Source organism: Kribbella sp. DT2, assembly GCF_049844575.1.
Taxonomy (GTDB): Bacteria; Actinomycetota; Actinomycetes; order Propionibacteriales; family Kribbellaceae; genus Kribbella.
In genome coordinates this window covers 2,434-58,783 of record NZ_JBNCLH010000018.1, presented here as the reverse complement: position 1 = coordinate 58,783, position 56,350 = coordinate 2,434, and the positions used below count along the sequence as shown (strand labels likewise).

The window sequence follows — 56,350 nt, the reverse complement described above, 5'->3', positions numbered from 1 at the left end:
CGGTGCGCACGATCGGCAGGCCGAACTTCTCGGCGAACTCCCAGTCGCGGCTGTCCTGGCCGGGCACCGCCATGATCGCGCCGGTGCCGTAGTCGGCCAGCACGTAGTCGGCGGCCCAGATCTGGATCCGCTCGCCGGTGACCGGGTTGATCGCGTACGAACCCAGGAAGACACCGGTCTTGTCGCGCTCGGTGCTCAGCCGCTCGATCTCGGTGGAGGCTTTGACGGCCTTCAGGTAGTCGTCGAACGCCTCGCGCTGCTCCGGCGTCACCAGCTCCTCGGCCAGCTTCGCGTCCGGCGCGACCACCATGAAGGTGGCGCCGAACAGCGTGTCCGGGCGAGTCGTGAAGACCTTGATCGGCTCGTCGCGGCCCTCGACCTGGAACGAGGCGAACGCGCCCTCCGACCGGCCGATCCAGTTCCGCTGCATCAGCAGGATCTCTTCGGGCCACTGCAGCTGGTCCATGTCGTCCAGCAGACGCTGCGCGTACTCGGTGGTCTTGAAGTACCACTGGGTCAGCTCACGCTTGGTGACCTCCCAGCCGCACCGCTCGCACTTGCCCTGGACGACCTGCTCGTTGGCCAGCACGGTCTGGTCGTTCGGGCACCAGTTGACGTACGACGCCTTGCGGTAGGCCAGCCCACGCTCGAAGAACTGCAGGAACAGCCACTGCGTCCACTTGTAGTACTCCGGGTCGGACGTGTGCAGCCGGCGCGACCAGTCGAAGCTCAGCGCGTAGCGGCGGATCGACTCGGCCTGGGTCTCGATGTTGGCGTAGGTGTACGTCGCCGGGTGCTCGTCGCGCTTGATCGCCGCGTTCTCGGCGGGCAGCCCGAAGCTGTCCCAGCCGATCGGGTTCATCACGTCGTAGCCCTGCTGGAACCAGTACCGCGACAGGACGTCGTGCAGCGCGAAGACCTCGCCGTGACCCATGTGCAGGTCGCCCGACGGGTAGGAGAACATCGTCAGCGCGTAGCGCCGCTCGGCCGAGCCGTCGTCCTTGGCCTTGAACGGGTCGAGCTTCTCCCAGACCGGCCGCCACTTGTCCTGCATGGCATTGAGGTCGTAGCCGCCCCGGTCGATCGGAGTGTCTTCCACCTGCTCGCTCACGGTCCTACTCCCGCATTCTTCTGTGATGGTTGAGCCCAAATGTGCCAGAAAGGCGTCCCAGACATGAAAAAGCCCCTCACGCAGGAGGGGATGCCGTACTGACCTGGATCTGCCAGTACGGCTAACTAAGGAGCAGGCTCACTCGCATAAGCCCAGTCTAGCGCCCCGCGCCGAGCCCGGACAGCAGGGCGTCGAGGGCGAACGTGAAACGCCTGTCCGCATCGCGGGCCGGTACGGCGGCCGCAGCCTTCGCCAGCAGCGGGAACTCCCCCGCGTCGATCGCCACCAGGTGGTCGATCGGGTCGCCCTCCGACGCCGTCACGACGTGGCCGACGACGAAGCCGCTCACGGCGTACAGGACGTCCAGTGCGTCGGCGGGCTGCAGTCCAGCAGCAGTGAGCCCTTCCAGGGCCGTCTCCAGGACGCGGAGGTTCTGAGCTGTGACGGCCGGCCTGGAGGCGATCAGTGGGACCAAGTTGGGGTGTGCGAGCAGTGCAGTGCGCAGATCGACCGCATAGGAGCGCATGCCTTCCTGCCACGACTCCCGGAAGGTCGGCGGGGTCAAGGGAGTGATCAGCTGCTCAACCAGGCCGTCCAGCAGGGCGTCCTTGCTCGGCAGGTGGTGGTACAGGGTCATTGCCTCGACGCCGAGCTCAGCACCCAGCCGTCGCATCGACAGCGCCTTCAAGCCCTCCCGGTCAGCCAGTACGACGGCCGCGCGCAGCACCGCCTCACGCGTCAGCCCTACTCGCTGTCCTGGCGCCCGGCGACCCGGCACGGCAACCTCCTCGACTTGAAAGTTCTTACACCGTAAGTTTACCCTCAAACTTACATCGTAAGAATGAGGAGGATCGAACATGTCCCCGAAGAAAGCCCTGGTCGCCGGGCTGCTGCTGACCGTGCTGGCGACCGCTGCCCCGCTGGTCGACCTGGCCACCGTCGACAGCATCGGCGACCACGTCCGCAGCGCCTACCCGGACTGGTCGGCCGCAGACGTCAGCAAGGACCGGACCGCGATCACGGTCTACCTGGTCGCCGTCGGAGTGCTCGGACTGGTCGGCTGGCTCACGACACTGGCCGGAGTGAACCGCGGCAAGCGCTGGACCCGCTGGGTCGGTACGACGCTCTTCGCCGTCGGCGCGACCGTCGCACTGATCGACGTGAGCGTCGGAGGAGAGGCCTACAAGACCATCGTTCCCCTGTTCCACGGGACGCTCGGACTGCTCCCGGCACTGGTCGGCCTGGTCGCCGTGGTCGCCCTGTGGCGTCGACCGGTCAGCTGACGAAGGTGGTGCCACCAGTACGGCGGTATGCGGTCGGCGTAGCGCCGTACTGGCGACGGAACGCCGTGGAGAACGGCCGGACGTCGGAGTAGCCGGCCGCGTGGGCTACCTGGGTCACCGTGTACGCCGGGTCGAGCAGGAGCTGGGCTGCGAGTTCCAGGCGGAGGCGGCGGAGGGTGGACATCAGCGAGGAGCCGGTGACCGAGCGGAACAGGCGCTCGGCGTGCCGCTCGGACAGGTGTACGGCGGCCGCCACCTCCCGCACGCTGATCGGCCGGGCCAGGTTGTCGAGCAGGAGGCGTTGCATGGCGTCCACCACCACTCTGTCCCTGGCACCGGACCGAACCGGCTCAACAGCCAGGTCCTCCTCCAGCGCGAAGGCCCGAGCGGTGTCGATGACCAGAGCCGAGCCGAGAGCAGCCAAAGAGGCCTGGAAGCCGGACTGAGGCACTGCAGCCTCCGCGGCCAATCGCTCGATGGTCCCAGCCAGGCCCCCCATCCGGGTGGACACCACAGGACCATCCAGCCGGGTCAACCCCGACCACCATCCAGCTGCTCCCCCGCCCCGCCCGGCGGCTGCGCCGCCGGGCGGGGCGGGGGAGGAAGAAGGTACGGGGGCCCGACCCGGGGTGGAGGATGTCCCGGCGCCGGAGCCCCGACCGCCGAAGCCGGTGGTGCCCAGTGGGCGGAAGGTGAAACCCCAGAAGGCGATGCCCAGGGGCTCCGCGCGGCTGGACTCGATCTCGTGGGTGTCGCCGGGCCGGGCGAGGAAGAGCGTGCCGGGCGTCACGGCGTACTCCGAGTCCCTGACGTTGAAGCGCCCCTCGCCGGCGTACGCCAGGCAGACCTCGTGGAACGAGTGGCTGTGCCAGTAGTTGCGCCAGTACTCCGGCCGGTAGTGCCCCCAGCTGACGAAGTCCGCGCGAAACCCGTCGACCTCGCAGGACTCCAGCAGCCCCGCGAGGTCGACGAAACGATCAGCCGCCGCAACGGACGACAAGCTCAAACGTTGCTCCTGCCAGTCGGGTCGACCCCACGCAGCATCATGCCCTGACCGAGCGAGTGGTCGTGGGTCTTCACCGACGGCGGGTCGCCCGCGTCGCGGTACTGCACCAGCCACGTCGTCCGCGCCTCGTCGCTGACGTTCACGCCCGAGCCGTGCACGGTCAGGTAGGTGAAGAACAGCACGTCACCGGCCTCGGCCGGCTGCGGCACCGCGGACTCGAACGGTACGTCGGGCAGGTGGTACGACCCCTCCGGGTCGTGCTCGCGCGGCCCGTCCAGGTGGCTGCCCGGGATCACCCGCACGCAACCCTTCGATTCCGGCGCGTCGTCGAAGTGGAAGATCGCCGCGCCGACCCGGTGGTAGGTGTGCGGGAAGAACGGGTGGTCCTGGTGCAGCGGGAACGGCGACCCGTTCTCCGGCGGCTTCACGAACAGCTTGGTGTGGTGCAGTTGGACGTTGTCCACGCCCATCACCGCGGCGGCCACGTCGGTGAACCGCGGGTCGACCAGCAGCCGCGAGTACGCCGCGTCGTAGAACTGCGCGTCGTGCAGGTGCTGCAAACGGGTGGCGCCGTCGGACAGGCCCATCGCCGACTGCCAGGTCGGGTCGTCGTTGCGGTTCAGCTGCGCCAGCAGGGCGTGGCTGCGTTCCCGGTACGACGCCGCCTCCTCCTTGCTGAGCAGGCCTTTCACCAGCACGAAGCCCTGCGCCGCGTACTGCTGGGCCAGCGCCGAAAGATCAGTCGTCAGAGTCATCTCGAAGTCCTCCTGGTCGGGGTACTTCGAGCCTAGGAACACCGGCGCCCGGACGGCAGGACCACGCCGGACGCCGATGTTCGTGAAACGGACACTGACCTACAGTCCGAGCTGCCCCAGCCGCACGCTGATCCGCGGATCGGTCGACACCACCGGCGCCGACGTCCGCACCCACGGGTCGCCGTCGAAGTAGGTCTGGAAGATCTTCTCCGCCGTGCGCGTCGCCACCGCCTGGCTGGTCAGCGTCGGGTTCGGCCCGCCGAGCCCGTTGGCCAGCGCCGAGTTGTCGGCGACGAACAGCCGCTTCACGGCCCGGGCCTCGCCGCGCGCGTCGAGCACCGAGTTCTTCTCCGACTCCCCCATCCGCATCGACGACTGCACGTGCAGGATGAGCGGGGCCCAGTCGACCCGGTAGACCTTCTTCGCGCCCGCGCCACGCAGCAGCTCGGCGGCCTTGCGTGCCATGAACTCCCGGTTGCGCAGCGTCCGCTTGGTCCGCTTGCGCTGCTTGAAGGTGACCTTCGGGATCGGCCCGTTCTCGTCGGCCGGCAGCGCCGACAGCGTGACCCGGTTCTGCGCCTCGACGTCGTCGTCGGTGATCACCAGCACGGTCAGCAGGTGGTCGATGCCACCGGCCATCAGCTCCTTCATCTCCGGGCCCATCACCCGCCCGGCCGGTCCGTCCCACGGCCCGGTCGCGCCGCGCCCGTTCTTGTACTGGCCGCGGATCCCGCTGTCCGACAGCGCACCGGAGAACGCGTTCAGCGCGGGCGGCAACCCGACGTTCTCCAGGCCGCCGTACCCCGGGTAGTCCAGGCGGGCGCTCGACCCGACGCCCTTGGGGTTGCCGGTGTAGTCGTCGAACGAGCCGATCATCCAGTCGAAGAAGTGGTCGGTGTAGCCGCGGCCGACCCAGCCGTTCGGGTTCGGCAGGCCGCTGTTCATCCACAGCCGCGGGTTCTCGGTGCAGCCGCCGGCCATCACCACGACGCGGGCGTCCTCGCGGTGCTCGTCGCCGGACACGTTGTCCCGCCACGTCACCCCGGTCGCGGTCAGCTGGCCGTTGCGCTTCTCGCTGTGCACCTGGGTCACGTACGCGTCGGCGATCAGCTCGGCCGGCTTGCCGCCGCGCGCCCACACGTTCGCGGTCAACGCCATCGGCACGTAGCTGTTGTCGGTCGAGCGCTTCGCGAACTGGTTGCGCGGGGCACCGTTCGGCCGCATGCAGCCCTGGAAGCAGTAGCCGCAGAAGGTGCACCCGGTCGCCTGCGGGTAGTTCAGCAGGTTCTTGTCCGCCGTCTTGCCGGCCGTCCCACCCGGCTGCAGGATCGCGTTCTCCTGCGGCCGGTACGACGGCCGCAAGGTGGTCTTCGTGGTCTGCACCGGCAGCCCGAGCGTCTCGGCGCCCTGGAAGAACACCTGTTCCTTGGTGCCCATCGCCGCCGTCATCACGGGCATCGTCGCCTCGACCCACTCGAAGTACGGCACCAGCTCGGAGTACGTGAACGGGAACCGGTGGTTCACGTCGTACTCGTTGCGGTCGGCACCGTCGTACCCCTGGAAGACGCCCGGGTACGCGCGTGGGTAGTTGCCGTAGAAGTGCTGGGTGGTGCCACCGACGCCGGACAGCTGCCAGACGAACGAGTTCTGCGGCCACTCCCGGTACCAGGCCGGCTTGCTGCGGTCGGTCGGGCCGAGCCGGAAGTACCCGGACAGCGGGTTGTTCGCGTCCTCCTCGTACGTGCTCCACTCCTCCCGCGGCTTCGCGTGCCGCGGACCGGCCTCCAGCACCAGGACGTCGAGCCCCTTCGCGGCCAGCTCCTTGGCGACCACCGGGCCGCCACCGCCGGCCCCGATCACGATCACGTCGCGCATCAGTCGTGCACCTCTTTGCGTCCCTGGTAGTAGCCGATGAAGTCGTCCCAGCCCTCGACCGGCCCGTTCGGCTGGTAGCCCGCGAGGGTCCAGCCGACCGGACGCCGGCGCAGGGTCTTGGTGGTCTTGTCGAGCACGCCGTACTCGCTGTACGCGCCGAAGGTGGCGAACTCGATCAGCGCACCGCCGACGAACTTGAGCAGCCCCGACACCGACTCCTTCAGCGGCTCGGGGAAGTGCACGTCGAGCAGCGCGACCAGGTCGGAGTCGGTCTTCTCGATCAGGGCGAACGCGGCCGCCTTCTCGGCGTACGTGAGCCGCGCGAACGGCGACAGGTGCACGCCGCTGACCGCGAGCGGGTTGACCTGGGTGGCCATCAGGTTCAGCAGGCCGGCGATCGGGAACGACAGCGGGATCGCCTCGTCGCTCTGCAGGTACGACGCGAGCGCGCGGTCCAGCTGCCGCAGCTCCGGCGGGAGCAGCGCGAGCCCGGGCAGCGCGATCCCGCTGTCGGCCAGCCCGGTGACCAGCGCGGCCGAGATCGGCTGCGCGATCGCGTCCGGGAACGGGACGAAGTTGTCCAGGGCCTCGATCATGAAGTCGGTGGCGCCGGACTCCAGCGCGCCCGGCGTGCTGCTCGGGGTGCCCTGGGTGCGGGAGTAGGCGTCCGGGCCGGGCATCGCGAACACGGTCAGGCCGTTCAGGGTGTCGCGGGCGAGCTCGGCCAGCACCGGCCGGATCAGGTCGACGGCCGGTGGCAGGAGCGGGTTACCGGTGGCGGCGTCGGCCGGGGCGAGGAGGCCGCGGGCCAGCAGGCCGCCTCCGCCCAGGGCCGCACCGAGCACACCGATCCGGGCCAGGAAGGCCCGGCGGGACAACGGAGCTGCAGCAGGCATACGTGGTCCTTCGCGGTGGAACGGGGGCGATGCCGGCGTCCCACCGCAAAGGACCACCGGCGCTAGTGGTCTTACAACGACCGCAAGCGCCGGAGGTCACTGCCTACTCAGCGGCCGACTCCTCCGCGGGCTCGGCCGGTACGACGATCGGCCGCAGCCGCGACCAGGTCACGAAGATCGCGGCGAACACGAGCATCGCGATCCCGCCCCACAGGTTGATGTTCAGCCCGTCGGCCTTGTCCACCTCGGCCGGGTCGGCGATGATCCCGAGGATCGTCAGCACCACGCCGTACACGCCGATCAGCAGCGCGATCACCACCCGGATGTCGAACGCTCCGGCTTTCTGCTTGTCTGCCATCTCCTCGTTCCTTTCCGGGTCAGCCGAAGACGATGTTCAGGACGACGGTCATCGCGAGCGCGATCCCGGCCAGCAGGGTCGGCTTGCGGTACCAGCCGTGGTCGCCCTCCTGGGCCGCCTCGGTCCGGTCCGCCTTCGGGGTCAGCGAGTAGACCAGCCCCTTCAGCTCCTCGTCCGGCTTCGGCCTGGTGACCAGGCTGATCACGACGCTGAGCACGATGTCGACGACGAACGCGGCACCGGCGCCGACGAAGCTGGCGCCCTGGCCCGGCAGGTTGATCACGCCGGTCTCGGACAGGACGAAGACCACCACGGCGGTCGTCGTACCGCTGACCAGACCGACCCACCCGGCCGTGGCCGTCATCCGCTTCCAGAACATGCCGAGGATGAACGTGGCGAACAGCGGCGCGTTGAAGAACGAGAACAGCTGCTGCAGGTAGTCCATCAGGTTGCTGTAGCCGGACGCGATCGCCGCCGTACCGACGGCGATCAGCGTGCCGACCACGGTCACCCAGCGGCCGGTGCGCAGGTAGAAGCCGTCGCTGCGGTCCTTGATCACGTACCGCTCGAGCAGGTCGTACGTCATCACCGTGTTGAACGAGCTCAGGTTGGCCGCCATACCGGCCATGAACGACGCCAGCAGACCGGTGATCGCCAGGCCGAGCATGCCGTTCGGCAGCAGGTCGCGCATCAGCAGCAGCAACGCGTCGTTGTAGGTGACCTCCGAGCCGGTGCCGGCCTTGACCGCCTGCAGCTCCGGTACGGCGACCGCGGCGATCATGCCGGGGATGATCACGATGAACGGGATGAACATCTTCGGGAACGCGCCGATGATCGGGGTCCGCCGGGCCGCCGACATGTTCTTGCTGGCCATCGCGCGCTGGACCTCGACGAAGTTCGTCGTCCAGTAGCCGAACGAGAGCACGAAACCGAGGCCGAAGACCAGGCCGATCACCGAGAGGAAGCTGTTGTCGAAACCGCTCAGCTGGTTGCCCGGCCAGGCGCTCAGCTGCTCCGCGCCGCCGTTCGGGGCGGCGGTGACCTTGTCGACCAGGCCCTGCCAGCCGCCGACCCGGTGCAGGCCGACGATGGTCAGCGGCAGCAGCGCGGCGACGATCACGAAGAACTGCAGCACCTCGTTGTAGATCGCCGCGGACAGGCCGCCGAGCGTGATGTAGCTGAGAACGATGACCGCGGCAACGATCGTGGAGACCCAGATCGGCCAGCCCAGCAGCACGTTGACGATGGTGGCGAGCAGGAACAGGTTCACGCCCGCGATCAGCACCTGGGCCACCGCGAAGCTGATCGCGTTCACCAGGTGGGCCGGTTTACCGAACCGGCGCAGCATGAACTCCGGCACGCTGCGCACCTTGGAGCCGTAGTAGAACGGCATCATCACGACACCCAGGAACAGCATCGCGGGGATCGCGCCGATCCAGAAGTAGTGCACGGTCGGCATGCCGTACTGCGCGCCGTTGGCCGACATGCCCATGATCTCGATCGCGCCCAGGTTGGCCGAGATGAAGGCCAGGCCGGTCACCCAGGCCGGCAGCGAGCGGCCGGACAGGAAGAAGTCGAGGCTGTTCGAGACCGCGCGTTTGGCCAGGTACCCGATGCCGAGCACGAAGACGAAGTACAACGCGATGATGATGTAGTCGATCGCCTGGGCGTCGAGCCTCAGGACCGATTCTTGCGCGAACATCCGGCCTCCGCATCGTCATGTGACGCAAGGTGCTGTTACCGGTGAGGAACGTTACTCCTGCTTTCAACCACAGTCCCGCTGGGCCGCGCCCGGGCGTTTCTCCACCCCAGGATCCACCGTCGGCTGGTCGTCGGCCCGCGCTCGGCGGGGATAACTTCGCGGTGATGAGGACCGGGTCGCGTGCGACGATCGGCCTGCGCCGTGGGAGGAGGAGAACCGTTGATCAGGAAGCAATCCGGCTTGCTCGGGTGGAACGGTGTGCTCGCCCGGTTGCTGATCACCGCGGTGATGATCGGCGTCCTGGCCACCGCGCGCCCGTCCGAGCCGTGGGCCTGGCCGGTGCTCGTCGCCGCGCTGCTCAGCTTCCTCGCCGGGACGTTCCTGATGCACCACCACGAGCTGTGGTCGCTCGGGCTTCTCTCGTACGCCGCCCTGAGCGCCGCCGTCATCACCGGGATGCCTGGTTCCAACGCGCTCATCCTGGTGCTGGTCCCGGTCACCGACGTCGCGGTGATGACGTTCGTCCGTACGCCGCGACTGCGCCGCAACCAGCCGATCATTGCCCTCGGCATCGGTTGCGCGCTCGCGTACGGCGTCTCGACCGCGCTCTACGACCGCACGAGCAGCTGGTTGTTGAGTCAGCTGTTGTGGACCGCGGTCCTGATCCTCTTCGGCCTCAACCGCCGCCACGACGAGCTCCGCGTCCAGCAGACCGCGAAGCTCCTCGACCAGACCGTGCTCGCCCAACGCGAACACTCCCGCGCCGCCGCGTTGGACGAACGCACCCGCATCGCCCGCGAGCTCCACGACGTACTGGCACACTCGCTCGGCGCCCTGAGCGTCCAGCTGGAACTGGCCGAAGCCCTCCTCTCCGAGAAAGACGACCGCGAAGCAGCCCTGGACCGAATCCGCCGCTCCCGCCGGCTCGCAGTCCAAGGCCTGACCGAGGCCCGCAACGCGGTCGCCACGCTGCGGCAGGACCAAGTGCCCGCCTTGCCCGAGGCACTCGAGTCGCTGACCGCGCACCACGGGCAGGATCACGGGGGCATCCCCAGCTTCACCGTCACCGGCGAAGTCCGCGCTGTCGACCCCGGTGTCGTCGTCGCACTCCTCGGCGCAGCCCGAGAGTCCCTGACCAACGCGGCACGCCATGCACCCGGTCGCCCTGCCGAGGTCGACCTGATCTACTCCCCAACGGCAGTCCGACTGGAGATCCGCAACCGGCTGGGGCCGCCTGCCATGCGGCCGGAAGGGCCGCGCGGGCCAAGACCGCTCCGGCCGGAGAAAGAGCGGAGTGAGCCAACAGCCGGATCGTCGGCCGCAAAGCCAGCCGGGGCGGGGGGCCAGGCCTCCCCTCCGCTTTCCCCCGCCGAAGATCGCGGCACAGCCGCGGGTGCGGGGTATGGCCTGGTGGGGATGCGGGAGCGGTTGGCTAGTGAGCCAACAGCCGGATCGTCGGCCGCAAAGCCAGCCGGGGCGGGGGGCCAGGCCTCCCCTCCGCTTTCCCCCGCCGAAGATCGCGACACAGCCGCGGGTGCGGGATTTGGCCTGGCGGGGATGCGGGAGCGGTTGGCCTTGGTGGGTGGGGAATTGTCGGCTGGGGTTGTTGACGGGGAGTGGGTCGTGGTGGCGGAAGTGGAGGATGAGTGACGTGATTCGGGTGGTGGTTGCTGATGATCAGCAGGTGGTGCGGGAAGGGCTGGTGGCGTTGCTCGGGTTGCTGGAAGGAGTGGAGGTTGTGGGGGCCGCGGCCAACGGGGGTGAGGCTGTGGAGTTGGCGAGCGCCGGCGGGGTTGATGTGGTGTTGATGGATCTGAAGATGCCGGTGGTGGACGGGGTGCAGGCGACCGCGAGACTCACGGCTGAGCACCCGGAAGTCGCCGTACTGGTGCTGACGACGTACGCGGACGACACGTCGATTGCTCAGGCGTTGAAAGCAGGGGCGCGGGGGTACTTGACGAAGGACGCCGGGCGGGTGGAGATCGGGGCGGCGCTCAGGGCGACCGCGGCGGGGCAGTCGACGTTCGATGCGGAGGTGTCGCGGCGATTGGTGGCCGGGCTTTCGACGGCGCCGAAGAGCAACGACGGATTGACCGCTCGGGAGACCGAGGTACTACGGCTGATCGCGCAGGGCTTGAGCAACCCGGAGATTGCGGCGTTGTTGTTCATCGGGGAAGCGACGGTGAAGACTCACATCAACAACACGTTCGCCAAGATCGGTGCGCGGCATCGTGCGGAGGCCGTGAGGTACGCCTACCGGCACGGGATCGCTGAGGCCTAGACCGCAAGCTCCGCGACCACAGGCCGGTGGTCGCTGCCGGTTTGCTCCATCACCCACGCCTTGGTCGGCGTCACGCCGCGGACCATGATGTGGTCGATCCGCGCCATCGGGAACTTCGCCGGCCAGGTGAACCCGAACCCCTGCCCGGCCGCCCCCTGGGCCGACCGCAGACCGGCGGTGATCGGCGCGAGGCTGCGGTCGTTCGCCGTACCGTTGAAGTCGCCCATCACGACCACCCCGGCGCGCTTCTCGGCCGCGATCTGCTGGGCGAGCTGCTTGATCGTCTCGTTGCGCTGGTTGGACGTGAAGCCGCTGGTGCCGACCCGCACCGATGCCAGGTGCGCGACGTAGAAGGCGACCTTGCCCTCCGGCGTACTGACCTCGGCGCGCAGCGCGCGGGTCCAGGAGAAGCCGACGTCGACGGCCTTGCCCTCCTCGACCGGGAACTTCGACCACAGCGCCACGGTCCCCCGCGACACCACGTGCGGGTACGTCTTGGCGAGCTCGCGCTTGTAGATCTTCAGGTCCGCCGAGGTGATCTCCTCCAGCGCGATCACGTCCGCGTCGGCCGTCAGCAGCTCGGCCGCCGTGTGCTCCGGGTCCGGGTTGTCCGCGCCCACGTTGTGCGAGAGCACGCGCAGGTCGTGCGGCCCGCCGGACCCGTTCGGGATCAGCAGGTGACCGAACATCAACCCCCACACGACCGCCGGCACCAGTAACGCGACCCCGGCCGTGGCGGACCGGCGTACGAGCGCTGCGACGGCCAGCACCGGTACGGCGATCCCGACCCACGGCAGGAACGTGTCGAGCAGGCTCCCCAGGTTTCCGACCGTGTTCGGCACGTAGCGGTGGAACATCAGCGGCAGCGCCGACAGGATCGCCAGCACCGCGATCACGATGCCGCGACGCCATTTACCACCAGTACGGCGCTGCCCACCGGTACGGCGCTGCCCACCCGTGCGGCGCTTTCGGGCGGCGCTGCGCGGCGGGCGGCTGGCGAGTGCTGTCTGGCGGTCGGGCATGACGTTGATTCTTACGGACACCCGGCCCGTACCAAAGTCCGTGACACGTAAGGCCCCGGTAATTCATCCGTTGGGGGGACGGACGGCGAACCGGCAGCGCCGATCGGAGGAGGACGGATCCCCCAAAAGAACCTGGCTGAGTCTATTATGCAGACCATGGGTGAGCAGACGTTCCAATGGACCGATCCCGAGCAGGTACTGGCCGAGACAGCGGCCCTCAGCGGACTGGAGTACATCCAGGGCATGACCGACGGCAGCATCCCGCCACCACCGATCGCCGTGCTGATGCAGTTCGGCCCGGTGAGCGCGGAGAAGGGCAAGGTGGCGTTCAGCTGCCGGCCGTCGCACGCGGCGTACAACCCGATCGGGATGGTGCACGGCGGCCTGGTCTGCACGTTGCTGGACACGGTGACGGGCTGCGCGGCGCACACCACGCTGCCGGCCGGCGTCGGCTACACGTCGGTCGAGATCAAGGTGAACTACCTGCGCCCGGTCCTGGCCGACACCGGTGAGCTGGTCGGGACCGGCTGGGTGGTGAAGGGCGGCCGCTCGGTGATATTTGCCGAAGGCAACGTCAAGACCGCGGCCGGCGACCTGGTCGCCACCGCGACCAGCACCCTCCTGGTCAGGGCGCGACCCGGGGCGGCCTGAGCGACGCGCGGGGGCTGGTGCCCGGCCCCCGCAGCGCACACAATGCGGTTATGACGAAGACCGAGCCCCCACCTTCCTTCGTGGTGCGCAAGAGCCGGTGGGAGAGCACGGCCGGTCTCCTGTACGTCGGCCTGGTGGTCTTCGGTCTGATGATCCTGCTGACCATCGGCTGCGTCGTGGTCGCGCTGGCCAGGAACGAACCGGTCCGCGAACCGCTGGAGACCGTCTGGCTGTCGCTCGGCGGAATGCCGCTGATCTTCGCGGTCGGCCTGCCGGTGCTGCTCGGCGTCGGCTGGGTCACGACCGCGGAGTCCCGGCACGAGGCCGACAGCGAGGAGATCCTGCTCGCGATCGACAGCGAGGGCGTCTACCTCGGTGGCGACCAGCCGCAGAAGCTGCCGTGGGAACAGGTGCACGGTATCTGCCGGGTCGAGCGGCGCGAGGTGCACGGCGACGAGGACGAGAGCTGGTCGTCGTACCTGATCGTTCAGAAGGTCCCGGACGCCGAACTGCCGAAGCTGTCGAAGAACTGGGGGCCGTCCTGCGACTGGCCGGGCAGCCTGCTCACGAAGACGCTGTCGTTCGAGGAGCTTGAAGGCGCCGTACGCCGGTACGCGCCGCACGTCGCGGTGAACGACCGCGGGCGCGTACCGGACTGAGCGTCAGCTCTTGGCGGACAGGTACTTCTCCAGGTCCGTCAGCGTCGCCTGGGCGCCGATCGGCCCGAGGCCGAGGAACCAGACCTCGTCGTTGACCCGCTGCACATGGCCGGACTTCACGCCGGACAGCGACTTCCACAGCGTCCCGTTGACGACGGTGTTCTCCGCGGTCGTCTCCGGCTTGCCGTAGCTGGAGTAGAAGATCCGGTCGCCGTCGGCCTGGCCGATGTTCTCCTGGGAGATCTCCAGCGCGAGCTCCTGGATGTCCTGCACCTTCGGCCGCGGCAGACCGATGTCCTTCAGGATCACGCCGATGAACGACAGGTTGCCGTACAGCCGGATGTCGGCCGGGCGGAACCGGACCAGCGAGATCGTCGGTGAGCCCTCGACCTTGCTCTTCACCTCGTCGGCGCGCTTCTGGTAGTCGTTCAGCGTCTGCGTCGCCTTGGCCTCCTCGCCGAGGGAGTCCGCGACGAGCAGGAAGTCTTCCTTCCACGGGAACCCGGGCCGGATGCTCATCACGGTCGGCGCGATCGCGCTGAGCTTGGCGTACAGGTCGTTGGCGCGCAGCTTGCTGCCGAGGATCAGGTCGGGCTTCAGGTTCGCGATCGCCTCGAGGTTGAGCTCGCTGACGCCGCCGACGCTCGGGATGCCCTGCGCCTTGTCGGCCAGGTAGCTCGGGACCGCGTTCTGGCCGGCGTTGGTGCCCATGCCGACCGGCGTGATGCCGAGCGCGAGCACGCCGTCCAGCTCACCGCTGTCCAGGACGACGACCCGCTCGGGCTTCTTCTCGAGCTTGGTGTCGCCGAGCGCGTGCTTGACCGTCCGCGGGAAGACGCCGTCGGCGGCGTCCGAGCCGAGCTTCGCGGTCTCCGCGTCGGCGGTCGAGAACAGCCGCCCGCCGGTCGCCACGTCGGTGTCGCCGACACCGGTGTCGCCGACACCGGTGTCGGCCGACTTGTCGTCGCCGCCGCAGCCGGCCAGTGCCAGGCCGAGCACGGCCAGTCCCGCGACGGCCGCGGTCCATCGGCTCCTCATGTTGTGTCCTCTTCTCAGACGGTAGATCCGTAGCGGACATTACATGAGTTTGGTTAGGCAACCCTCATTTTGTTGCGCATCCCACCCACCCGAACCGCCGGTCACCGACCCGCTACAGCCGGACCGTCTCACCGGCCGGAAGCTCGACCTCGATCGGCTCGGCCGTTGCCCCCAGGGCGATCCGGAAGCGACCCGCCCGGTCGGCGCGCACCAGCGTCTCGGTGATCTGCCCGTCCTGCCAGGTGACGTCGACCGCGAGGCCGCCGCGCGCCCGGAGGCCGTGGTACGAGCCGGTCGGCCACTCGGACGGAAGAGCCGGAAGCACCCGTACGACGTCCGTGTGGCTCTGGATCAGCAACTCGGCGATCGCGCCGGTCAGGCCGAAGTTCGCGTCGATCTGGAAGATGTCGCCGTCGCGGTGCAGCAGGCTTCCGGCGACCAGGCGACTGGTGTAGTCCCGTACGACGTCCGCGGCCTTCTGCGGCTCGGACAAACGGGCGTACAGCGCGATCAGCCAGGCGCTGGTCCAGCCACCGGCCGGACGACCCGACGTGCGGAGCTCGAGCGACTTGCGGACGCCGCCGGCCCACTCCGGCGTACGGGCCGGGTCGATCTGGTTGCCGGGGTACAGCCCGTACAGGTGGGACTGGTGCCGGTGGTCGAACTCCGACGGCGGCCAGTCGGTCTGCCACTCGAGCATCCGGCCGTCCTCGGTCAGCCCGATCCCGGGCAGCCGGTCGACAGCAGCCGCGAAGCGGGCGGCGAGGTCGGACGCCAGGCCGAGCGCGGTCTCCGCTTCGGACAGGTTCGCGAACAGCTCGCGGATCAGCCACAGGTCGTACGTCGAGGTGACGTCGACCGACGCCTTCTCCCCCGACGGCAGCAGGAAGTGGTGCTCGGGCGCCGTCGACGGGACGAACTGCAACCGGCCGTCGCCGTCCTCGACGAGCATCGCCAGCACGAACTCGGCCGCGCCGGCCAAGATCGGGTACGCCCGCTCGCGCAGCCAGGCCTCGTCGGGGTGGAAGCGGTGGTGCTCCATCAGGTGGGCCGACATCCAGACGCCGCAGGTCGCGGCCATCGCCCAGACCGGGTCGTCGCCGCCGTCGCCGACCGGCCAGGTCGCGCGCCAGATGTCGGCGTTGTGATGGGAGACCCAGCCGGGGGCGTCGTACAGGATGCGGGCGGTCTCGTGGCCCGACTCAGCCAGGCCTTCGAGCAGATCGGTGAACGGGTCGAAGCACTCGTGCAGACCGGTCACGTCGGCGAGCCAGTAGTTCATCTGGGTGTTGATGTTGTTGGTCCAGTCGCTGGCCCACATCGGGCGGCGGTCCTGGTTCCAGATCCCCTGCAGGTTGGCCGCCTGGGTGCCCGGCCGGGACGATGCCATCAGCAAGTACCGACCGAAGGCGAAGAGCAGCCCGGCCAGGTCAGGATCGTTGCCTCTAGCACCGACCGCGCGAACGCGTTCGTCGGTCGGCAGGTCGACCGGCGTACCGAGGGTGAGCCCGGCGCGGTCGTACAGCGCGGTGTGGTCGTCAAGGTGCCGCTGGAGAAGCCTGTCGGGAGCAACAGCATCCACCAGCCGTACGGCGTCCGGCAGCGGCAGCTCACGCGCCGGCGGCACCGACCACCCCTGGAAGCTGCTGGCCGCGGACAGCACCAGCGTGACCGAGTCCGCGCCCTCGACGGTGAGCCCGTCCGGTCCGGCGGCGAGCGTGCCGCCTTCGGCGAAGGCCCGCAGCGCCACGCCGAACCCGATCCCCCGGCCGTCCTCGTACCGGATCGGGTCCGGGCTCTCCCGGTACTCGATGGTGAGGTCGGACGGCGCGCGCCCGGTGATCCCGATCGTCCGGCTGTCGACCACCGACGGCTCGACCGGGTGCACGCTGGTCAGCGCGGCCAACAGGTTCACCGATCCCGGCGCGTCGGCCGTGATCGTCCAGACCAGCACCTGGTCCGGTGTGGACACGTAGCTCTCGCGCCGGAACCTGGCTCCACCTTGCGTGTAGCTGGTCGCGGCGATCCCGGTCCGCAGGTCGAGGCTGCGCCGGTAGTCCTGGACGGCGCCCCCGCCGGGCGAGGTGATCAGCAGATCACCGAGCGGCTGGTACGACTCGACCAGCGGCCCCTGCAGCGCCCGGGTCCGCTCGGTGGCCGCGAGCCGGTTCCCGTCGTGGAGCAGCAACCGCCGTACGTCAGCCAGTACGGCGGGCCCGTCGGCGACCTGCACCGTGCGCGGCCCGTCACCGGACCAGACGTCGTCCAGGTTCAGCGCGACCCGCTCGTCGGCCACCCGGCCGAAGACCATGCCGCCGAGATGCCCGTTCCCGATCGGTAACGCCTCGAACCAGTCCGGTGCGGGCGTACGGAACCACAACTCGTGCGACATGGTCTTCCTTCGGGTGGCTTGTTACTTGGAGCCGGACTTGTACTTGTCGTAGGCCTGCTGCTGGATCTCCAGGTACCGGGTCATCCCGGTCCCGTCGAGACCCTTCACGAACTCGTCCCAGCCGGTGTCGATGTTCTTCGACCCGGTGATGAAGGCGAGCTGGTTCTGCGTGACGTAGTTGTTCAGGTTCGTCTGCAGCGTGGCGAGCTCACCGGCCAGCGCGGGGTCCGGCCAGACCGAGGTCTGCGGGAACCACTGGGCCTTGTCCTCGTGGCCGACGTACTGCTTGGTGGCCTCGAACAGGCGCCGCTCGTAGCCGGCGTCGCTGTAGATGTCCTTCGGCGTGGCCTGCTCGTTGCGGTACGCCTGGGTGATGTTGTACTGCGCCATCGCGTCCCAGGAGATGTTCGTGGGGTGCTCGGTCTCGCCCTTGCGGTAGTAGGCGACCTTGGTCTTGTCGTCCAGCGCCACGTCACCAGGCCGCGGCTTGACCCAGCCGACCCCTTCGGGGCCCATCACGCCGACCTTGCGGCCCTCGTCGCTGTAGAGGTAGTCGAGCATCTTGATCGCGGCGACCTGCGCCTCCTTGCTGGCCTTGTTGGTCAGCATGAAGGTGTAGCCGGTCGAGCTCGGGTAGTTGTAGCCGGTGAAGCTCTTGCCGTTCGGACCGGTCAGCGGCGGCGCGGCGTCGTACTGCTTGTCCCGGCCGTCCTTGGATCCGAGCTGGACGAAGATCGCCGGGTGCAGCAGCGGCGACGAGCCGACCCGGACCGCCTTCGGGTCGTTGCCCAGGGCCTGCAGCGCCTCGGCGTTCTGGGTGAACGAGCCCTGGTCGATCAGGCCCTCCTTGTACAGCGAGTTGATGTACTTCAGGCCCTCCTTCCACTCCGGCTTGTTCACCGGCGTGACGACCTTGTCGCCGTCCAGCGCGAGCAGCGAGCGGACGCCGTTGTTGGCGCCGACCGGGTTGTAGGCGAACGCGTTCATCAGGTAGCCCATCAGGCTGCTGTCCTGGACGTCGGTCGTCATCGGGATCTCGTCGGCCTTGCCGTTGCCGTTCGGGTCCTGGGTCTTGAACGCGCGCAGGACCGTGCGCAGCTCCTCGGTGGTCTTCGGCGTCTGCAGACCGAGCTTCTTCAGCCAGGCGCTGTTGATCCACAGCTTGTCCGGATAGGTGCAGTGCTGGCAGTCCGACCACTGCGGCAGCGCGTAGACGTGACCGTCCGGGGCGGTCGACATCTCCTTCAGCGTCTTGTTCTCGTCCAGCGCCTTCTGGATGTTCGGCGCGTTGTCCTTGATCAGCTGCTCCAGCGGCAGCGCGACACCCTGGCCGCCGAGCTTGAGTACCTCGGCCTGGGTGAAGCCGTCCACCCAGGGGATCAGCATGAACAGGTCGGGGTAGTCACCGCTGGCCAGCGCGATCTGCCGCTTCTCCTTGGCCGGTCCGCCGTCGAAGGTGGTGGTCTGCCAGCGGAACTGGATCTTGAACTTGTCGCTGATCGCCTTGGTGACCAGGTTGGTGTCCAGGTTGGTGCGCGGGTCGGCCGGCGCCAGCGTGTCGATGACGACCTTGCCGTCGGCGCTGACCTCGTTGGCCGCACCGTCCTCGGAGTCGTCGCCGGACGAACAGCCCGCGACGGCCAGCGTCGCGGCCACCGCCAGCGCGGCCACCTTGCCCATGGTTGAGCGCATTTCCCTTGTTCCTTTCTCGGGGACGTACTTACCGCTGGGCAGCTAGCCCTTGACTGCGCCGACCATCACGCCCTTGGTGAAGTGGCGAGCGACGAACGGGTAGATGACGAGCACGGGCAGCGTCGAGATGACGATCAGCGCGTACTTGAGAACGTTGGCCAGCTGTTGCTGCTCCAGCTTTCCGGCCAGGTCGCCGGCGTCGATACCCGACTTGTTGAGGATCAGGACGTTGCGCAGCACGATCTGCAACGGGTACAGCGAGGGGTCCTTCAGGTAGACCAGCGCGTCGAAGTAGCTGTTCCACTGGAAGATCACGTACATCAGGGCGATCACCGCGATCACCGGCTTGGACAGCGGCAGCACCACCGACCACAGGAAGCGCAGGTCGCTCGCGCCGTCCAGGGTGGCCGCCTCGTACAGGTCGTCGGGGATCGTCGAACGGAAGAAGGTCCGCGCGATGATCACCTGCCACACGCCGATCGCGCTCGGGATCACCATCGCCCACCGGGTGTCCAGCATGTGCAGGTCCTGCACCACCAGGTACGTCGGGATCAGGCCGCCGGAGAACAGCATGGTGAAGATCAGCCCGGTCATGATCACGTTGCGGCCGAAGAACGTGCTGCGCGACAGCGGGTAGGCGATCGCGATCGTCAGCGAGACGCTGATCAGCGTGCCGCCGACGGCGTAGATCAGCGAGTTCACGTAGCCGCGCACGATGGCCGGATCCCCGAGCGCTTCCTGGTAGGCGCGCAGGCTCGGTTCGACCGGCCAGAGCAGCACCCGGCCGGCCGAGACGGCCGAGGCGGAGCTGAACGAACTGGCCACGATGTAGATCAGCGGCAGCGCGACCGCGATCAGGGCGATCCAGAGCATCACCTTGACGCCGATCAGGAAGATCTGGTCGCCACGGGTCTCCTCGATCCTGGTGTCGGTCCGGGGCGTTGTCGTAGTCGTCGTCATGACCAGAGTCCGTTTCCGGTGATCCGCTTGGCGGCGAAGTTGACCACCAGCAGCAGGAAGAGGTTGACCACGGAGTTGAACAGCCCGATCGCGGTCGCCATCGAGAAGTCGGCGTTCAGCAGACCGGTCTTGTAGACGTAGGTCGCGATGATCTCCGACTGGGCCAGGTTCAGCGGGTTCTGCAGCAGGAAGACCTTCTCGAACCCGATCGACATGATGTTGCCGACGCCGAGGACCAGGATGATCACCGCGGTCGGCATGATGCCGGGCAGGTCGACGTTCCAGATCCGCTGCAGCCGGCTGGCGCCGTCGATCCGGGCCGACTCGTGCAGCGCCGGGTCGATGCCGGCCAGCGCGGCCAGGTAGATCACCGCGGAGTACCCGGTGGTCTGCCAGACGTCGGACCAGACGTAGATGTGCCGGAAGTAGTTCGGGTCACCGAGGAAGTCGACCGCTGGTATGCCGAACAGGCCGATCGCGTCGTTGACGAACCCCAGCCGCGGTGACAGCACCAGCAGCGTCATCGAGACCACCACGACGGTGGAGATGAAGTACGGCGCGTAGGTGACCAGCTGGACGGTCTTCTTGAACACGCCCTGGCGGATCTCGTTCAGGGCCAGCGCCAGGATGATCGGGATCGGGAAGCTGGCCAGCACGGTGTAGAGGGCCAGGCCGAAGGTGTTCTTCAGCAGCGTCCAGAAGACCGGGTTGTCGAAGAACAGCTCGAAGTTCTTGAAGCCGACCCAGTCGCTGCCCCACGGGCCCTTGATCGGGCTGTAGTTCTTGAACGCGATCACCGCGTTGGAGATCGGGATGTACTTGAAGATCACGAAGTACGCGACCGGGAGCAGGATCAGCAGGTAGAGCTGCCAGTGCCGCCGGAAGCTCCGGCTCGCCGCCGCCCGGCGGGTCGGCCGGCGGCGGATACTGGTCACCGCCTGTTTCACCACCGGCGCCGGGGGTGCGGGGTTCACCTCGATCGTTCCACTCACTCGCCGAATCCCTTTCCTGGTCCTGCACGTGCTGTGACGACTCGCGTACCGCTTGCAGCGAAACCGATATCCGATAGGATCTCGGAACTCTTCTCCGGGAGAATGACACAGAACCCGGCGTTGCGGAAGAGCCACCACGCCGGTCGATATCCGATGTTGACCAACTCGGCGAAACCCCTTGTTTGTAAGGTGTTCCGGTGATTGCCGAGGGCACCCAGGGGTTCCGGGAACGCCGAAAGGATCCACTGGCCCCGCCAGTGGATCCGGGCAGTACCGCGAACGGAACGGAGGCGTTCTGAGCGGTCGCCTCCGGTCCGTACCAGTTTATTTCTGGTGTTAACTATGTCGCAGTCAACTGGTTTTCGCCGACTATGTCAAGACTTTGACGATCAGCCGCCGACGACCTCGCCGAGCTCGACCCGGCGGCGCTCGGTGGCCGAGCGGACCGCCGCCTCGACCATGGCCAGCGACGCGACGTTGCCGCGCGCATCGGACTGCGACGGCGTACCGGTGCGCACGCACGCGACGAACTCGGCCAGCGAGCCGGCGGTCTGCTCGGGCTCCTGCCCGACAGCGACCGGTTGCAGCGGGTCACCGGTCGAGGGAGTGTTATCGCCGTCCCACAACGCGGTACCGCGCTCTCCGCTCACTCGCCAGTGGCTGTTCCAGGACGTCTCCTGCCCTGGAGCGACCCAGCTGCCGCGGAAGACGAACCGCGCGCCGCCGGGGAACTCGAAGATCGCGGTCGCCGCGGCGTCCCCGGCGAACCAGCTCCAGCCGGGGTTGTACGACTCGCAGTACACGCTGACCGGATCGGCGCCGAGCAGGGCGCGGGTCGAGTCGAACTGGTGGATCGCCATGTCGACCAGCAACGGGTGCGGCATCTCCTCGCGGAACCCGCCGAAGTGCGGCGCCTTGGCGAACTCGCAGGACACGCTCGCGATCCGGCCGAGCTCGGCGGTCGCCTGCCGAAGCGCGGTGAACTGGTTGAGGTACCGGCGGGACTGGCTGATCATCAGCAGCTGCCCGGTCTCCTCGGCAACGCCGGCGATGTACTGCGCGTCGGCAACGGTCGGCGCGATCGGCTTCTCGCAGAGCACCGGAAGACCGGCCCGCAGCGCCTCCTCGTTGACCACGTTGTGCGCCCCCGGCACGGTCACGTTGACCACGGCGTCGGCGCCGGTCAGCTCTTTCAGCTCGGTCAAGCTGCGCGCGACCGGGACCAGCGCCGCCAGCTCGTCCTCACTGATCCGCTGCGCCAGCCCCAGATCCAGATCGACCAGCCCGACCAGGTCGGTGTCCGGAGAGTTGGCGATCGTGTGCAGCCAGGTCCGGCCCATCGAGCCCGCCCCGACCTGAATGATGCGCAACGGCGCGTCGGACATGACTCTCCTGGCGGGCTCGGGGACGGCAAACGGTCCGAGTATGTCAGGACTTGTCAGTCCCCGCGCAGCCGCCCGTGACTGTGAGCGTCGTGCCAGCCGTCGGCGTGCAGCATCGACCCGCACAACGTGCCCTCCAGGGGAAACCCGGCCTTGGATGCGACCCGGCATGAGCTCTCGTTGTGCACCGAGTGCTCGATCGACAACCGGTGCAACCGGAGCGTCCCGAAGCACCAGTCGGTCAGCGTCCGCACGGCCTGCCCGGCCAGCCCTCGGCCGCGCGCGGCCGGAAGTGTCCAGTAGGAGATGTGCGCCTTGGCCTCGTACAGGCTGATCTGGCGCAGCCCGATCTGGCCGATGGCCTGATCGTCGCTGACAATCGCCCAGCTGGCTGCTTCTTCCGCCGCCCAACGCCGCGGCCACCGCGCGATCCAGGCGAGCGCTTCGGCGTCGTCGTCGATCCGCAGGACGTGCCACCGCTGGGTCCCCGCATCACTGAAGGCTTCGCGCACGGCTGGAGTGTCGGCTTCGCGCCACGGGCGTAGACCTGTGAGTCGCGGCTGGGGCATCTGCCGCAGGGTCCCGGCCGGCAGGGCCGGGGCGGTCAGGTTGGGCATGGGCGAAGTGTGTCAGGGGCGCGGCCAGCCGGTGCGACCCAGCTGGTGCTCGATCGACTCGAGGTTGAAGCGGCCGGCGTGCTGGCCGGTCCACAGGTCGGCCATCACCATGTTGATGCGGAAGATCCGCTCCAGCGGCTCGATCGCGGCCAGCTCCTCGGCCGACAAGGGGATGCCCAGCTCGGTCGCCTTCTGCTGGTACGCCGTGAGCAGCTCCGGCGAGCGGTGCACGCGCGCCATCACGAACTCCCAGCTCCGGCTGTCGGTGTGGGCCAGGTCGAAGTCGATCACGCCGAGCGGATCGAAGTGCACGTTCCACTCCGCGAAGTCGCCGTGCACGACCGTCTGCGGCAGGTCCAGCAAGTTGCGCTCAGCAACCAGTTCGATGCCGCCGGCCATCGCGCGGTCGGCCCAGTCCGCCAGATCGGGCCGCTGCGACCGCAGTCCGGCGACACCCGGCGCCCAGTCCTGGAAGTTGCCCATCGCCACCAGGTCGCAGCCCTGGAAGAACCCCTCGCGCTGCGGAAGGTCGATCTCGAGGTCCCGCAGATCCGCGTGCAGCCGTGCCAGCACCGCACCCCGCTCGGCCCGCTGCTCGGGCGTCTCGTTGCGCCGTGCCTCCCCCGGCACAAAACGCGTCGCGGCCCACAGGCGTTCGCCGTACGCGATCGGCCCGGCGACCGTGCTCGGCACGTTCCAGCCTCGATGGGTGAGATGCGCGAGCACCTTGGCCTCGAACAGCAGGTCCAGCTTGGTGCGCAGCACGTGGTACCGCCGGAGGACGACACACTCCCCACCGCCGGTCCACAGGAACCACACGCCGTTGCCGGGATCGCCCGGATCGGTGCGCTGGACCTCCTCGAGCTTCTCGACCGGAAGACCGAGCAGGGCGGCGACGTCGTACGGCGCGGGAGGCATCCGGCCATTATCCCGGTACGCTCCGGCCGGCGCACCGGGATAATCGGCGCCCATAGACCTGCGCGCGCTCGCGGTGACCGACGGCGTGGACGCCGTCCGGGCGGCTTCACCCCGGAGTTTGTTGCCCTGGACAACGACCAGCTGATCGGCTGCACGGCGATGCGCTGGTGGGACGAGTCCGACGGCGATCGGCTGGCCGGCTGGCCGGCTGGGTGATCAGCGCCGAGGAGGAGGACGGCAGCCGGTCACCTGACCCTCACCGCTGGTCCGCGACGACGCACGCATCCCGCAACGAGTCCTGCCAGGGCGTGTCCCCGAGCAGCGACAGAAAAGTCGTCGCCGCGAAACTGTCGCTCACCCCGTCGACGAAGGCCTTGCGTTCCCAGACCCCGGTGAGGAACTCACAACCCCCGGCAGCGACGTAGACCATCAGCAACCCCGGCAGCACCTGCTGCTCAGCCTGCGTGACCGGCCTCGCTTCCGTGTACGCCGAGATCAGCCGCGCAGCTCGCTCGACGTCCAGCCGTCGTTCGTCGTCCAGACCCCACGACGACACCACCGAGCAGAGGTCGTACAGGCGGTAGGAGTCCAGGCAGTCGTCGAAGTCGAGCAGCGCCAGCAGGTGTCCGTCCTGATCCACCAGGACGTTCGTCTCGGTGATGTCCGCGTGCACCAGCCCGGAAGGAATCTCCTGCTCACGCTCCAGAACCGAGCGCACCCGCGAGGACACCTCGGCCAGTCCGCTGACGAGCTCCTCCACCCCAGGAACAATTTCCCGGCCGTGCCACCCCTGGACAGTCTCCAGAAACTCCTCGACCCTGCGCAGCGGATCAGCCCGTTCAGCGCGTCGTACCGGTAGGCGCAGCTCCCAGGTCAGGCGGTGCATGCGCGCGACCGCGCCGGCGATCTCGCATCCCAGCGCCAGGTCGAACGAGCCGAAGCCACCACTACGCGACGGCGCCCGGCTTCCGTCGACGTACACGATGTCCGGGCGACGGGCTCTGTCGTGTTCATCGGTCCCTCGGGCCTCGCCGTGGCGGGTCTCGTCCGGACAAAGTCCTGACCCGACCATCACGGGGGAACGGCCGGGCCAGGCACTTCGATGGTACCCCTGACGACGGGGATCAACCGGGTGAACCACGGGCGAAAACAGCGCCGTTGCGCGGCAGCGCCGACGAGCACGTCGCCCGCGGGAGGGTCAGTCGGCCTCGGTCTCCAGGCGGCGCCGGTCGTAGCCGGACTTGATCAGGCTGGCGACGGTGGTGACGAGCAGCGTGCCGGCGATGAAGCCGAGCGAGGTGGCGATGCCGATGTGCGGCAGGTGGATCGCGCCGATGTCGTCGATGTGCGAGCCGTGCAGCGCCTCGATGATCAGCTTGACGCCGATGAACGCGAGGATCACCGACAGGCCGACGTTCAGGTAGATCACCCGCTCCAGCAGGCCGCCGATCAGGAAGTACAGCTGCCGCAGGCCCATCAGCGCGAACGCGTTGGCGGTCAGCACGACGTAGGCGTCCTGGGTGAGGCCGAAGATGGCCGGGATCGAGTCGAGCGCGAAGATCACGTTCGCCATCCCGATCGCGGAGATCACGATCACCAGCGGGGTGAGCATCCGGCGGCCGTCGACCCGGGTGACGAGCTTGCTGCCGTCGTAGTCGTGGGTCAGCGGGAGGATCCTGCGCATCCCGCGGATGACGACGTTCTCCTGGAAGTCCTGCTCGTCGTTCTCACCCTCGAGCGCCAGCCGTACGGCGGTGTAGACGAGGAACGCGCCGAAGATGTAGAACACCCAGCTGGCCGCCGCGATCGCGGCCGCGCCGGCCAGGATGAACACCGCGCGGAGCAGCATCGAGACCACGATGCCGATGTAGAGCACCTTGTCCTGGGCCAGTGACGGCACCGCGAACCGGGCCATGATGATCACGAACACGAACAGGTTGTCGACGCTCAGGCTGTACTCGGTGATGTAGCCGGCGACGAACTCTCCCCCGCTCGCGCCGGGACTGAAGGCGAACAGCGCGATCGCGAACAACGCCGCCAGACCGATGTAGAACAGCACCCACCGGGTGGCGTCCTTGATCGTGACGGTGTGTTTGCGGCGCGCGATCACGATCAGGTCGAAGGCGACGATCGCCAGCAACCCGACGATCGTGAGCACCCAGACGGCAGGGGACATGACAGAGACCATGACGGTTCCTCCGGACGACGACAGACAGCACCTGGTCCGGAGGTCTCTTCCGCCCGGGCGGGACGCCCGGACCGGCAGCACCGGGTCGGCCGCCCAGGCCTTCCGTGATGACGACACTGCCGTTGCGAGCCCGTACGGCGTGATGCGACACGACCGCGGCGGACTCGGGGGGAATACTCCCCTCCACTTGCTCTTCAGTTAGTGTAGCTATTCGATTAGTCGCCAATGGTATACCGGATACCGTCCCGACGGCCAGTCGGGATCTATGGGAGCCGCCGGAACCGGCCCGGCGTACTGCCGGTGGCCTGCTGGAAGGCCCGGCTGAAGGCCGACTCCGACTGGTAGCCGACCTTGGCCGCGACCGTCGCGACGGTGTGCTCCTCGCCGCCCTCGCGGCCGAGCAGGTCGGCGGCGACCATCATCCGGATCCGGGTGACGAGCCCGTTGACCGTCGTCCCGGTGTGCTTGCCGAAGTGCCGGACGAAGGTTGCCCGCGACATCGACGCCACCTGCGCGAGCCGCTCGACCGACCAGTCCGCGCCCGGCTCCCGCAGGACGGCGTCGATCGCGTCCGCGATCCGCGGATCCTCGACGGCCGTCCACAGCGGGGTCGCGGTCAGGCCCGAGCGCCGCAGGATCATCGCCAGCAGCGCTTCGCACAGGCTCGTCAGGATCGCGGCCGCCCCCGGACCGGGGTTGCCGGCCTCGCCGCGCATCATCGTGCAGAGCGCGCGGATCGCCTCTTCGTCGGCCGCGACGGACACGATCAGCGGGTCCGGCAGGCTGCGGAACAGCATCGCGCCCGCGGCGGAGCCCGGGGTGTAGTAGCCGCAGAACAGGTCGATGACCGGCTCCCCGTCGTACTGGCTGCGGATCGTGCCGAACGCCGGGCCCGGGATGTCGACCACCCCGCGCACCGGCTCGACCCCCTGGGTCCGGACGAAGTGCGGCGAGCTCCCCGGCAGGATCACGGCCTCTCCCGCCCGCAACGGGTAGGAGCCCGAGGGCAGCTCGAGCGTGCACTCGCCGTCGAGCAGCAGGTGGAACGTCGCGTCCGTCTCGCCGTACGCCGGGACCTTCATCTCGGTCGCGGCGGAGAGCAGGCAGCGCTTGTCGAGGGTGGCCTGCAGGCCGGCTAGTTGGAGCAGATGGCTGATGGAGTCCATGAGACGATACGACCGGAATCTGAGTTGGGAACGACTGGTCCGGATCAAGTGTACGAGCGACACTCCAGACATGACCTCAGAGAACCTGCTCCGGGCCGACGTCGTGGTGATCGGTTTCGGCAAGGGCGGCAAGATCGCCGCCGAGACGCTCGGCCGTCTCGGGCGTCGCGTCGTACTGATCGAGCGGTCCGACCAGATGTACGGCGGCACCTGCCCGAACGTGGGCTGCGTTCCGACCAAGGCGCTGGTGCACCGCTCCGGCAAGCGCCGCGCGAACGACCCGCCGCAGGAGTGGTTCGAGCGGGCCGTCGGGGAGGTCCAGGCGATCACCTCGTCGTTCCGGGCCGGCAACTTCGAGGCCCTGGACGGCGCCGAGACGATCACCGTGATCACCGGCGAGGCGTCGTTCGTCGACGAGCACACGGTCGCGGTCGAGACCGGCGCCGGCCGGGTCGAGGTGCGCGGCGAGACGATCCTGATCAACACCGGGTCCGAGCCGGTGATCCCGGACGTCCCGGGCCTGCGGGACAGCCCGCTGACGATGACGAACGTCGACCTGATCCACACCACCCACCTGCCCGACCGGCTGGTCGTGATCGGCGGTGGCTACCTCGGCATCGAGTTCGCCTCGATCTACCGGCGGTTCGGGTCGCAGGTGACCGTGCTCGAGGCGTCGCCGCGGATCCTCGGCCGCGAGGACGACGACATCGCCGCGGTCGCCGAGCGGATCCTGACCGACGAAGGCGTCCGGATCGTGCCCGGTGCGCGGGTGCTGGAGATCCGCGACTCGGACACCGTGGTTTACGAGAAGGACGGTCGCGAGCACACGGTGACCGCGGACGCGATCCTTTCCGCGACCGGGCGGCGCCCGGCGACGGCGGCGCTGAAGCTGGACAACGCCGGCGTCCGTACGACGGCCAGCGGCGCGGTCGAGGTCGACGAGCACCTGCGCACCAGCCGGCCGCACATCTTCGCGCTCGGCGACGTCAACGGCGGGCCGCAGTTCACCTACATCTCGCTCGACGACAGCCGGATCGTGCTCGACCAGCTGATCGGCGAGGGCAAGCGGACCACGACCGACCGCGTCGCCGTACCGCAGACGCTGTTCATGTCGCCGCCGCTGGCGACCGTCGGGCTGACCGAGAAGGCGGCCCGCGCGGCCGGGCACCGGATCAAGATCGGGTACCAGCCGGTCGCGGAGATCGTCGCGATGCCGCGGGCGTACATCGTCGAGGAGACCCGGGGCGCGATGAAGTTCGTGATCGACCTGGACACCGACCAGATCCTCGGGGCGGCCCTGCTCAGCGTCGACGCGCAGGAGCTGGTCAACGTGGTCGCGCTGGCGATGCGCCAGGGCGTCACGGCGACCACGCTGCAGAGCTCGATCTTCACCCACCCGTCCTCGACCGAGGCGTTCAACGACGTGATCAGCACGGTGGTCCGGTCGGACTGAGCCGTGCACTCACCGCCTTCACCCGCCACACGGGCTGACGATCTACGGTGGAGCCATGACGACCCCCGCCGCGCACGCTGCTGCTCAGTACGTTGGTTCTGATCGACTGAAGGCCCGGATGGCCTTGCACGAGTTCAGCACCAATCCGCAGGGGTGGTTCGGGTGGTTGGGTGAGCGGCTGGAGCCGCGCGGGGATGTGTTGGAGGTGGGGGCGGGGACCGGGAAGTTGTGGGGTGAGGTTTCTGCTGGTGGGGCGCGGCTGACGTTGACCGATGCTTCGGATGCCATGTGCGAGGAGCTGCGGCGGGTGCCCGGTGCCGTCGTACGGCGGGCTGATGCGGAGCGTTTGCCGTTCGCGGACGCGAGTTTCGATCTGGTGATCGCGAACCACATGCTCTACCACCTGGACGATCCGTCGGTGGCGCTGGCGGAGTTCGCTCGGGTGCTTCGGCCGGGTGGGCGGTTGGTGGCGGCGCTCAACGGGCGGGAGCACCTGGCCGAGCTGCTGGACCTCGGGCCGGCTGTCGGGCGGCCGGACCTGCTGCGCGGGATGGTCTTGAACGATCTCGTGACCGAGACCGCCGAGGCGTTGGTCGCCGAGCACTTCACCGACGTGGCCGTCGAGGACTTCCCGGACGACCTGCGGGTGCCGACGGCCGAACCGGTGCTGGCCTATCTCGACAGCCTCACCAGCGGGCCGTTGGACCCGGCACAGCAGGCCGCCACGCGTGAGCAGGTACAAGCAAAGATCGACGCCGACGGGTACTTCTTCGTCCGGAAGTCCGTCGGCCTGGTGACTGCTAGTCGCTGAGTGGAGCGACCGCGGCGTCCAGGCGGCCGGAGCGCTTCAGGGAGTCGGCGACGAAGCCGCTGGCCTTCAGCTGCTCGATCTGGTCGCTGAGCCAGATCGTGGTGTCCGCGTGGCGTTTGGGCGTGCAGACCGCTTGGCGGATCTCCATGAAACGGTCCTGGATCACGCGGGTGCCGGGGGTCCGCGCGACGAACTCCTCGACCGGCTTGCGGATCCCGGCGCCGGCGTCGAGGGACTCGGCGTGGAAGAGGTCCACGCCTTCGGCGCCACGGACGATCGTGGCGTGCTGCAGGGTCCGGGTGAGGAAGAGGTCGTACGCCGAGCCTTCCTTGACGCCGACCCTGGTGCCGACCCGATCCACCTCGGCAGGCGTGCTGACCGGGGAGCTCTCAGGAACGACGTACACCCCCTCGATGATCACGTACGGCGGCGTGAAGGCGAGCTGGTCGGCGCGCGCCGGCTCGATCGCGAGGAACCCCAGGTCCGCCCGACCATCGGCCAGCGCCTCGAAGGACTGTTTCGCGGCCTGGAAGCAGACGAACTCGACCGGCACCTCGAGCCGGAGCGCGAGCTCCCGGGCGATGTCGACGGTCACCCCGCCCGGCTGCTCGGGCGTGCCCTGCGCGAGCACCGGGTTGCCGAGGTTGATCGACGCGCGCAGCACGCCGGTGGGAGCCAGGTCGGAACGTACGTCGGTCGCCATGCTCGCGACTCTATCCCCGTCGGCCCCAGGCCGAGATCAGCGGCGCTGTCGCGAGATCGAGCTTGCCTGAGGCAACATTCTCCAGGTGCTCCGCGATCTCCGCCTCGGTCGCGAGGCCCGCGGCAACCAACCGCTCCCGGATCTGTTGCACGGTAGCGAGTTCGAGCGTCGTACAGGCCGGTGAGGTGATCGGGAAGTACGCATCAGCCTGTACGTCGGCCAGCCCCGCCCCGCGCAGCAACCGCGGCAGTGTCCGCCCGAACGCCAGCTCCGCCCCGCGCTCCGCCATCAAGCTCCGGAACCCCCGACGCAACCGGTTCGCCAGCTCCTGCGCCGGCCCGAACTCGTCCGGGCAGATCAGCGGCTGCAGCGCCGGATCCGCGTCCTCGAGCACGAGCCGGCCGCCCGGCTTCAGCGCCCCGACCATCGCGGCCAGCGCCTCGGCCCGCCGCGGCACGTGCGTCAGCACGAGCCGCGCGTGGATCAGGTCGAACTCCCCCGGCGGCGCGTCGGCGCCGACGTCGTGCCGCAGTACGTCGTACGGCGCATCGCCCGGCATCCACGCCGTATCGATGTCGGTGGCAACGACCCGCCCCGACGGCCCGACCTGCGCCGCGAGCCAGTCCGGTACGCCGGGCCCGCCGGCGCCGACCTCCCAGCAGGACCATCCGGCGGTCAGGCCGGTCGCCGCGAGATGCCGGAACGTCACCGGGTCGAGCAGTTCGGACAGAGCCGCGAACCGTTGTCCGGCCTGGACTTGCTGGTTGTCGAGCAGATACCCCTGGTCGCTCATTCAGCCATCACACACCCGGGCACAAAAAAGCGGCAAGGAAATGTTTTCCTTGCCACAACTAACTTATAACGCACAGGGGGACTTGCCGCAAGGCCCACTTCATAGCTCACAATCATCGACCGGACCAGAAATTCGGACGAAACGGAGCCCCATGTCTGTGGGAACGACCAGCGCCTTCGACCTCGCCGGCCACCCCGCCAAGAACGACCCGGCCCTGATCGGACGCGACGAGCAGCACTTCGCGGCCATCGCCGCCAGCCTCGACAAGTCGATCGCCGACCTGTCCGAGCGCCTCGACGAGATCCGCAAGTCCCCGGGCGGCACGGGCCAGGAGGCTCTGGATCGTGACCTGGAGATCCATCGGCTGACCTCGCGCCTGCGGACCTTGCGCCGGTTCGGCCTCGACCTGTGCCTCGGCCAGATGGTCGCCGCCGACGGCGAGCCCGTGTACGTCGGCCGGCTCGGTCTGACCGACACCGACGGGACGCGGCTGCTGATCGACTGGCGCTCCCCCGCGGCCGAGCCGTTCTTCGGCGCGACCCACGCGAAGCCGATGGACCTGGTCTTCCGCCGCCGGTACCGCTGGACCCGCGGCCGGATCAGCGACTACTGGGACGAGGTGTTCACCGCCGACGGGTTCGAGGGGCACGCGGCGGCGCTCGACGACCAGTCGGCGTTCATCGCGAGCCTCGGCAGCAACCGGTCGGACCGGATGCGCGACGTGCTCGGCACGATCCAGTCCGACCAGGACGCGATCATCCGCGCCAGCTCGCGCGGGGCGCTCGTCGTCGACGGCGGTCCGGGCACCGGCAAGACCGTCGTGGCGCTGCACCGGTCGGCGTACCTGCTGTACTCCGATCCGCGCCTGGAGCAGCGGCGGGGCGGCGTCCTGTTCATCGGTCCTCACCAGCCGTACCTGGCCTACGTCTCCGACGTCCTGCCCAGCCTCGGCGAGGAAGGTGTCCAGACCTGCACGCTTCGGGACTTGTTGCCCGAAGGTGCGACCGCCGGTCCGGAAGCCGATCACGCAGTCCTGCGGCTGAAGTCCACGGCACGAATGGTCGAGGCGATCGAGCCCGCCGCCGCGCTGTACGAGGAGCCGCCGGCCAAGCCGCTGGTCGTCGAGACCGACTGGGCCGACCTCTACCTCAGCGTCAGCGACTGGGCCGAGGCCTTCGGCTCCGTCGACGCCGGTACGCCGCACAACGAGGGGCGCGACCTGGCCTGGGAGGAGCTGCTCACGATCCTGCTGGACAAGCTCGACGAGGACGACGAGGAGATCTCGCTCGACCAGGTACGCCGGTCGCTGCAGCGCAACGAGGTACTCCGCGACACCTTCGACCGGGCCTGGCCGCTGCTCGAACCGACCGACCTGGTCGCGGATCTGTGGTCCGTACCGGCGTACCTGCGCCGCTGCGCTCCTTGGCTGGAGCCCGACGAGGTCCGGCTGCTGCAGCGCAACGATCCCTACGCGTGGACGGTGTCCGACCTGCCGCTGCTCGACGCCGCCCGGCAGCGGCTCGGCGATCCGGAGTCGTCCCGGCGGAAGCGCCGTCAGCGCGCCGTCGCCGCGGCCGAGCGCGAGCGGATGTCCGAGGTGATCGACCGGCTCCGCGCGGCCGACGACGGTGAGGGGCTCGTGCAGAGCCTGGTCCACGGCGATCTCCAGGAGGCGCTGATCGACGAGGGCGCACTGCCGACGCCCGACCCCGACGAGCTGGCCGGACCGTTCGCGCACATCGTCGTGGACGAGGCGCAGGAGCTGACCGACGCCGAGTGGCAGATGCTCCTGCTGCGCAACCCGTCGCGGAGCTTCACGATCGTCGGCGACCGTGCCCAGGCCCGGCACGGCTTCACCGAGACCTGGGAGGAGCGGCTGCACCGCGTCGGGCTGGACCGGGTCGAGCTGGCCGGTCTGACCGTCAACTACCGCACGCCGTCGGAGGTCATGACCGAGGCCGAGCCGGTGATCCGCGCCGTCCTGCCGGACGCGAACGTGCCGACCTCGATCCGCGACAGCGGACTGCCCGTTGTCCACGGCAACGCCTCCTCACGGGACGAGATCATCGAGCGATGGTTGTCGGAGCACCCCGATTCCGTTGCCTGCGTCATCGGTGACCCGACCTTCGAGGGGACCACGCGGGTCCGTTCCCTGACCCCGATCCTTGCCAAGGGCCTCGAGTTCGACCTGGTCGTGCTGGTCGACCCGGCCTCCTTCGGCGAGGGCATCGAGGGCGCCGTCGACCGGTACGTCGCGATGACCCGGGCGACGCAGCAACTCGTCGTACTGGAGTCCAAAGCCGCCGAACAGTAGCGTGGCTCAGGTGACTGAGACAGCCGAGACCCCGACCTGGATCACCGAAATGGTCCGCCGCCAGGAAACGGCCACCCGCTGACGACCATGACCGTCGCCACGCTCAACACGCGCGGCGTACCGCTGAAGCGCACCAACGTCGCCGAACGCACCGCCCTGATCGCGGCAGGGTTCGACGCCGGTGACATCGACCTGGTCTGCCTGCAGGAGGTGTTCACCTACCGCCGGCTCGCTCAGCTACGCCGGGGAATGCCGTCCTTCCCGTACGCCGCCTTCCGCCGATCGATCGCCGGCCCAGCAGCCGGTCTGGTCACGTTGTCGCGACGACGATTGACCGGTACGACGTACGCCCGCCTCCCGTCAGCCACCCGCCGGTCACGGATCCCCGTTCGCGCCAGACTCCACTCCTTCCGCAGCGGGATCCTCACCGTGCGCCTGGCCGGCAGCCCGCTCCGCGTGCTCAACCTGCACCCGACGGCCAACACCGACGGCGACTGGTCGGAGCACAACCGCTTCCGCGAACTGCAGCACGCCCAGCTCACCGCGCTCGCGCAGACAGTTGCAGCCGACACCGCACCCGCAGTCGTCTGCGGAGACTTCAACGTCGCGCGGGAAAGCTCCCTGCACCCCGAGCTCCGGCAGCGATCCGGTCTCCGCGACGCGTTCGCCGGCAGCTGCCCACCCACCTTCCACGCCGAGTACCTCCCGGCGGGGAGCACGGCGCACTGCATCGACTTCATCCTCGTCACCGACGCGATCCAGGTCGACGCAACCGACCTGCTGTTCACCGAGAAGCGCACCCTGCCCAGCGGCCCGGACTACCTGTCCGACCACATCGGCCTGCAGGCCTCGCTCAGGATCAGCTAGCACCTCTCCCCGTGTCAGCCCTGTGTCAGGGCCGTGTCCGGGCTCGCGCCGAAGCTGATCGCATGACAAGTACAGCGATCGCGGTCTCGGGGCTGCGGAAGGCGTTCAAGGACAAGGTCGTGCTGGACGGCATCGATCTGGAGGTGCCGGCCGGGTCGATCTTCTCGTTGCTCGGGCCCAACGGGGCCGGTAAGACGACGACGGTCAATGTGCTGACGACGTTGATGCGGGCCGACGGCGGGTCGGCGCGCGTCGCCGGGTACGACGTACGGACCGACGCCCGGGCCGTGCGGGCCGCGATCGGCGTGACCGGTCAGTTCGCGGCGGTGGACGAGCTGCTGACGGGCCGCGAGAACCTGCAGCTGATGGTGGACCTGAACGGTTCGGCCGACGGCAAGGTCGTCGACGAGTTGCTCGGCCGGTTCGACCTCGCCGAGTCCGCGCAGAAGGCGGTCTCGACCTACTCGGGCGGTATGCGCCGCAAGCTCGACCTGGCGATGACGCTGGTCGGGAACCCGCGGATCATCTTCCTGGACGAGCCGACGACGGGTCTCGACCCGCGGAGCCGGCGCACGATGTGGGCGATCATCCGCGAGCTCGTGGCCGGCGGCGTGACCGTCTTCCTGACCACGCAGTACCTCGACGAGGCCGACCAGCTCGCCGACCGGATCGCCGTACTGGACCAAGGCCGACTCGTTGCCCAAGGCACCCCTGACGAGCTCAAGCGCCAGCTGCCCGGCACGCACGTCCGGCTGCGGTTCACGACCACGGAGGAGCTCGACGCGGCCGCGCTGCTGTTCCCCGACGCCACTCGGGACGACGAGACGCTCGCCCTCAAGGTCCCGAGTGACGGCGGCACCAAGTCCCTGCGCGGCGTGCTCGACCGGCTCGACGAGTACGAGCTGAGCGCCGAGGAGTTCTCCGTCCACACCCCCGATCTCGACGACGTGTTCCTCGCCCTCACCGGCCACACCACGGAGGTAGTCGCACCATGAGCACCAAGTCCCCCGCGCTCGTCATGCTGCGCCGCGACTTCAAGCACGTCACCCGCAACCCGACCTCGATCTTCAACGCCGTGCTGATGCCCGTCGTGATGATGTTCATGTTCGTGTACGTGATCGGTGACGCGTTCAGCGTCGGCGTCGACTACGTGGACTACGCGACACCGGGCCTGATGCTGCTCGCCGTCTGCTACGGCCTCGGCGGTACGGCGGTCGCCGTGAACTCCGACATGACCAAGGGCATCATCAACCGGTTCAAGGCGATGGACGTTCCGCGCGACGCGGTGCTGATCGGCAAGGTCGTGGCCAGTGTGCTGACCAACGCGATCGCGATCGCGGCCCTGCTCGGCGTCGCCTTCCTGCTGGGCTTCAGCCCCGCGGCGGGCTTCGTCGACTGGCTCGGGGTGATCGGCCTGCTCCTGCTGCTCGCCGTCGCGACCGCGTGGCTGACCGTAGCCCTCGGACTGGCCGCGAAGTCCCCGGAGACGGCCGCCTTCGCCGCCGTACCGCTGATCATGCTGCCGTTCTTCAGCAGCGCGATCGTGCCGGCGGACAAGATGGGGCCGGGCATCAAGCAGTTCGCGCAGTACCAGCCGTTCACGCCGATCATCGAGACCCTGCGCGGTCTCCTGAACGGCACCCCGCAGACGAGCGACGCGCTGGTCGCCTTGGCCTGGTGCGTCGGGATCGCGCTGGTCGGCTACCTGTGGGCGTCGTCGACGTTCAAGAAGCGAGCGTGACCTCGAAGAGCTGATCCCAGCTCGTCTCCCGGCCGGCCTGAGCCGCCTCGGCGTACCGTACGTCGCCGAGGCGGCTTCGTGCTGTCTGCTCGATCCGCGCCTCATCCGGCAGCGAACGATCCGGCAGACCTCGTACGGCGGTACTTGCCGCGAGCAACTGTGCGGCCAGCTCGTCCTGGTCGCGGCGCAGCGCCAGGTCGGCCAGTCCGACCAGGACTCCCGCGATCACGGGTGCGTGCCCGGTCGCGCTCGCCGCCTTGCAAGCCGCTCGAAGGTGCTCGCGCGCCTCACCGAGATCCTCGGCGAGGTAGGCGAGCAGCGTTTCGGTCGTCGCGCTGACGTGCGGCTGTTTCGCTTCCTCACCCAGCAACGTTGCGACCAGCCGCACCTGCCGACGCGCCTCGCCGGCGTCACCGGCCCAGCGCGCCAGCTCCGCCTTCGACATCGCCAGCAGGGCCAGCGATCCCGGCCAGTTGACCCGGTCCGCGAACCGCTGCGCCTCGGCCATCGAGGCCTCACCGGCGCCGGTCCTGCCGAGCAACCAGTACAGCTGGGCCTGGCGCGAACGCATCCGGATCGCGTCGTCGACGGACCCGAACTCGGTGACGACGGCAACGGCTTCGTCGTAGTACTCGCACGCGGTCGCGAAGTCACCTCGTACGGCGATCCGCTCGGCCAGCTCGGTGATCGCGAACGAGATCCCGAACCGCTCACCGACCGCCCGGAACTCCTCGACCGCCAGCTCGAGCTGCGCGTCGGCCTCGTACCCGCCGTGCCCGAGCACGCCCCGCATCTTGCCCAGCTGCAGCCGGCCCATCGCGCGCACCCAGGGGTCCTCGCTGCCGAGCATCGGCTCCCACGCGGACAGGATGTCGCCCGGCGACCGCAGCATGTGCTCGAGCGGCGTGATCAGCGCGAGGACCGGGTTGACGAGCTGCGTGCGCTGGGTGATCCGGTACGCCTCGTGGATCCACTCCTCCGCGTGGTGCTCGTCGCCCGGCCCGCTGTTGAGGAACGTCACGACGATCACGTACACCATCGCGCGGACCTCGTCGGTCACCTCGCCGGGTACCCTAGTGGCGGCCATCACCAACTCGTTGCCCTCGGCCTTGTTCCCGCTGAGCCACCAGTACAGCCCGGCCGCCGCGGCGAGCCGCATCGCACCCTGGGCCTCACCCGCCGCGATCGCTCCCCGCATCGCGGCGCCGACGTTGTCGTGCTCGGCCGCGAGGACCGCCAGCCACTCCAGCTGCTCGGTACGGCGAAGGTAGGGTTCCGCGGTCTCGGTGAGATCGGTGAAGTAGGCGAGATGCGCGTGCCGCGCGCTGACGTCCTCCCCGGCCTCGGCGAGGCGTTGGACGCCGTACTCCTTGATCGTGCCGAGCAGTCGGTACTTGTCGCTGTCGGCAACGACCAGTGACTTCTCGGTGAGTGCCGTGAGCAACTCCAGGACCTGCCACGACTCGAGCGATTCTCCGGCGCAGACTCGCTCGGCCGCTTCCAGGCTCGCTCCGCCGGAGAACACCGCGAGCCTGCGCAGGACGGTCCGTTCGGCGTCGCTGAGCAGCTCCCAGCTCCAGTCGATCACTGCTCTGAGCGTTCGCTGCCGCGGGAGCGCCGTACGGCTTCCGCCGGTGAGCAGCCGGAAGAGGTCGTCGAGGCGGTCCGCGAGCTGGTCGAGCGACATCGTGCGCAACCGGGCCGCCGCCAGCTCGATCGCCAGCGGCATCCCGTCGAGCGCCCGGCAGACGCGGGCCATGGTCTGCGCGTCGTTGCCGAGTTCCTTGCCTACGGCACCTGCTCGGTCGCGCAGCAGGCGGACGGCGGCGGCGGCCTCGATCTCCTCGGTGCCGGCGTCCGGTGAAGGCAAGGTGAGCGGCAGCACTCGCCACAGGGTTTCGCCGGTGATGCCGAGCGCCTCCCTGCTGGTCGCGATGATCCGCAGGCGGTGGCACTCGCCGAGCACGCGGTGCGCGAACGCCGCGGCAGACTCGATCACGTGCTCGCAGTTGTCCAGGATCAGCAGCGCGTCACGGTCGCGGAACGCGTTGACGAAGCGGTCCGTCGGCTCCAGGTCGGACGGCTCACCGAGCAGCCCGTCGCGAAGGCCGAGCGCGGCGAGCGTGGCCTGGGCGACGTCGCTGTCCGCGCCGATCGGCGCGAGCTCGACCAGCCAGACGCCGTCGGGAAAATCTTCAACCAGACTGCGGGAGGTCTCTGTGGAGAGCCTGGTCTTCCCAGCGCCACCTGGTCCGACCAAGGTCGTCAACCGATGCCCTGCAACCAACTCGCGGACCTTGGTGACGTCCGACTCCTTCCCGACAAAGCTGGTCAGCTCGGCCCGGAGGTTGGTCTTGCGATCCTCCTGCTTCCGGCCGATCTCACCCCGCAGCAGAGCGACGTGGACGGCCGACAGCTCCTTCGACGGATCGACCCCCAGCTCATCGCCGAGAGCCTGCCGCGTCCGCTCGAAGACCTGCAGCGCGTCCGCGTTACGACCAGCCGCGGCGAGGGACCGCATCAGCGCGGCAACCAGCCGTTCGCGGACCGGGTTGGCGGCGACAAGATCGGTCAGCTCCGGCACCAGATCAGCGCCGCTCTCCGCGTCGTACCGGTCCTCGAGAGCGGTCAGCCGGAGCTCCTCGAGCCGGGTGATCGCCGCGTCGTACGCCGTACTGTCCTGCAGGCCGATGTCCTGCATCGCCTCGCCCCGCCACAACCCAAGGGCCTCCCGCAACACCCCCGGCGTCCGCGCCCGGCCGAGCAGCCGCTCGAACCGGATCGCGTCGACCGCGTCAGGCTCGACCACCAACCGATACCCCTCCGGATGCCCCTCGACCACACCGTCCGGCAGCACCTTCCGCAGCCGCGAAACCAACCGCTGCAAGGCGTTCCCGGCCTCAGCCGGCGGGTTCTCACCCCAGATCCAGTCGACCAGCACCGCCTTCGGCACCACCTGCCCCGGCCGAAGCGCCAGCGCGACCAGCAACCCCCGCAGCCGAGCCCCCGGCACGTCGGCGACCACCCCATCACCGACCCGCACCTCGAACGGCCCGAGCATCGCGATCTGCACACGCTGATCTTGCCACGGGCCGGCTTCTCAGCTCTCACGCCTCGGCTTCAGGGGCCGCGCCGGGCAGAATCAGCATTCCTCCCTGGACGAGGCAAACTGTGCCGCCATGAGAACTCTGTACGTCGTCACGCATCCCGAGGCCACGCACCACGTCGACCGGGTCGTCGGAGGCCAGTTCGACTCAGAGCTCACACCCCGCGGCCGGCGCCAGGCATCCGCGATCGCCGACCACCTGGCCGAGCTCGTCCCGGCCGACGCGCAGCCTGACCTCTTCAGCTCCGACCTGAAGCGCACCGCCCGGACCGCCGAGGCCATCGCGACCAAGCTCGGTCTCTCGCCGGTCCTGATGACCGACCTCCGCGAGAAGTCGTACGGCGTCGCCGGCGGCCGGCCGCAGCAGTGGCTGAACGACCGCTTCGTCTTCCCGCCGCTCGTCGGCGAACGCCTGAACCACGACGAAGGCCTCGAAGGCGCCGAGACCCTCGGCCAATTGGCGCACCGCATCTACCGCGCCGTCGAGCAGATCCTCGCCCGCGACCGCACCCACCAGATCGTCGTCACCCACGGCACGGCCCTCAACTTCGTGATCTGCGCCTGGATCCGGATGCCCGTCGAAGCCACCGGCTACGCCTCGTTCCGCTCGACCAGCGGCGGCATCACGATCCTCCGCGAGGACGACCGCTACCACTACCGAACGGTCGAGTCCCTGAACAACACCGCCCACCTCGAGGACTAGTCGATTCGATAGCCCTTCGCCTGCGTCGTGAACAGGCGGGCGTAAGTGCCCTCGCCGGCGAGCAACGAGGTGTGGGTGCCGGCCTCCGTCACAGCGCCGTCGTCCAGTACGACGATCAGATCGGCGTCGCGCAAGGTACCGAGCCGGTGCGAGATCAGGATCGAGGTGCTGCCCGCGCGCAGCGTGCTGATCCTGCCGTGCAGCTCGGCCTCGGCTTCCGGGTCGAGCCCCGCGGAGGGCTCGTCGAGGATCAGCAGATCCGCGTCGGCGCGAAGGAAGGCCCGGGCGAGCGCGAGCCGCTGCCACTGGCCGCCGGACAGTACGACGCCGGTCCCGTCCGACCCGTCGTCGTCCGCGAACATCCGGCTGAGCATGGTGCGATAACCGTTCGGGAGAGCTTCGACGACGCTGTGGATGTCCGCCTGGGTCGCGGCCGCGCTGATCCGGTCCGGATCGTCCAGCGCGGTGAGGTCGCCGAGCGCGATGTTCTCTTCCGCGGTGAGGTCGTACGCCATGAAGTCCTGGAACACCGCGCCGATCCTGTCCCGGAGCCGGGCCGGGTCGAGGTCGCGCAGGTCGACTCCGTCCCAGGTGATCCGGCCCTTGGTCGGGTCGTACATCCGGCACAGGAGTTTGACGACCGTCGACTTGCCCGCGCCGTTCTTCCCGACCAGGCCGACGGCGGCGCCGTACGGGATGGTGAGCGTGACGCCGCGCAGCACCCACGGCAGGCTGTCGCCGTACCGGAACCAGACGTCCTCGAGCACGATCCCGCGGCGTAGCTCCGGCGTCGCGACCGGATGCTCCGCAACGGGCATCTCCGGCGGAGTGCCGAGTACGACGGTGTAGTGGCCGAAGATCATCAGCTGCTCGTTCAGCTGGGCCAGCAGCGCCATGATGCCGGCCACCGCGACCTGTACGCCGGCGACCGCCGCGATGAACAGAGCGATGTCTCCCGCGGTCAGCTCACCGCGGCCCGCCGCGAGAACGGCCCAGACCAGACCCGTACCGGCGACGACGGCCGCGAAGAACTCGAGCCCGCTGTGGACAAACAGTTCGCGGCGGTCGAGCGCGCGCCTGGCGGCGTGAATGCCGGCCATCGTGCGCATCATCCTGCCGCGCAGGAAGTCGCCGGTGCCGAAGAGCCGGATCTCCTTGCCGGCGCGCTCGTCGGACAGCAGCAGTTGGTAGAAGAGCTCGCGGCGTTCGTCGGGGCTCAGCCGCAAGGTCGTGTTCACCCGGCGGCGTGCCAGCGCGAGCTCGGCCAGGAGGGTCGGCAGCGCGGCGACCAGCACGACGACGGCGATGAACGGGGCGATGACGAACAGCGCTCCGAACAGACCGAGCGCGGTGATGACGTTCTTGACCAGTTGCATTGTTGCGATGGTCAACTGTGCCGGGGCGCTGTCGGCCGCTTCGGCGAGGCGCAGCTGGTTGAGGAACTGGGGGTCCTCGAAGCGACCGAGTCCGGGGAAACGGTTGACCGCTTGGTACAGCTTGTCCCTGGCCGCTCGGCTGATGCGTCGCTGGGCTTCCGCGGAGAAGTAGTCGGTGAGCTGCGGAAGGGTCGCGGTCAGGGCGCCGAGGACGGCCAGGGCGATCGCCATCGGGAGGGGGCTTTGGGTGATCGAGTCGATGACCAGCTTGGTCAGCCAGGTGATGGCGACCGGGAGCACTGCGCCGATCAACGCGATGACGGCCAGTAGGCCGAGCTGCGTGGGGGCCTCTCGGAAGGCGAGCGTTGCCGCGGGCATCAGATGTTGCTTGACGCGTGTCATCGGGCCCGACGCATTGGCCTGGCGACCACGCCGAGGACGCTGTCCCCGGCGGTGAAGCCCCAGTGGCGGGAGTCGCCGCTGCGAGCGGGGTTGTCCCCGAGCAGGAGGAGTTTTCCCTGCGGGACCGACGCATCCGCGAAGGCGATGTCGTTCTCGGCCCAGCTGCGGCGGATGACCGGCGGGATCTGCTCGCCTGGCGTCGCGGCGACGCGTTTGATCACCCAGGGTTCTGCTCCCGCGAACTCATGGGTGTGCGGAAGTGCGACGACGACCAGGTCGCCGGTGCGGACCGCGGTCGGCGGGGTGCGGCGTACGAGGACGCGGTCGCCGTCGTACAGGGTCGGTTCCATGCTTGCGCCCTGGACGTCGACCACCACCAGCCCTCGGGCTCGGGCGAGCAGCAGGAGGGAAGTGGCGGCGACGGCGGCTGCGATGCCCCACAGCATCGGTCAGGCCCGGGTGGGGACCGGCAGCGCGTCGAACTCGAGCGCGGTCGCGGTGATCGTCCCGTCCGCGACGACGCCGTACGTCGGGAACGCGGTCACGCCGAACGCCGTAGCCACCGGTCCCTCGTAGCCCTCGACGACGACGCGGGTTTTGTCCCCGAGGATGCCGACCAGCTGGGACGGGTCGTCGTCGCCGTCGGCGACCACGATCGCGAGCACGCCGTTGAGACCAGCTACGTGGGCGGCGAACTTCGGCGCGTGCTCGAGGCAGGGCGCGCAGGACGCCGAGAAGAACGCGACCAGCGTCTCCGCGGTCAGCGATTCCTTGCTCAGGGCAACATCATCCGTGCTGGTCGCGGTGAACGCGCCGACCTCCGAGCCGGGGGCGCGCATCGTGTCCGCGGCCGGCGTCCCGCCGTACGGGATTCTTGCGAGCGCCTGGTCGTGCTCCTTCAGGCGGCGAATGACACCGAGCAGCAGCAACAAGTTCAGTACGCCGATCAGCCCGACCAGCGCGGTGAGGAACGTCGTCACGAATTCCAGCCTCTTTTCACTGTTGCGGCGTGGCGGTCGTCGCGCGGAACAGGCCGATCAGGTCGTCCAGGCGGGCGACCAACGCGACGCCGATCAACGCGGCGAACGCGACAACGCACGCCGGCCCGAGCTCCAGCGCCGCCGTTGCCCCGCTGATGCCGAGGACCCCGAACGCCGCGAGCACAACGTTGCGGATCACGTGCTGCAGTCCCAGCGGCGTACTCGACGCCCCGAAGCAACGACAGGGCGCCCGCTGCCCACGCCGCAGGGACCGAACGATCGCCACCGAGAAGGCCCCCAAGAGGCCAATGGCGGCAGCAAATCCCCACTGGGTCGACGCCGGGACCATCAAGGCCACCACGACCGCGATCTCAGCCACGACGACGCCGACCGCGAGCTCTCGCGCCAACCACGCCGCCGCCCCGGTCAGCCGAACCGTCGCCGCCACGAACTCCGCGAACGCGGCCCGCGAAGACAACTTGGACCCCGCCGACACAGCGAACACCCCACCCAGCAACACCCGGCACCCGAACTCCAAGTACTCCACGCCGACCTCCTCCACACCATCGAGCACCGGCGTCCGCGCCTGCTTGATTCGGGGGCGGCGTCCGTCGAACGCCGCCCCCGATCACCGCGGCTCTACGGCGCGCACGCCGGCACGGCCACGCAGGTCGTCGTCTCCCGCTGACACCCCGGCCCCGAGTAGCAGACCTTCGTCCGGTACCTGCGGTTCCCGTTGCAGCTACCGCACGGATTGATGATCCGGCACGCCGGACAGGCCGCCGACGCCCGAATCCTCGGCGCGAACACGGAGAGCAGTCCGTCGCTCATCCTCAGAACCAACTTCGTCATGGAAACCTCCAGGGTCGGGGATCAACCGAACGCCAAGGAGGCCCACGGTCGACTCCCTCGACCCAGCGCACCCTACGAATTCCCCACGACACACCACTGCCCGTACTCCACCCGTACCAGAAACACGGATCGACACTGAGGCCTACAAGGCAACAGACCACTCGTCGAGCGGAAGGTCGGAAGTTTGAAGTTCGCCGGTACCTCCAACGGGGTCAAGGGCGGCGAGCGGCCGGACTCGGTTGAGTGGAGGGCCCGGCCGGGCGAGGAGCGAGCCTGCAGGCCGCGCGACGTACGCCGTACAAGCAGATGGTGGAGTTTGGGGGATCCGACCCCCTGCCCCTTCCAAGGGCTTGGGCCGGGAGCTGCGCAGAATGTCCTCGCTCGGTTCGGCTCATCAGCGGTAGTGTCCGGGCCCTATGTGGAGCGAAGTACGACCGCCGACGACGACTCAGGTCCGCGAAGCCTTTGGCACGGAGGTCGGCGAACTGCGGGCTCATCCGGGCGGCTTCGAGGCGGATGCGTTTACCGACGGGCGCTGGTTCGTGAAACTCTGGCGTCAGCAGCCTGACAGTGACGCCGCACTGGCGCTCACGGTCGAGTTGGCGGCTCGGGGTGTCCCCGTTCCTGCCGCGCAGCGAGCGCTCGATGGCTCGTACACCGCTGAACACCTTGGCCGGCGCTACGCCATGTTCCCGTTCGTTGAGGGCCGCCCGGCAACGGAGAACGACACCGAGGCGATCGCTTGGGCGATGCGTGCAGTGCACGACATCGCAGGCCTTGTCCTACCCCGGACCGAGATCGATGAGTGGTGCATCGAGGCACTGCGCGACAGGTACGACCATCCTTGGCTCGACGGTCGCCGCGACGAGGTGATGGCAGGAGTCGACCGGCTCGAAGCGGTGATCGAACGGGCGCGCGCGATCGACGTTCCCCACGTCGTGTGCCACCACGATCTGTTTCCGCACAACGTCCTCGTCGACCGTGACGGTCGCGTCGCGGCGCTGGTCGATTGGGGTACCGCGCTGCTGGCGCCGCGCGAGCACGACCTGTTCGTCGCCTTGTGCGAGCCGGGCACCGTGCGCTTCCTGCAGGCGTACGGCGCGGAGCGACTTGACCTCACCCACCTTGAGTACGCCCGGCTCGCCCGCTCGCTGCGCGACCTCGCAGTTCGCATCCGCGACGAGGTCGACCTGGAGGGCATCAACACCTGGGGCTTCGACGGTTTACGGCGGGTGGACGCCGACCTCGTGCTCGCCCGACCGTTTTGTGACGTCTGAGATCGCCGGTCGCCTACGAGCTCCATCAGGATCGGCGTTGGCAACTGTCACGCGGTGCTGTTTTGACTGTCACGTGTCAACCGCGGAGGGTCCGCCGGATCGTCCCGATAGCTGCCGCCTGAGGGGCTGGAGCGGTGCGTTTCCAGGGCGGCCACGGGTGATGTCGTCGTCCCACCCGCACTCGCCCCACTAACAGAAACAGGCCAGAGGGCGAAGGTGCCTCCTGGCCTGCTGCTACTGCTGGTGGAGCTTAGGGGATTCGAACCCCTGACCTCTTCCATGCCATGGATTTCCCCTGCACTGCGGACGCCTTGGCCTGCACGCCTCTGAGTCCACCGACGTCCGGTACCGTCCGGGCCGATGCAGGGTCATAGCCTCCCGGTTAGCCTCCCGACAACCACGAGGAGATGCCCGGCCCCGGACCCGCCGACGCGAACCGCCGATCGCGGCACGCCCGAGGATTGGTAACGCTGGCTCCTGAAGCGCGATCATTAGGCATGGCGGGAGATGACAGCGGCAACGACCCCGGGGACGGGGACGGGGTGAGGCTCAAAGAGCGAGTCCGCCGCCGATGGGACTCGCTCAATCGCGGAACGCTCCTCACACTCGGTGCGGTGGCTTTCGGTGTGGCCGCCTCCGCGTGGACGATCATCAAGGGCGGTCCTAGGACTGACACACTTCCCCTCACAATTGTCGCAGCGACTGCCGCAGTCAACGCGCTTCTGGCTGCACTGGTACCGCTCAGAAGAGCAGAGAAGCCGCCAGCGCTTTGGCTGCACGCCTCGCGCATCTGGCATAGCGCGATTTCGGACCGCGAGTTGGTGGACGCTTCCAAGGTCAAGCCGCGTTCGCAGCGAAGGTGGATGAGCTCTTGAGCCATCCGACGCCGCCAAGTCTTCCGACGCCTCAGCCGGACCCGTGGTCGCATACGAAGCAGTGGAGCACAGACGCGAGCCTTGCAGCCGACATTGTCCTGCGGGCCTACGCCGAGGAGCTTCGAGACGAGGCCGAAAGGATCACACGTCGAGCGAAATCAGAGGTCGTCTCGCCGCACTACGTGCACCTTGCAAACGAGCGCGTCGGGCTCCATAGTCCGTCCAGGGTCGCCGATGTGCTGATGGGTACGGGCGGGGTCATCATCGGCGCTGGGGTCGGTATCGGCGGGTCCGCTTGGTTCACGCCAGATCATGGCGGCCCGACGATGATCCTGGTCGCCAGCTTGATTACGTTGGTCGGCGCAGTTGCACTCACGGCGGGCATGGTGCTCAAACTGCTTCGTGGATAGTAGCTCCCTCATCGGAAGTCGACTGACTTGCCACGGCCGACGTGCTCGGCGTCTGAAGGCCGGTTGGCCCCGTCCCCGCAAGGAACCGCGCCATGCTCGAACGATCTGACCTGCGGACACTGTGACCCTGCCCACGGCTCACACCCCCGGGCTGGACAGCGACCCACCGCGCAGCCTCGGCCGTTCGTGGTGCGGACGGCGCTCCCCCGAAACGATGCTGCGACGCAAGTGGTCCTGACAGAACTGACAGAACTGACAAAACCCCGATCTTGCGGGTCTGATTGAACCAGCGACCTCCGGGTTATGAGTAGCCCGGGCGGTGTCTCAGGGGCAACGGCAGGTGTCGAGAGCTGCATGCACTCGGCGTGCCCGCCGTCCAGTTCGTCTCCTGCGTCTCATCCGATCGGCCAACTCCCGGAACCCCTTGGGTACGGATCTGGGTATGTGAACTGAGCGGCACCGCGTCCACCACCAATCGCGGGCAACCCCTAGCCAGCGGACCGGGCGCGGTCCCCAGCATCGCGCCGTCCTGCCGAGCGACAACACACGAGGTCGGACTAACTGAGTGGCGGCGTCACGAGGACCAGCTTCTTAGGGTCAACATCGTCTCGGTGCCGGAGCTCCGGCAAGTCCGAGCCATCGAGCGAGGCGGCAAGCATCTTGACCTTTGCCTGTTCGAGGGCCGACGAGACCGACTGCGCTGACGCGATGGCCGCATAGAACGCAGCGGCAAAAACAACCGCGGCCGTGTCGTCGATGCTGTCCGACATACCGATCACGACGGGCACGGTCTGGAGCAGATCATCCGCTCCGTCGAGGCTGTTGCATGCGTTCATCACGACGAGGCGCGGTGGGTCATCGGTGGCACCGAGGGCATGCGCAAGCAGCGGAAAGTCGATGTCATGGCCTACCTCGTCTCCAGCGTCGTTTTCCATCAGCAAGCCGTCGCTGTCAGCGTGTCCTGAGAAATGAACGATGTGTGGTCGGTGGTCGTTCAGACCGTTCACCAGGTCCCCGAACGTGGCCGCCGGCGCGTGGTCGATGCTGACGAGCTCGCGATACCGGGAACCTCGCAGAGACTGACGGACCTGGCGAACCTCGCGGTCAACACGCAGCCAGGTCCCATTGTCCGCAACCGTCCCGTCCGGGTCGGTGACGGTCGACTCGACGGCTTCAGGGTTCGCAGTTAGGTACAACACCCGAAGCTTCTCAGGCTCGGGCTCTCGAACCTGAACGTAGCGGACTTGAACTGAAGGACTCGACAGCCTGCCCACTTCCCGAGCGTGGGCACGCTCTTCACTCCGCCGACGTGTATCAGCGCGCTTCTGCGCGCTGTCGGCCGACCGCCTCTCCGTCGCTTCTGCCGTCGTCAGAGACGTCGATTTCGACGCAATCGACTTGTCAACCGTCCCGATGTCCTTCCGTGCTTTCGCGATCTTCTCTTCGGCGGCAACCACCTTTTTGTCTTCACTCTCTGCCGCAGAGAGCAATGACCGCACGCTCGACGTGTTGTTGGTCCTTCCCGCCTGCTCGCGCTTCTTGCGTGCTGCCTCCCGCGCACGTGCGGCGGCCTTCTCATTCTTGGCTACGACGTCCGCAAGCGCTGCCTTCTTGGTTTGCAACGTGGCGATCTCGCTGCGGAGTCTGTCACTCTGCGCCATTGTTTCTCCTCTTCGGCTGCACTGCAGGGTTGACTCTCAAGATCACGCCACGCCTTCGGCGCGCGACTCCGGATTGCGGGCGGCACCCGGGCGCCGCCCTCGCCAGCGCCCAGCATCAGGACGCTTCCACGTCCACGCACTTCCACAGACCGACGTGTCTTACGTCCGAACACCCATAGCCTCATCTCCTTGCCGCTCGATCGTGCAGCGACCACGACATGAATCAGGGGCACCAGAGGCGACCTGCTGAGATCGGCAGGCCGACTCTTGACGCGCCGCGTTGACCGTGGTTGGCAGCCACCGGAGAGATTGGACAGGTGAGGGCGTCTCCTACCATCCCCGCGCGTGGCGCTCCTCGATGCCTTGGTTGTAGCGATCGACATCCTGCAGAAAGTACTGCGCTGAGCAGTTGCTACTGACGTCAGCCCACGTCACCGGCTCGGCGAGCTGATCGACGTAGATGGGCTTCGAGACGATCTCCCAGGCGCGTCACATGCCAGGCAGGGATGATCGTGGTCGAGCCGTCTCCGCGTCTGCATCTGCGACTACTTCCGGTCCTTCGGCGGATTCGGGTCGTTGCCCGGCGACACGGTGTCCGAGTCACGGATCTTTCCGTCGCGCCCGTGGATGACGACCTCACCACCCCCACCGTTCCCGACGATCTCACGCGCGCGATCAATCGCATCGGCTTGCGTCGGCAGCTTCGCACTGGCCTTATCAGAGCCGGGCTTCCTTACGTCCCATCCCCCGTCGTCGTTCTTGACGACGTGCCGTTCGTTCCTAGTCATTGTTCTTTCCCCCAAGCTCGGTACGCGACTTCCCCGCCGCGCATCAGGACCAACACTGGCGATCACCAGTCGGAACCAAGCTGACAGATCAGCGACCGGCGAGCCGATGCGACACGCCGCTCAGACGGTGCGTGACACACCGGGCGATCGATGACATGGTTGCCAGTTTCCCGGAGGCGCACTTTCGCCAGTTCGCACCGTCGCGCTCGCGCCGCCACGTCTCTCCAACCGGCGGTACCTGACGGTCACTCATTGGGCTCGTACGGGACAGCAGGTCCCTGGTTGGACACCTGCTGCCCATCGACGGTCGGCCGCGCCGTCACGTGGCGATCGATACCGACAGATTTACAGTCGAGATGCGCAAACACGCCTGACCTGCGAAACCACGGTCGAGGCCCCGTGTTCTGGGAGGCAGTTGGGAGAGGCCCACCAGCTCTGGCGATCGCTAGGTTAGGAGTAGGCCTGACGCTCTCTCACCGCACCGGACTAGGCGGGCGGTTTCCAGAGCTCGTCGCCGCCGAACTCCAGGCGTATTCCGTTGATCAACTGGCGCCGCTTCGTCCGCAGAGCCGAGGACGAACTCTCAGGGCGTGCAACCAACTGCTTCGCTTCGGCCAACACCTCGAGCAGGTACTGGTAAACCAGTGGTGAGCCAAATGCCTGCGCGCGGGTAGCCAACACGCTGGGGACCTCGAAGGGCGCGGTTGGTTCCATAACGGCGTCGCTATCGCACCAATCGATCAGGTCCAGATATAATGCCTGCCGCTGTTCCCACATTCGTGCTTCAATCTCACGCTCGCGGGCCCGTCGGTCCGACGATGCGGCTTGCTGCATTGAGCCAAAGATCCCAAGTCCACCACCCAGAGCAACCCCGATCAGACCTAGCCACGCTTCACTTGCCATTCCTCAATCTCCCATAGTCGGCCACGATCTGTCGTAGTCCCTCACGCTGCAGCCGGTCACGTTCCAAGCTCGCGGCGAACCGCCCTGCCCAAGTTGTACAGCCGATGACTGTCAAAAATCTGCCAGGATCCACTCTTCGAGCCTGCGACCCGGTCAAGGAGCGCGGCAAAAAGTAGGTATCGTGCGCTCTCAGCGAGGACATGGCCGCGCATCTGATCCAACTGCTTTGTCGGGTCATGTTTCACCAAGTTATATGCTTCCCAAACGGCGACTCCCCACTTCTCACTGTCGCCGACCCATTCATCAAAACGCGAAGATACTCGTTTTGCGAGCGTAAGTGGTCGACACTTCGTCGCGTCTTTATGCTTAGCCCAGCCCGCCTTCTTAACCTTGTTGATAGCTATCCAGTACTCGATACCTACGCAGGCTTCAAGAAGTCGACTCTCTACAGCCGCCGTCCCACTCCAGAATGGTGCAACGACCGGGCCGGCGGCTCTACCATAGGCCTCCCCCAGCCTAACCCAGCGAGATAGCGTCTGCAGACCACCTAGAGTAGCTAGGGAAAACAGAGGCACTTCGGTCATCGATTTTGGCTCCCGCATTGAATCTGCTTTCCACATTAGATGCTTATCCCATAAGGGGACCATCTTCTGTTCACTTCCCAGATTCGGCATGACGCGACCCATGGCGGCCGTAACGAATCCCCCATAAGCGAGTGAGATCAGTTGTTGAATTCTAACCAAAGGACCGGTCAACTCATGAAGCTCACGGCGCCTCTTCACCGACACGCCGACCACCAGCGGCGCATGAACAATCGGCCGGTCCTTCGACCCACCAACCTCCCAGTGGGTTGACATGTACAGGACGCGCGAGCCCAGATTTGCTCTCTGCTCAGGCGCCGATTTGAGTTCAAGGGTTACTGACTCCGCGGTCCCGTCGCTGACCTTCCTCGCAACGTTCGACGTAATGCCACTAACGCCGGTCCAGCGGTCGAGGCCAAAGAAGTGAGCCTCCGCCGACGTGAACCTATTCGACCGCAAATCTTCTGGATCTATCCCAGCCACCATGGATGGACCTTGATATCGGAGGACCGACACCTTGGTCCCGCCAAAGTTTGAAGTTGACCCGCGAGCGGAGACGTTAGGCAGGAGTATTCCACCATGTTCGGTGAAGCCAGCGATTCCAGATTCGTCGGATCGCAAATCAGGACCCATGCGTGGCGAATTCTCGTCGAGAGTAACCACATGCACATTACCGTCAGCTCGAAGCTGAATATGCCCATTCTCCCAGTCGCCGGCGACACCTGACGCGTCGCCTATTGGGACGAAAGTGCCGATGCAGCCGTCACGGAATTTGTCCATCAGTGCACTCTTGACCGTCACAGATCCTCCGTTACCTGGGCGAAACGACTCGGGCTATCAACCCCGTACGTGCGGCCTGCCGCCCGGATTGGCAGGACCACAACGGGCCGACCGCTGGATAGGCATGGATCAAATACACCCTCAGCACCTGGCAGCCAACGTTGCGCTTATCCGGGCCCGCCGTGGATCTTTGGTAGCCAGCGAGTAGAAGGGAAGTAATTGCGCGGGGTCTCGAATCGCCGAGCGAAGCCGCGTCTTATCTGATCCGCCAGCCGCGATGCGCCGGCCGCAACAGTAGACGGACCGACACCCTTTTCGTCATCGATGAAGATTCTGGTAGGTCGATCAGGCTGAACCCAGAACTCGACCAGCCCCTCCAGATCCGCTCTCTTAGTACGTCTGTATGGCTCAAGTTTCCATTGCTCGTTCGGCAACGCGAACGCAACCGACGGCACCCGCTCATCGGCCTTAAAACGATTTCTTGCCGCAGCGGATGGTGGTCGCTGATAGAGAACCAATTCCTGGCCATCACCGTCCCTCACGAGCGCTGTGAGGACATTTTGACTCTGCCCCCGTCGAAGACCGGCGAAGACCTCCTGGGAGAGTTCATCTAGTGCGGTCAACCGGAGACCCGACAATTCAAGTTCGGAGCTAAGCCGGTCCATAAAATCACTGAGACTGTTCCTATACCAATCGAAGTAGCTACCACCTCGATTGGCGACAAGTTGATCAAAAAGATTCTTGAAAGCTTTTGGCCGCTGCAACTCCGACACATAGCGTTCGATCGTCTTCAGGAACAGGCCAGCGAGGGGCATAATGTCTCCACCCTCATCACTGTGGGCGAGCGCCGCGATGTACTGGCTCCGCTGTGCTTTTGCCTTCACAATTGCTGGCGGCAGACCGTCCTGACCGAGCAGAACATTTGCAAGCAGCCGACCGACCCGACCATTTCCATCTTGGAATGGATGAACGTGGGTGAACCACGCGTGACCTACGGCCGCACGCAGGACTGCGAGGTCACGATCGACAGGATTCTGACTCCAATCAGTTAGTTCCGACATTGCGAATGCGACGTCATATGTCGGGAATGGTGCATGATCAGATCCTGAGATGGCAGCATCGAACTGCCTGTACTGGCCAGCAAACCAAACTCCCGCCATCACCACCGCATGCAACGACCGCACATCCGTTTGACATAGACCACGAACGTCACCGCCGATGTACCGCAACGCAAGAACCCGAGCAGTTTCGAGGCCAATCGCGGCAAAAGCACGTCGATCCTGGCGAAGCAACTCCGGCAATAGATTGACGTTCAGATCTCGCAGCACCTTCTGTCCGGCATCAGACTCGATCGTCTCGACCGTGCCGGCTAGGTCGGGACCTTCGAATTCAATGCTGTTGCTTTCGAACACCGATGAGTACCCGTGCGCACGCTCCATCTCCCGCACGAGGCCAATTCGCTGTGCTTCCTGAAGAGCGGAACGCAGATTAATTCGGACGATTTGAAGACGAGAGCGCATCTCGTTCAGAGAGGCGTCCGCTTCTGCCGGCAGCGAATATGGAGTCCCTTTGAGGATCGCCACCTCACTCACGAGCCACCTCCTGCATCCTCCTCGGGCGGCTTCAGCAGATCGAGCACCCAGTTCCACCGGAAGTTGTCAGCGGTACGATTTCCGGTTCCTGAGGAAACTGGATCGAGCGACGCGGTCGCCCCGTCGTGAGGGTCAACGATCCAGACGCGGGCGTACCGCAGTACCGCGAGCGAGGCGAGCCAAGCCGGATGGCCGGCTAGATCGTGCTTGGCAAACGGCACGGCGGCGACCGGAATTCCGGATCCCAGCGCTGCGCACAGGACAGTGAGCGGATAGGTGTTCGCGCTGCCATTAGCCCACGCATTGAGGGTATTGAAGGTCGCGGGAACGACAGCTACTGCGTCCGCCTTCGGAGTGCGCTTCGGATCACTGGGCTTGCGATTGCCCGTAAGAACTGGGACACCATCGAGGTCCTGACCTTCCAACCATGGGAGTGCAGCATCCGTGGGGATGACATATGGATCCCAGCCCTGTTCTCGAGCAGCGCGCACGCCGTCTCCGATGCGACTTGCCAGGGGTGCCCCGCAGGTAACGAGGTAGAGCGTGCGATGGGTCACGCGAGGACTCCTGCGCGGGTTGCGATGGCGGTTAGGGCTGAGGTGGGTTTGCGCGAGCGCTTGAGGAGTTCGCGGACCAGCTCGCGGGCGATGGTGTGATAGCGGATCGATTCAGGGGCGACGCGTTCAGCTTGCTTGAGGTGGAGGATCGCTTCCATGTCGTTTTTGGCTTGGGCTTGCGCCCACGCGAGGTCGATGTGGAGGCGCGATCGGCGGCCCTGCAGACCCGCCGGGAGCGAATCGGTGTCGATCTCGGCTGCGACGCGCAGAACTCCGGTCGGGTCGCCGAACTCCGAGGCGACGGACGCCCTGTGGATCATGACGTTGGTTGGCCCGAAGGCGGTCCACCAGTGGTTGCCGTCGTGAGCGAGTAGGCCGGCGAGCTGGTCGGCTGTCGCTAGGCGCTCAGTGGAGGTCGCTCGGTCCGAGCGGCGGGCGGCGATGACTGACGAGATCAGCCAGAGTGATCCGGCCAGCGAGACTGCGTCTGGCGCGTCGGAGCCGGTCATCGACATGAGTCCCTCGGCCGAGCGGACTGCGATTCGTTCCGCGTCGTCGGTCCGCTGGCTGCGCAGGAGGGCACAGACGACCTGGTAGGCCGCCATCCCTTGAGCGGTCTTCGACTCGGCTGCCATGGCAGCGTGAGTTGCTCGGTCCGCAGCGAGCCAACCGAGCTGATGCTCCCCCACCTTGGTCAGAAGCTTTGCCGCTGCGGAGTAGACCGAGCAGCGCGCGAGGTGGGTCTCACGGCCATCGCGGCCTTGGTAGCCGTCGTACGCGTCGGCCGCTTGGATGAGGTCGGGGAGCATCGCCGTCGCAGACTGGTACTTCGCCGCCTGGTAGGCCTGGTTCACCTGCACCGCACCGGTGCGGAGCTGCGGGAGCGGCCAGGGAGTTGCCCGCTCCCCCAGCAGGTGGTGATAGCCCGCAAGTTGACTGCGGACGGCGTCCACGGCCCCAACTTGCTCCGAGGCATCTGGAGCGAGCACCCAGTCACGACCAATAAGGTCGGCGACGTCGATGCGCAGGACGGTGGCTAGGTCGTTCAGGGTGGACAGTCGGTCAACGCCCCGGATGCCGCGCTCGACCTGCGACAGCCAGGACCGCGACATTCCAATGAGGCCGGCCAAGGCCTCCTGAGACATACCGCGCCGCTTGCGGTGCGCTCCGATCCGTTCGCCAATGTGCATCTGCCCCGCCCTTCGCGGCCTCGATGCTACTAGTCAAGCTCATCGAGACCTCTCCAGTGCGCACAAAAGTGCGCAGCTTTCCCATTGCGCACGGTACCGAGATCCGCCATCCAAGGTTGATTCATGACCGGTCCGATCGAGCAGGCAGCCACGCACCAGCGGCCGTGCGGTGACGACGTCGCTCACCTCGCGCTACCGAAGAGCGTCAGCTGGGATCAGAGCCTGCCGCTGGGTCTCGGTTACCTCCAGATGGGTCTCCTGCCTGCTGCCGAGCTGGCTGAGACCAAGAGCAACATGAAGGGGTCAGCCTTTGCCGAAGGATTCGTGATCGGCGCCATTTACATGGAGCGAGCGGAGACAAGCCCAGCTGCCTTCGAGGCTCTGATCGACGCGATCAATCGATACGAAGTCAAAGCAGTGGTCATCCCAAATCTGTTGCACCTTGCGGAGTTGGCTGCCACGAACAACATCAAAGAAGCATTCAAGCGCGCCACCGGCGCGCGCCTCATCATGGTCGGCTCTCGCCCCTGATCTGACACTCCTAGCACCGGTTCCGTCACCGCGACGCCCTCGTGTCAGATGCAGCTGTCCGACTCCAGACGGGACCCAAATACCGGCCGGTGCGGCGTGATGCGACGTCACTCTGCACCGGCCGTTCCAGCACCGCGGCCGCGCCATGCGCCGTACGTCGCGAACTCGATCGGAAGCGAGGTAGCTATGTCTGATGTCCAGCGTTTGAAGGCCGAGCTGTACCAATTGATGACCGATGCCCAGCAAGGCGCCGGCAGCCTGGGCGGGTTCAAGCAGAAGTTCGGGCAGACGAGCGCGCATGTCCAAGCGCTCATCGCCGGCTCGGCCACGGGCGCCGATCGGGACATCTCCGAACTGCTGGACGCTGCTGGACGGTCTCTCCAACAGGCAATGGACTCGTTGCAGATCGCAGCGCAGGGCTGCCGCAGCTACGCCGACCAGATCTAGCCGGCCGGCTCCGCCGCATGGCCTCCGAACTTCAGCGAGTCGCTCAAGGCCTGATCTCGACACTCGACGAGATGCCACGTGTGATCGGCTACCTGCTCGAGATGGCACGTCGCTGCAGGTACAACGCGTCGTTCGTCGGCGGCATGTCGAACCACCCGGCCGCCCAACGCGCGGCTATGCAACTGGACGAGGCGGCCAGACGATGTGAAGAAGCCGCCCACCATCTCTCTCAGACATTGCCGAGAGCCCGCAGTTGGGCCGAGCAAATGGTCAACGGCGCAGGGTCGCCAGAAGGTTCTAGAGGAAGGTCCGCGGATGCGCCGACCGCGGGCGACCGGCGAGGCTTGCAAGGGACTCCAAAAACGACCACGCCAGACGACTCGACCGCACCCGGCGGTGAAGGGCGACCAGTTGGAGACCTGACGCCTTCGCCCTTGGGCGAGGCTGAACCTTTCGATCCCAGCACACGAGAGGTTCTCGAGCGACTGCCGCTGAGGAAGCCCGGCGACAAGACGCTGGGGATCTGGATCGATGCATCGGGCGATGAGCACGATTTGATCAGCGGTGTCGACGAGTACACCGCCGATGTCGATCGCCTTATGGAGGAACTCCAGATCAGAATTGCGCCAGGTGCCGACACCCTTGGTTCTCATGTCGAGATCAAGTTCGCCATGCGTATGCGGAGGGATGGACTCACCGACGAGACGATCGTCATCAACAACAGACCGTGCCCTGGCCCGTACGGTTGTCATCGGAACCTCTGGAAGTTCCTTCCCGACGGGGCGCGGCTGACGGTCTATGGCCCAGGCAACTTCAAACGAACCTATCCGCAGTAAGTAAGGAACCAGCTACATGACCTACAGCATCGAGGCCTACTACCGGCATGAGCATGACGACGAGCCCGTCGTCGTACGAGCCGACAGTGACGTCGATCGACTGGTCGACGCGCTTCTGGCCGAGTCGTTCGATCACACCATGGCCGCGCTCTACGTGACCGACCGTCCAGCCACAGAGCAGGGGTACCCGGATCATGACTTTCGAGTGGGCATCAACGCCGAGCGGAAGGTCGGTGGTCTGAAGTTCGCCGGTACGTTCAACGGGGTCAAGGGCGTCTGGTACGCCGTTGGCGAGGCGCCGGAGGCAACGAACGTCGTGTATGAGTACTCCGGCCACCCTGAAGACTTCCCACTCGATTCGGAGATCTCTTTGGATCAGGTGCGTGAGGCCGTCAAGAGGTTCCTGAAGGAGGGCGGTGAGCGGCCGGACTCGGTTGAGTGGAAGACCTGGCCGGACGAGAAGCGAGCCCTGTAGACCCGCGTGACGTACACCGTACAAGCAGAAAGGCCGGTCTCCCTCTCGGGAGACCGGCCTTCTGTTCTGCTGGTGGAGCTTAGGGGATTCGAACCCCTGACCTCTTCCATGCCATGGAAGCGCGCTACCAACTGCGCCAAAGCCCCGCGTTCTTGCGACTCCGAAAGCTTAGCGGAAGAGGTGCCTCAAAGAAAAATCGGTTCCCGTGGGGGTGGAGGTGACGAGGGACACGGGTGTTGTGGCAGGGAGTGGAGGGGTGGTTGCGGTACGGCGGCCGCCCGCGCTGGCAGCTGCGTACGAGCTGGTCCGGCGTACGAGCAGGTCCGGCGTACGAGCAGGTCCGGCGTACGAGCAGGTCCGGCGTACGAGCAGGTCCGGCGTACGAGCAGGTCCGGCGTTACG

General features: G+C 67.4%; 52 protein-coding genes and 1 tRNA gene (1 of these 53 cut by a window edge). 18 read left to right on the top strand and 35 right to left on the bottom strand.

What is annotated here, in order from left to right; translation table 11 throughout:
- Positions 1–1,111, bottom strand: the 5' end (the start) of a protein-coding gene (leuS, locus tag ACLQ2O_RS41050) for a leucine--tRNA ligase (protein ID WP_425843153.1). 1,370 nt of this gene lie to the left of the window's left edge; only the first 1,111 of its 2,481 coding nucleotides appear in the window; its start codon is at positions 1,109–1,111; its stop codon lies off the left edge, out of view.
- Positions 1,112–1,268: 157 nt separating this feature from the next.
- Positions 1,269–1,889, bottom strand: coding sequence for a TetR/AcrR family transcriptional regulator C-terminal domain-containing protein (locus ACLQ2O_RS41045; protein WP_425843151.1), 621 nt, complete (start codon positions 1,887–1,889; stop codon positions 1,269–1,271).
- Between the two features lie 79 nt (positions 1,890–1,968).
- Between ACLQ2O_RS41045 and ACLQ2O_RS41040 the strand changes: the two genes are divergently transcribed.
- A complete protein-coding gene (locus ACLQ2O_RS41040) occupies positions 1,969–2,394 on the top strand; it encodes a hypothetical protein (protein ID WP_425843149.1) in 426 nt (141 codons plus the stop codon).
- Here the strand turns inward: ACLQ2O_RS41040 and ACLQ2O_RS41035 are convergent.
- From ACLQ2O_RS41035 to ACLQ2O_RS41010, 6 genes are all read right to left on the bottom strand, one after another.
- A complete protein-coding gene (locus tag ACLQ2O_RS41035) occupies positions 2,387–3,400 on the bottom strand; it encodes a helix-turn-helix domain-containing protein (RefSeq protein ID WP_425843147.1) in 1,014 nt (337 codons plus the stop codon). The genes ACLQ2O_RS41040 and ACLQ2O_RS41035 overlap by 8 nt on opposite strands.
- Positions 3,397–4,155 carry a phytanoyl-CoA dioxygenase family protein gene (locus ACLQ2O_RS41030; RefSeq protein ID WP_425843145.1) on the bottom strand — a complete coding sequence of 253 codons (759 nt, stop codon included), beginning with the start codon at positions 4,153–4,155 and terminating at the stop codon, positions 3,397–3,399. Before ACLQ2O_RS41030 ends, ACLQ2O_RS41035 begins: the two co-directional genes overlap by 4 nt.
- Positions 4,156–4,254: 99 nt before the next feature.
- Positions 4,255–6,030 (bottom strand): GMC family oxidoreductase N-terminal domain-containing protein, encoded by a 1,776-nt coding sequence (locus tag ACLQ2O_RS41025; RefSeq protein WP_425843144.1) that lies wholly within the window; start codon positions 6,028–6,030, stop codon positions 4,255–4,257.
- A complete protein-coding gene (locus ACLQ2O_RS41020) occupies positions 6,030–6,926 on the bottom strand; it encodes a hypothetical protein (protein WP_425843142.1) in 897 nt (298 codons plus the stop codon). Before ACLQ2O_RS41020 ends, ACLQ2O_RS41025 begins: the two co-directional genes overlap by 1 nt.
- Before the next feature lie 103 nt (positions 6,927–7,029).
- Entirely contained in the window at positions 7,030–7,284 is a 255-nt protein-coding gene (locus ACLQ2O_RS41015; protein ID WP_425843141.1) for a hypothetical protein, read from the bottom strand.
- Positions 7,285–7,303: 19 nt separating this feature from the next.
- On the bottom strand, positions 7,304–8,986 hold the full coding sequence (locus ACLQ2O_RS41010; protein ID WP_425843139.1) for a sodium:solute symporter family protein: 1,683 nt from the start codon (positions 8,984–8,986) through the stop codon (positions 7,304–7,306).
- 219 nt (positions 8,987–9,205) lie between these two features.
- Here ACLQ2O_RS41010 and ACLQ2O_RS41005 point away from each other — a divergent pair, with 219 nt between their 5' ends.
- Positions 9,206–10,636 carry a histidine kinase gene (locus ACLQ2O_RS41005; protein ID WP_425843137.1) on the top strand — a complete coding sequence of 477 codons (1,431 nt, stop codon included), beginning with the start codon at positions 9,206–9,208 and terminating at the stop codon, positions 10,634–10,636.
- Positions 10,629–11,267, top strand: coding sequence for a response regulator (locus tag ACLQ2O_RS41000; protein WP_425843135.1), 639 nt, complete (start codon positions 10,629–10,631; stop codon positions 11,265–11,267). The genes ACLQ2O_RS41005 and ACLQ2O_RS41000 overlap by 8 nt, the downstream gene beginning before the upstream one ends.
- Here ACLQ2O_RS41000 and ACLQ2O_RS40995 read toward each other — a convergent pair.
- Positions 11,264–12,289 (bottom strand): endonuclease/exonuclease/phosphatase family protein, encoded by a 1,026-nt coding sequence (locus tag ACLQ2O_RS40995; protein ID WP_425843133.1) that lies wholly within the window; start codon positions 12,287–12,289, stop codon positions 11,264–11,266. The two genes, ACLQ2O_RS41000 and ACLQ2O_RS40995, sit on opposite strands and share 4 nt — an antisense overlap.
- 156 nt (positions 12,290–12,445) lie before the next feature.
- Between ACLQ2O_RS40995 and ACLQ2O_RS40990 the strand changes: the two genes are divergently transcribed.
- Positions 12,446–12,940: a PaaI family thioesterase gene (locus ACLQ2O_RS40990; protein ID WP_425843131.1), complete on the top strand. Its 495-nt coding sequence runs from the start codon at positions 12,446–12,448 to the stop codon at positions 12,938–12,940.
- A gap of 50 nt (positions 12,941–12,990) precedes the next feature.
- The gene (locus ACLQ2O_RS40985; protein WP_425843129.1) at positions 12,991–13,599 is read left to right on the top strand and encodes a hypothetical protein; all 609 of its coding nucleotides are present in this window, start codon (positions 12,991–12,993) and stop codon (positions 13,597–13,599) included.
- A 3-nt stretch (positions 13,600–13,602) separates the two neighbouring features.
- Here ACLQ2O_RS40985 and ACLQ2O_RS40980 read toward each other — a convergent pair whose 3' ends face one another.
- From ACLQ2O_RS40980 to ACLQ2O_RS40930, 11 genes are all read right to left on the bottom strand, one after another.
- Entirely contained in the window at positions 13,603–14,637 is a 1,035-nt protein-coding gene (locus ACLQ2O_RS40980; RefSeq protein WP_425843127.1) for an ABC transporter substrate-binding protein, read from the bottom strand.
- A 112-nt stretch (positions 14,638–14,749) separates the two neighbouring features.
- On the bottom strand, positions 14,750–17,029 hold the full coding sequence (locus ACLQ2O_RS40975; RefSeq protein ID WP_425843125.1) for a glycoside hydrolase family 95 protein: 2,280 nt from the start codon (positions 17,027–17,029) through the stop codon (positions 14,750–14,752).
- 21 nt (positions 17,030–17,050) lie between these two features.
- Positions 17,051–18,721 carry an ABC transporter substrate-binding protein gene (locus ACLQ2O_RS40970; protein ID WP_425843123.1) on the bottom strand — a complete coding sequence of 557 codons (1,671 nt, stop codon included), beginning with the start codon at positions 18,719–18,721 and terminating at the stop codon, positions 17,051–17,053.
- Positions 18,722–18,763: 42 nt separating this feature from the next.
- A complete protein-coding gene (locus tag ACLQ2O_RS40965) occupies positions 18,764–19,681 on the bottom strand; it encodes a carbohydrate ABC transporter permease (RefSeq protein WP_425843121.1) in 918 nt (305 codons plus the stop codon).
- Entirely contained in the window at positions 19,678–20,673 is a 996-nt protein-coding gene (locus ACLQ2O_RS40960; RefSeq protein WP_425843119.1) for an ABC transporter permease, read from the bottom strand. Before ACLQ2O_RS40960 ends, ACLQ2O_RS40965 begins: the two co-directional genes overlap by 4 nt.
- Before the next feature lie 389 nt (positions 20,674–21,062).
- Positions 21,063–22,058 (bottom strand): Gfo/Idh/MocA family protein, encoded by a 996-nt coding sequence (locus ACLQ2O_RS40955; RefSeq protein ID WP_425843117.1) that lies wholly within the window; start codon positions 22,056–22,058, stop codon positions 21,063–21,065.
- A 53-nt stretch (positions 22,059–22,111) separates the two neighbouring features.
- Positions 22,112–22,672, bottom strand: a complete 561-nt coding sequence (locus tag ACLQ2O_RS40950; RefSeq protein ID WP_425843115.1) for a GNAT family N-acetyltransferase — start codon at positions 22,670–22,672, stop codon at positions 22,112–22,114.
- Positions 22,673–22,684: 12 nt separating this feature from the next.
- The gene (locus ACLQ2O_RS40945; RefSeq protein WP_425843113.1) at positions 22,685–23,590 is read right to left on the bottom strand and encodes a phosphotransferase enzyme family protein; all 906 of its coding nucleotides are present in this window, start codon (positions 23,588–23,590) and stop codon (positions 22,685–22,687) included.
- 256 nt (positions 23,591–23,846) lie between these two features.
- Complete coding sequence (locus tag ACLQ2O_RS40940) at positions 23,847–24,572, bottom strand: phosphotransferase (RefSeq protein ID WP_425843111.1); 726 nt, start codon at positions 24,570–24,572, stop codon at positions 23,847–23,849.
- A 216-nt stretch (positions 24,573–24,788) separates the two neighbouring features.
- On the bottom strand, positions 24,789–25,766 hold the full coding sequence (locus ACLQ2O_RS40935) for a TerC/Alx family metal homeostasis membrane protein (protein WP_425843109.1): 978 nt from the start codon (positions 25,764–25,766) through the stop codon (positions 24,789–24,791).
- 275 nt (positions 25,767–26,041) lie between these two features.
- Complete coding sequence (locus ACLQ2O_RS40930) at positions 26,042–26,944, bottom strand: AraC family transcriptional regulator (RefSeq protein WP_425843107.1); 903 nt, start codon at positions 26,942–26,944, stop codon at positions 26,042–26,044.
- 70 nt (positions 26,945–27,014) lie between these two features.
- Here ACLQ2O_RS40930 and ACLQ2O_RS40925 point away from each other — a divergent pair, with 70 nt between their 5' ends.
- Positions 27,015–28,397, top strand: a complete 1,383-nt coding sequence (locus tag ACLQ2O_RS40925; RefSeq protein ID WP_425843105.1) for an FAD-dependent oxidoreductase — start codon at positions 27,015–27,017, stop codon at positions 28,395–28,397.
- Positions 28,398–28,452: 55 nt separating this feature from the next.
- Positions 28,453–29,208 carry a class I SAM-dependent methyltransferase gene (locus ACLQ2O_RS40920; protein WP_425843103.1) on the top strand — a complete coding sequence of 252 codons (756 nt, stop codon included), beginning with the start codon at positions 28,453–28,455 and terminating at the stop codon, positions 29,206–29,208.
- On the opposite strand, the gene ACLQ2O_RS40915 is transcribed toward ACLQ2O_RS40920, so the two are convergent.
- Complete coding sequence (locus tag ACLQ2O_RS40915) at positions 29,198–29,911, bottom strand: transporter substrate-binding domain-containing protein (RefSeq protein WP_425843101.1); 714 nt, start codon at positions 29,909–29,911, stop codon at positions 29,198–29,200. The genes ACLQ2O_RS40920 and ACLQ2O_RS40915 overlap by 11 nt on opposite strands.
- Positions 29,912–29,921: 10 nt before the next feature.
- Positions 29,922–30,704, bottom strand: a complete 783-nt coding sequence (locus ACLQ2O_RS40910) for a methyltransferase domain-containing protein (protein WP_425843099.1) — start codon at positions 30,702–30,704, stop codon at positions 29,922–29,924.
- A 151-nt stretch (positions 30,705–30,855) separates the two neighbouring features.
- On the opposite strand from ACLQ2O_RS40910, the gene helR reads away from it, so the two are divergent.
- The 4 genes from helR (at position 30,856) to ACLQ2O_RS40890 (ending at position 35,626) form a co-directional block, all read left to right on the top strand.
- The gene (gene helR / locus ACLQ2O_RS40905) at positions 30,856–33,018 is read left to right on the top strand and encodes an RNA polymerase recycling motor ATPase HelR (protein ID WP_425843097.1); all 2,163 of its coding nucleotides are present in this window, start codon (positions 30,856–30,858) and stop codon (positions 33,016–33,018) included.
- Between the two features lie 87 nt (positions 33,019–33,105).
- Complete coding sequence (locus ACLQ2O_RS40900; protein WP_425843095.1) at positions 33,106–33,885, top strand: endonuclease/exonuclease/phosphatase family protein; 780 nt, start codon at positions 33,106–33,108, stop codon at positions 33,883–33,885.
- Positions 33,886–33,947: 62 nt separating this feature from the next.
- Complete coding sequence (locus tag ACLQ2O_RS40895; protein ID WP_425843093.1) at positions 33,948–34,880, top strand: ATP-binding cassette domain-containing protein; 933 nt, start codon at positions 33,948–33,950, stop codon at positions 34,878–34,880.
- A complete protein-coding gene (locus tag ACLQ2O_RS40890; RefSeq protein WP_425843091.1) occupies positions 34,877–35,626 on the top strand; it encodes an ABC transporter permease in 750 nt (249 codons plus the stop codon). The genes ACLQ2O_RS40895 and ACLQ2O_RS40890 overlap by 4 nt, the downstream gene beginning before the upstream one ends.
- On the opposite strand, the gene ACLQ2O_RS40885 is transcribed toward ACLQ2O_RS40890, so the two are convergent.
- Positions 35,610–38,699 carry a BTAD domain-containing putative transcriptional regulator gene (locus ACLQ2O_RS40885; RefSeq protein WP_425843089.1) on the bottom strand — a complete coding sequence of 1,030 codons (3,090 nt, stop codon included), beginning with the start codon at positions 38,697–38,699 and terminating at the stop codon, positions 35,610–35,612. The genes ACLQ2O_RS40890 and ACLQ2O_RS40885 overlap by 17 nt on opposite strands.
- Before the next feature lie 106 nt (positions 38,700–38,805).
- On the opposite strand from ACLQ2O_RS40885, the gene ACLQ2O_RS40880 reads away from it, so the two are divergent.
- A complete protein-coding gene (locus ACLQ2O_RS40880; RefSeq protein WP_425843087.1) occupies positions 38,806–39,435 on the top strand; it encodes a histidine phosphatase family protein in 630 nt (209 codons plus the stop codon).
- Here ACLQ2O_RS40880 and ACLQ2O_RS40875 read toward each other — a convergent pair.
- From ACLQ2O_RS40875 to ACLQ2O_RS40860, 4 genes are read right to left on the bottom strand one after another with little or no spacing between them, the layout of a single operon-like run.
- Positions 39,432–41,189, bottom strand: a complete 1,758-nt coding sequence (locus ACLQ2O_RS40875; RefSeq protein ID WP_425843085.1) for an ABC transporter ATP-binding protein — start codon at positions 41,187–41,189, stop codon at positions 39,432–39,434. The genes ACLQ2O_RS40880 and ACLQ2O_RS40875 overlap by 4 nt on opposite strands.
- A 20-nt stretch (positions 41,190–41,209) precedes the next feature.
- Positions 41,210–41,659 (bottom strand): S26 family signal peptidase, encoded by a 450-nt coding sequence (locus ACLQ2O_RS40870; RefSeq protein WP_425843083.1) that lies wholly within the window; start codon positions 41,657–41,659, stop codon positions 41,210–41,212.
- A gap of 3 nt (positions 41,660–41,662) precedes the next feature.
- Positions 41,663–42,193 carry a TlpA family protein disulfide reductase gene (locus ACLQ2O_RS40865; protein WP_425843081.1) on the bottom strand — a complete coding sequence of 177 codons (531 nt, stop codon included), beginning with the start codon at positions 42,191–42,193 and terminating at the stop codon, positions 41,663–41,665.
- A 16-nt stretch (positions 42,194–42,209) separates the two neighbouring features.
- Positions 42,210–42,740: a MauE/DoxX family redox-associated membrane protein gene (locus ACLQ2O_RS40860; protein ID WP_425843079.1), complete on the bottom strand. Its 531-nt coding sequence runs from the start codon at positions 42,738–42,740 to the stop codon at positions 42,210–42,212.
- Positions 42,741–43,461: 721 nt separating this feature from the next.
- On the opposite strand from ACLQ2O_RS40860, the gene ACLQ2O_RS40855 reads away from it, so the two are divergent.
- Positions 43,462–44,322 carry a phosphotransferase enzyme family protein gene (locus tag ACLQ2O_RS40855; protein WP_425843077.1) on the top strand — a complete coding sequence of 287 codons (861 nt, stop codon included), beginning with the start codon at positions 43,462–43,464 and terminating at the stop codon, positions 44,320–44,322.
- 859 nt (positions 44,323–45,181) lie between these two features.
- Positions 45,182–45,607: a hypothetical protein gene (locus ACLQ2O_RS40850; protein WP_425843075.1), complete on the top strand. Its 426-nt coding sequence runs from the start codon at positions 45,182–45,184 to the stop codon at positions 45,605–45,607.
- Between the two features lie 557 nt (positions 45,608–46,164).
- Here the strand turns inward: ACLQ2O_RS40850 and ACLQ2O_RS40845 are convergent.
- The 7 genes from ACLQ2O_RS40845 to ACLQ2O_RS40815 all read right to left on the bottom strand — a co-directional run bounded on the left by ACLQ2O_RS40845 (position 46,165) and on the right by ACLQ2O_RS40815 (position 53,659).
- Positions 46,165–47,268 (bottom strand): CHAT domain-containing protein, encoded by a 1,104-nt coding sequence (locus ACLQ2O_RS40845; protein WP_425843073.1) that lies wholly within the window; start codon positions 47,266–47,268, stop codon positions 46,165–46,167.
- A 545-nt stretch (positions 47,269–47,813) separates the two neighbouring features.
- The gene (locus ACLQ2O_RS40840; RefSeq protein WP_425843071.1) at positions 47,814–48,056 is read right to left on the bottom strand and encodes a DUF2188 domain-containing protein; all 243 of its coding nucleotides are present in this window, start codon (positions 48,054–48,056) and stop codon (positions 47,814–47,816) included.
- A gap of 486 nt (positions 48,057–48,542) precedes the next feature.
- Positions 48,543–48,959 carry a hypothetical protein gene (locus ACLQ2O_RS40835; protein WP_425843069.1) on the bottom strand — a complete coding sequence of 139 codons (417 nt, stop codon included), beginning with the start codon at positions 48,957–48,959 and terminating at the stop codon, positions 48,543–48,545.
- A gap of 56 nt (positions 48,960–49,015) precedes the next feature.
- Positions 49,016–50,341, bottom strand: coding sequence for a hypothetical protein (locus tag ACLQ2O_RS40830; protein ID WP_425843067.1), 1,326 nt, complete (start codon positions 50,339–50,341; stop codon positions 49,016–49,018).
- Between the two features lie 146 nt (positions 50,342–50,487).
- Positions 50,488–51,912 (bottom strand): Fic family protein, encoded by a 1,425-nt coding sequence (locus ACLQ2O_RS40825; protein WP_425843065.1) that lies wholly within the window; start codon positions 51,910–51,912, stop codon positions 50,488–50,490.
- Positions 51,909–52,469, bottom strand: coding sequence for a flavoprotein (locus ACLQ2O_RS40820; RefSeq protein WP_425843063.1), 561 nt, complete (start codon positions 52,467–52,469; stop codon positions 51,909–51,911). The genes ACLQ2O_RS40825 and ACLQ2O_RS40820 overlap by 4 nt, the downstream gene beginning before the upstream one ends.
- Positions 52,466–53,659 (bottom strand): helix-turn-helix domain-containing protein, encoded by a 1,194-nt coding sequence (locus ACLQ2O_RS40815; RefSeq protein ID WP_425843061.1) that lies wholly within the window; start codon positions 53,657–53,659, stop codon positions 52,466–52,468. Before ACLQ2O_RS40815 ends, ACLQ2O_RS40820 begins: the two co-directional genes overlap by 4 nt.
- 123 nt (positions 53,660–53,782) lie before the next feature.
- Between ACLQ2O_RS40815 and ACLQ2O_RS40810 the strand changes: the two genes are divergently transcribed.
- From ACLQ2O_RS40810 to ACLQ2O_RS40795, 4 genes are all read left to right on the top strand, one after another.
- The gene (locus ACLQ2O_RS40810; protein ID WP_425843059.1) at positions 53,783–54,190 is read left to right on the top strand and encodes a hypothetical protein; all 408 of its coding nucleotides are present in this window, start codon (positions 53,783–53,785) and stop codon (positions 54,188–54,190) included.
- A gap of 186 nt (positions 54,191–54,376) precedes the next feature.
- Positions 54,377–54,637, top strand: coding sequence for a hypothetical protein (locus ACLQ2O_RS40805; RefSeq protein WP_425843057.1), 261 nt, complete (start codon positions 54,377–54,379; stop codon positions 54,635–54,637).
- Positions 54,638–54,654: 17 nt separating this feature from the next.
- Positions 54,655–55,473, top strand: coding sequence for a DddA-like double-stranded DNA deaminase toxin (locus ACLQ2O_RS40800; RefSeq protein ID WP_425843055.1), 819 nt, complete (start codon positions 54,655–54,657; stop codon positions 55,471–55,473).
- A gap of 16 nt (positions 55,474–55,489) precedes the next feature.
- Positions 55,490–55,948, top strand: a complete 459-nt coding sequence (locus tag ACLQ2O_RS40795) for an Imm1 family immunity protein (RefSeq protein ID WP_425843053.1) — start codon at positions 55,490–55,492, stop codon at positions 55,946–55,948.
- 70 nt (positions 55,949–56,018) lie between these two features.
- Here ACLQ2O_RS40795 and ACLQ2O_RS40790 read toward each other — a convergent pair.
- Positions 56,019–56,094: transfer RNA gene (locus tag ACLQ2O_RS40790), tRNA-Ala, on the bottom strand.
- Between the last annotated feature and the right edge of the window lie 256 nt (positions 56,095–56,350).

What these genes read in the sequence shown, in the direction of transcription:
- ACLQ2O_RS41040 (WP_425843149.1), top strand. Translation starts at nt 1,969, where the DNA reads ATGTCCCCGAAGAAAGCCCTGGTCGCCGGGCTGCTGCTGACCGTGCTG.
- ACLQ2O_RS41030 (WP_425843145.1), bottom strand. Translation starts at nt 4,155, where the DNA reads ATGACTCTGACGACTGATCTTTCGGCGCTGGCCCAGCAGTACGCGGCG.
- ACLQ2O_RS41025 (WP_425843144.1), bottom strand. Translation starts at nt 6,030, where the DNA reads ATGCGCGACGTGATCGTGATCGGGGCCGGCGGTGGCGGCCCGGTGGTC.
- ACLQ2O_RS41020 (WP_425843142.1), bottom strand. Translation starts at nt 6,926, where the DNA reads ATGCCTGCTGCAGCTCCGTTGTCCCGCCGGGCCTTCCTGGCCCGGATC.
- ACLQ2O_RS41015 (WP_425843141.1), bottom strand. Translation starts at nt 7,284, where the DNA reads ATGGCAGACAAGCAGAAAGCCGGAGCGTTCGACATCCGGGTGGTGATC.
- ACLQ2O_RS41010 (WP_425843139.1), bottom strand. Translation starts at nt 8,986, where the DNA reads ATGTTCGCGCAAGAATCGGTCCTGAGGCTCGACGCCCAGGCGATCGAC.
- ACLQ2O_RS41000 (WP_425843135.1), top strand. Translation starts at nt 10,629, where the DNA reads ATGAGTGACGTGATTCGGGTGGTGGTTGCTGATGATCAGCAGGTGGTG.
- ACLQ2O_RS40995 (WP_425843133.1), bottom strand. Translation starts at nt 12,289, where the DNA reads ATGCCCGACCGCCAGACAGCACTCGCCAGCCGCCCGCCGCGCAGCGCC.
- ACLQ2O_RS40990 (WP_425843131.1), top strand. Translation starts at nt 12,446, where the DNA reads ATGGGTGAGCAGACGTTCCAATGGACCGATCCCGAGCAGGTACTGGCC.
- ACLQ2O_RS40985 (WP_425843129.1), top strand. Translation starts at nt 12,991, where the DNA reads ATGACGAAGACCGAGCCCCCACCTTCCTTCGTGGTGCGCAAGAGCCGG.
- ACLQ2O_RS40980 (WP_425843127.1), bottom strand. Translation starts at nt 14,637, where the DNA reads ATGAGGAGCCGATGGACCGCGGCCGTCGCGGGACTGGCCGTGCTCGGC.
- ACLQ2O_RS40975 (WP_425843125.1), bottom strand. Translation starts at nt 17,029, where the DNA reads ATGTCGCACGAGTTGTGGTTCCGTACGCCCGCACCGGACTGGTTCGAG.
- ACLQ2O_RS40970 (WP_425843123.1), bottom strand. Translation starts at nt 18,721, where the DNA reads ATGCGCTCAACCATGGGCAAGGTGGCCGCGCTGGCGGTGGCCGCGACG.
- ACLQ2O_RS40965 (WP_425843121.1), bottom strand. Translation starts at nt 19,681, where the DNA reads ATGACGACGACTACGACAACGCCCCGGACCGACACCAGGATCGAGGAG.
- ACLQ2O_RS40955 (WP_425843117.1), bottom strand. Translation starts at nt 22,058, where the DNA reads ATGTCCGACGCGCCGTTGCGCATCATTCAGGTCGGGGCGGGCTCGATG.
- ACLQ2O_RS40950 (WP_425843115.1), bottom strand. Translation starts at nt 22,672, where the DNA reads ATGCCCAACCTGACCGCCCCGGCCCTGCCGGCCGGGACCCTGCGGCAG.
- ACLQ2O_RS40945 (WP_425843113.1), bottom strand. Translation starts at nt 23,590, where the DNA reads ATGCCTCCCGCGCCGTACGACGTCGCCGCCCTGCTCGGTCTTCCGGTC.
- ACLQ2O_RS40935 (WP_425843109.1), bottom strand. Translation starts at nt 25,766, where the DNA reads ATGTCCCCTGCCGTCTGGGTGCTCACGATCGTCGGGTTGCTGGCGATC.
- ACLQ2O_RS40930 (WP_425843107.1), bottom strand. Translation starts at nt 26,944, where the DNA reads ATGGACTCCATCAGCCATCTGCTCCAACTAGCCGGCCTGCAGGCCACC.
- ACLQ2O_RS40925 (WP_425843105.1), top strand. Translation starts at nt 27,015, where the DNA reads ATGACCTCAGAGAACCTGCTCCGGGCCGACGTCGTGGTGATCGGTTTC.
- ACLQ2O_RS40920 (WP_425843103.1), top strand. Translation starts at nt 28,453, where the DNA reads ATGACGACCCCCGCCGCGCACGCTGCTGCTCAGTACGTTGGTTCTGAT.
- ACLQ2O_RS40915 (WP_425843101.1), bottom strand. Translation starts at nt 29,911, where the DNA reads ATGGCGACCGACGTACGTTCCGACCTGGCTCCCACCGGCGTGCTGCGC.
- ACLQ2O_RS40910 (WP_425843099.1), bottom strand. Translation starts at nt 30,704, where the DNA reads ATGAGCGACCAGGGGTATCTGCTCGACAACCAGCAAGTCCAGGCCGGA.
- helR (WP_425843097.1), top strand. Translation starts at nt 30,856, where the DNA reads ATGTCTGTGGGAACGACCAGCGCCTTCGACCTCGCCGGCCACCCCGCC.
- ACLQ2O_RS40900 (WP_425843095.1), top strand. Translation starts at nt 33,106, where the DNA reads ATGACCGTCGCCACGCTCAACACGCGCGGCGTACCGCTGAAGCGCACC.
- ACLQ2O_RS40895 (WP_425843093.1), top strand. Translation starts at nt 33,948, where the DNA reads ATGACAAGTACAGCGATCGCGGTCTCGGGGCTGCGGAAGGCGTTCAAG.
- ACLQ2O_RS40890 (WP_425843091.1), top strand. Translation starts at nt 34,877, where the DNA reads ATGAGCACCAAGTCCCCCGCGCTCGTCATGCTGCGCCGCGACTTCAAG.
- ACLQ2O_RS40880 (WP_425843087.1), top strand. Translation starts at nt 38,806, where the DNA reads ATGAGAACTCTGTACGTCGTCACGCATCCCGAGGCCACGCACCACGTC.
- ACLQ2O_RS40875 (WP_425843085.1), bottom strand. Translation starts at nt 41,189, where the DNA reads ATGCCCGCGGCAACGCTCGCCTTCCGAGAGGCCCCCACGCAGCTCGGC.
- ACLQ2O_RS40870 (WP_425843083.1), bottom strand. Translation starts at nt 41,659, where the DNA reads ATGCTGTGGGGCATCGCAGCCGCCGTCGCCGCCACTTCCCTCCTGCTG.
- ACLQ2O_RS40855 (WP_425843077.1), top strand. Translation starts at nt 43,462, where the DNA reads ATGTGGAGCGAAGTACGACCGCCGACGACGACTCAGGTCCGCGAAGCC.
- ACLQ2O_RS40845 (WP_425843073.1), bottom strand. Translation starts at nt 47,268, where the DNA reads ATGGCGCAGAGTGACAGACTCCGCAGCGAGATCGCCACGTTGCAAACC.
- ACLQ2O_RS40840 (WP_425843071.1), bottom strand. Translation starts at nt 48,056, where the DNA reads ATGACTAGGAACGAACGGCACGTCGTCAAGAACGACGACGGGGGATGG.
- ACLQ2O_RS40835 (WP_425843069.1), bottom strand. Translation starts at nt 48,959, where the DNA reads ATGGCAAGTGAAGCGTGGCTAGGTCTGATCGGGGTTGCTCTGGGTGGT.
- ACLQ2O_RS40815 (WP_425843061.1), bottom strand. Translation starts at nt 53,659, where the DNA reads ATGCACATTGGCGAACGGATCGGAGCGCACCGCAAGCGGCGCGGTATG.
- ACLQ2O_RS40810 (WP_425843059.1), top strand. Translation starts at nt 53,783, where the DNA reads ATGACCGGTCCGATCGAGCAGGCAGCCACGCACCAGCGGCCGTGCGGT.
- ACLQ2O_RS40805 (WP_425843057.1), top strand. Translation starts at nt 54,377, where the DNA reads ATGTCTGATGTCCAGCGTTTGAAGGCCGAGCTGTACCAATTGATGACC.
- ACLQ2O_RS40800 (WP_425843055.1), top strand. Translation starts at nt 54,655, where the DNA reads ATGGCCTCCGAACTTCAGCGAGTCGCTCAAGGCCTGATCTCGACACTC.
- ACLQ2O_RS40795 (WP_425843053.1), top strand. Translation starts at nt 55,490, where the DNA reads ATGACCTACAGCATCGAGGCCTACTACCGGCATGAGCATGACGACGAG.